General features: G+C 50.2%; 46 protein-coding genes and 4 tRNA genes (1 of these 50 running past the window's edge). 18 read left to right on the top strand and 32 right to left on the bottom strand.

The features are described 5' to 3' along the window. Nucleotides 1-2: 2 nt before the first annotated feature. Both QL223_RS16455 and QL223_RS16460 read left to right on the top strand, forming a co-directional pair. Nucleotides 3-78: transfer RNA gene (locus QL223_RS16455), tRNA-Phe, on the top strand. A gap of 47 nt (nucleotides 79-125) precedes the next feature. Beyond that, nucleotides 126-201 (top strand) — tRNA-Asn (locus QL223_RS16460). Nucleotides 202-474: 273 nt separating this feature from the next. Here QL223_RS16460 and QL223_RS16465 read toward each other — a convergent pair. The 12 genes from QL223_RS16465 to QL223_RS16520 are packed head-to-tail and all read right to left on the bottom strand — an operon-like array spanning nucleotide 475 to nucleotide 12,404. Then, a complete protein-coding gene (locus QL223_RS16465; protein ID WP_046304363.1) occupies nucleotides 475-2,166 on the bottom strand; it encodes a SpoIIE family protein phosphatase in 1,692 nt (563 codons plus the stop codon). 21 nt (nucleotides 2,167-2,187) lie between these two features. Beyond that, nucleotides 2,188-2,487 carry an STAS domain-containing protein gene (locus QL223_RS16470; protein WP_002537468.1) on the bottom strand — a complete coding sequence of 100 codons (300 nt, stop codon included), beginning with the start codon at nucleotides 2,485-2,487 and terminating at the stop codon, nucleotides 2,188-2,190. Nucleotides 2,488-2,495: 8 nt separating this feature from the next. After that, entirely contained in the window at nucleotides 2,496-3,668 is a 1,173-nt protein-coding gene (locus tag QL223_RS16475; RefSeq protein WP_002537467.1) for a methyl-accepting chemotaxis protein, read from the bottom strand. Continuing rightward, nucleotides 3,661-4,704, bottom strand: a complete 1,044-nt coding sequence (locus tag QL223_RS16480) for a chemotaxis response regulator protein-glutamate methylesterase (RefSeq protein ID WP_002537465.1) — start codon at nucleotides 4,702-4,704, stop codon at nucleotides 3,661-3,663. Before QL223_RS16480 ends, QL223_RS16475 begins: the two co-directional genes overlap by 8 nt. Further along, the gene (locus tag QL223_RS16485) at nucleotides 4,704-5,351 is read right to left on the bottom strand and encodes a chemotaxis protein CheD (RefSeq protein WP_039849735.1); all 648 of its coding nucleotides are present in this window, start codon (nucleotides 5,349-5,351) and stop codon (nucleotides 4,704-4,706) included. The genes QL223_RS16480 and QL223_RS16485 overlap by 1 nt, the downstream gene beginning before the upstream one ends. Nucleotides 5,352-5,393: 42 nt before the next feature. Next, nucleotides 5,394-6,245, bottom strand: coding sequence for a protein-glutamate O-methyltransferase CheR (locus QL223_RS16490; RefSeq protein ID WP_002537461.1), 852 nt, complete (start codon nucleotides 6,243-6,245; stop codon nucleotides 5,394-5,396). 2 nt (nucleotides 6,246-6,247) lie between these two features. Then, the gene (gene aer2, locus QL223_RS16495) at nucleotides 6,248-8,635 is read right to left on the bottom strand and encodes an aerotaxis transducer Aer2 (protein WP_281545345.1); all 2,388 of its coding nucleotides are present in this window, start codon (nucleotides 8,633-8,635) and stop codon (nucleotides 6,248-6,250) included. Between the two features lie 5 nt (nucleotides 8,636-8,640). Then, on the bottom strand, nucleotides 8,641-9,114 hold the full coding sequence (locus tag QL223_RS16500) for a chemotaxis protein CheW (protein WP_002537459.1): 474 nt from the start codon (nucleotides 9,112-9,114) through the stop codon (nucleotides 8,641-8,643). A gap of 9 nt (nucleotides 9,115-9,123) precedes the next feature. Further along, a complete protein-coding gene (locus QL223_RS16505) occupies nucleotides 9,124-9,630 on the bottom strand; it encodes a chemotaxis protein CheW (protein ID WP_046304369.1) in 507 nt (168 codons plus the stop codon). 9 nt (nucleotides 9,631-9,639) lie between these two features. Then, the gene (locus tag QL223_RS16510) at nucleotides 9,640-11,712 is read right to left on the bottom strand and encodes a chemotaxis protein CheA (protein ID WP_002537456.1); all 2,073 of its coding nucleotides are present in this window, start codon (nucleotides 11,710-11,712) and stop codon (nucleotides 9,640-9,642) included. A gap of 22 nt (nucleotides 11,713-11,734) precedes the next feature. Further along, nucleotides 11,735-12,094 (bottom strand): response regulator, encoded by a 360-nt coding sequence (locus tag QL223_RS16515; protein WP_002537454.1) that lies wholly within the window; start codon nucleotides 12,092-12,094, stop codon nucleotides 11,735-11,737. 31 nt (nucleotides 12,095-12,125) lie between these two features. Further along, on the bottom strand, nucleotides 12,126-12,404 hold the full coding sequence (locus QL223_RS16520; RefSeq protein ID WP_002537453.1) for an STAS domain-containing protein: 279 nt from the start codon (nucleotides 12,402-12,404) through the stop codon (nucleotides 12,126-12,128). A 361-nt stretch (nucleotides 12,405-12,765) separates the two neighbouring features. Between QL223_RS16520 and QL223_RS16525 the strand changes: the two genes are divergently transcribed. Continuing rightward, nucleotides 12,766-12,841, top strand: a tRNA-Phe gene (locus QL223_RS16525). Between the two features lie 50 nt (nucleotides 12,842-12,891). Continuing rightward, nucleotides 12,892-12,967, top strand: a tRNA-Thr gene (locus QL223_RS16530). A 267-nt stretch (nucleotides 12,968-13,234) separates the two neighbouring features. On the opposite strand, the gene mrcB is transcribed toward QL223_RS16530, so the two are convergent. Both mrcB and hrpB read right to left on the bottom strand, forming a co-directional pair. After that, on the bottom strand, nucleotides 13,235-15,580 hold the full coding sequence (mrcB, locus tag QL223_RS16535) for a penicillin-binding protein 1B (RefSeq protein ID WP_002537451.1): 2,346 nt from the start codon (nucleotides 15,578-15,580) through the stop codon (nucleotides 13,235-13,237). A gap of 10 nt (nucleotides 15,581-15,590) precedes the next feature. Beyond that, on the bottom strand, nucleotides 15,591-18,047 hold the full coding sequence (hrpB, locus tag QL223_RS16540; RefSeq protein WP_281545346.1) for an ATP-dependent helicase HrpB: 2,457 nt from the start codon (nucleotides 18,045-18,047) through the stop codon (nucleotides 15,591-15,593). Nucleotides 18,048-18,060: 13 nt separating this feature from the next. Here hrpB and thpR point away from each other — a divergent pair, with 13 nt between their 5' ends. The 8 genes from thpR to panC all read left to right on the top strand — a co-directional run bounded on the left by thpR (nucleotide 18,061) and on the right by panC (nucleotide 24,605). Beyond that, entirely contained in the window at nucleotides 18,061-18,648 is a 588-nt protein-coding gene (gene thpR / locus QL223_RS16545) for an RNA 2',3'-cyclic phosphodiesterase (RefSeq protein WP_002537449.1), read from the top strand. A gap of 30 nt (nucleotides 18,649-18,678) precedes the next feature. Continuing rightward, entirely contained in the window at nucleotides 18,679-19,389 is a 711-nt protein-coding gene (gene sfsA / locus QL223_RS16550) for a DNA/RNA nuclease SfsA (RefSeq protein ID WP_002537447.1), read from the top strand. 131 nt (nucleotides 19,390-19,520) lie between these two features. Then, nucleotides 19,521-19,970, top strand: a complete 450-nt coding sequence (gene dksA / locus QL223_RS16555) for an RNA polymerase-binding protein DksA (RefSeq protein WP_002537446.1) — start codon at nucleotides 19,521-19,523, stop codon at nucleotides 19,968-19,970. Between the two features lie 74 nt (nucleotides 19,971-20,044). Continuing rightward, nucleotides 20,045-20,917, top strand: coding sequence for a tRNA glutamyl-Q(34) synthetase GluQRS (gene gluQRS / locus QL223_RS16560; protein WP_039849734.1), 873 nt, complete (start codon nucleotides 20,045-20,047; stop codon nucleotides 20,915-20,917). A gap of 68 nt (nucleotides 20,918-20,985) precedes the next feature. After that, entirely contained in the window at nucleotides 20,986-22,389 is a 1,404-nt protein-coding gene (gene pcnB, locus QL223_RS16565; RefSeq protein WP_083939849.1) for a polynucleotide adenylyltransferase PcnB, read from the top strand. Further along, nucleotides 22,386-22,868: a 2-amino-4-hydroxy-6-hydroxymethyldihydropteridine diphosphokinase gene (gene folK, locus QL223_RS16570; RefSeq protein WP_002537441.1), complete on the top strand. Its 483-nt coding sequence runs from the start codon at nucleotides 22,386-22,388 to the stop codon at nucleotides 22,866-22,868. The genes pcnB and folK overlap by 4 nt, the downstream gene beginning before the upstream one ends. A gap of 50 nt (nucleotides 22,869-22,918) precedes the next feature. After that, nucleotides 22,919-23,713, top strand: coding sequence for a 3-methyl-2-oxobutanoate hydroxymethyltransferase (gene panB / locus QL223_RS16575; protein ID WP_002537440.1), 795 nt, complete (start codon nucleotides 22,919-22,921; stop codon nucleotides 23,711-23,713). A 13-nt stretch (nucleotides 23,714-23,726) separates the two neighbouring features. Beyond that, nucleotides 23,727-24,605 carry a pantoate--beta-alanine ligase gene (gene panC / locus QL223_RS16580; protein ID WP_281545347.1) on the top strand — a complete coding sequence of 293 codons (879 nt, stop codon included), beginning with the start codon at nucleotides 23,727-23,729 and terminating at the stop codon, nucleotides 24,603-24,605. A 62-nt stretch (nucleotides 24,606-24,667) separates the two neighbouring features. On the opposite strand, the gene QL223_RS16585 is transcribed toward panC, so the two are convergent. Genes QL223_RS16585 through QL223_RS16595 form a run of 3 tightly spaced genes read right to left on the bottom strand, consistent with a single transcriptional unit; the run spans nucleotide 24,668 to nucleotide 28,028 of the window. Then, nucleotides 24,668-25,438 (bottom strand): ABC transporter permease, encoded by a 771-nt coding sequence (locus QL223_RS16585; RefSeq protein ID WP_002537437.1) that lies wholly within the window; start codon nucleotides 25,436-25,438, stop codon nucleotides 24,668-24,670. Continuing rightward, entirely contained in the window at nucleotides 25,435-26,358 is a 924-nt protein-coding gene (locus QL223_RS16590; protein WP_002537436.1) for an ABC transporter ATP-binding protein, read from the bottom strand. Before QL223_RS16590 ends, QL223_RS16585 begins: the two co-directional genes overlap by 4 nt. A gap of 17 nt (nucleotides 26,359-26,375) precedes the next feature. After that, nucleotides 26,376-28,028, bottom strand: a complete 1,653-nt coding sequence (locus QL223_RS16595) for a SulP family inorganic anion transporter (protein ID WP_002537434.1) — start codon at nucleotides 28,026-28,028, stop codon at nucleotides 26,376-26,378. Nucleotides 28,029-28,367: 339 nt separating this feature from the next. Here QL223_RS16595 and can point away from each other — a divergent pair, with 339 nt between their 5' ends. Further along, nucleotides 28,368-29,015 (top strand): carbonate dehydratase, encoded by a 648-nt coding sequence (gene can / locus QL223_RS16600; RefSeq protein ID WP_002537433.1) that lies wholly within the window; start codon nucleotides 28,368-28,370, stop codon nucleotides 29,013-29,015. A gap of 64 nt (nucleotides 29,016-29,079) precedes the next feature. Here the strand turns inward: can and hpt are convergent, their stop codons facing one another. After that, nucleotides 29,080-29,613: a hypoxanthine phosphoribosyltransferase gene (hpt, locus tag QL223_RS16605; protein ID WP_002537431.1), complete on the bottom strand. Its 534-nt coding sequence runs from the start codon at nucleotides 29,611-29,613 to the stop codon at nucleotides 29,080-29,082. 246 nt (nucleotides 29,614-29,859) lie between these two features. On the opposite strand from hpt, the gene QL223_RS16610 reads away from it, so the two are divergent. After that, a complete protein-coding gene (locus QL223_RS16610) occupies nucleotides 29,860-30,465 on the top strand; it encodes a TetR/AcrR family transcriptional regulator (RefSeq protein WP_039849733.1) in 606 nt (201 codons plus the stop codon). A 69-nt stretch (nucleotides 30,466-30,534) separates the two neighbouring features. Here QL223_RS16610 and QL223_RS16615 read toward each other — a convergent pair whose 3' ends face one another. The 6 genes from QL223_RS16615 to QL223_RS16640 all read right to left on the bottom strand — a co-directional run bounded on the left by QL223_RS16615 (nucleotide 30,535) and on the right by QL223_RS16640 (nucleotide 36,686). Next, nucleotides 30,535-31,563 carry an ABC transporter ATP-binding protein gene (locus QL223_RS16615; protein ID WP_002537427.1) on the bottom strand — a complete coding sequence of 343 codons (1,029 nt, stop codon included), beginning with the start codon at nucleotides 31,561-31,563 and terminating at the stop codon, nucleotides 30,535-30,537. After that, complete coding sequence (locus tag QL223_RS16620) at nucleotides 31,560-33,191, bottom strand: iron ABC transporter permease (protein WP_002537425.1); 1,632 nt, start codon at nucleotides 33,189-33,191, stop codon at nucleotides 31,560-31,562. The genes QL223_RS16615 and QL223_RS16620 overlap by 4 nt, the downstream gene beginning before the upstream one ends. Before the next feature lie 67 nt (nucleotides 33,192-33,258). Beyond that, the gene (locus QL223_RS16625; RefSeq protein ID WP_002537424.1) at nucleotides 33,259-34,275 is read right to left on the bottom strand and encodes a Fe(3+) ABC transporter substrate-binding protein; all 1,017 of its coding nucleotides are present in this window, start codon (nucleotides 34,273-34,275) and stop codon (nucleotides 33,259-33,261) included. 162 nt (nucleotides 34,276-34,437) lie between these two features. Then, entirely contained in the window at nucleotides 34,438-35,667 is a 1,230-nt protein-coding gene (locus QL223_RS16630) for an ammonium transporter (protein WP_002537422.1), read from the bottom strand. 21 nt (nucleotides 35,668-35,688) lie between these two features. Then, entirely contained in the window at nucleotides 35,689-36,027 is a 339-nt protein-coding gene (gene glnK, locus QL223_RS16635) for a P-II family nitrogen regulator (RefSeq protein ID WP_002537421.1), read from the bottom strand. A gap of 281 nt (nucleotides 36,028-36,308) precedes the next feature. Next, nucleotides 36,309-36,686, bottom strand: a complete 378-nt coding sequence (locus tag QL223_RS16640; RefSeq protein ID WP_002537419.1) for a YacL family protein — start codon at nucleotides 36,684-36,686, stop codon at nucleotides 36,309-36,311. 160 nt (nucleotides 36,687-36,846) lie between these two features. Here QL223_RS16640 and QL223_RS16645 point away from each other — a divergent pair, with 160 nt between their 5' ends. The 3 genes from QL223_RS16645 to QL223_RS16655 all read left to right on the top strand — a co-directional run bounded on the left by QL223_RS16645 (nucleotide 36,847) and on the right by QL223_RS16655 (nucleotide 40,611). Next, the gene (locus tag QL223_RS16645) at nucleotides 36,847-37,977 is read left to right on the top strand and encodes a sugar diacid recognition domain-containing protein (protein WP_281545348.1); all 1,131 of its coding nucleotides are present in this window, start codon (nucleotides 36,847-36,849) and stop codon (nucleotides 37,975-37,977) included. 114 nt (nucleotides 37,978-38,091) lie between these two features. Then, the gene (locus QL223_RS16650; RefSeq protein ID WP_281545349.1) at nucleotides 38,092-39,450 is read left to right on the top strand and encodes a GntP family permease; all 1,359 of its coding nucleotides are present in this window, start codon (nucleotides 38,092-38,094) and stop codon (nucleotides 39,448-39,450) included. A 21-nt stretch (nucleotides 39,451-39,471) separates the two neighbouring features. Then, on the top strand, nucleotides 39,472-40,611 hold the full coding sequence (locus QL223_RS16655; protein ID WP_281545350.1) for a glycerate kinase: 1,140 nt from the start codon (nucleotides 39,472-39,474) through the stop codon (nucleotides 40,609-40,611). 76 nt (nucleotides 40,612-40,687) lie between these two features. On the opposite strand, the gene acnB is transcribed toward QL223_RS16655, so the two are convergent. Together acnB and QL223_RS16665 are read right to left on the bottom strand one after the other, a co-directional pair. After that, the gene (acnB, locus tag QL223_RS16660; protein ID WP_002537413.1) at nucleotides 40,688-43,285 is read right to left on the bottom strand and encodes a bifunctional aconitate hydratase 2/2-methylisocitrate dehydratase; all 2,598 of its coding nucleotides are present in this window, start codon (nucleotides 43,283-43,285) and stop codon (nucleotides 40,688-40,690) included. Between the two features lie 227 nt (nucleotides 43,286-43,512). Beyond that, nucleotides 43,513-45,789, bottom strand: a complete 2,277-nt coding sequence (locus tag QL223_RS16665) for a patatin-like phospholipase family protein (RefSeq protein WP_281545351.1) — start codon at nucleotides 45,787-45,789, stop codon at nucleotides 43,513-43,515. Between the two features lie 80 nt (nucleotides 45,790-45,869). Between QL223_RS16665 and QL223_RS16670 the strand changes: the two genes are divergently transcribed. Continuing rightward, nucleotides 45,870-47,783 carry a methyl-accepting chemotaxis protein gene (locus QL223_RS16670; protein WP_281545352.1) on the top strand — a complete coding sequence of 638 codons (1,914 nt, stop codon included), beginning with the start codon at nucleotides 45,870-45,872 and terminating at the stop codon, nucleotides 47,781-47,783. A 59-nt stretch (nucleotides 47,784-47,842) separates the two neighbouring features. Here QL223_RS16670 and QL223_RS16675 read toward each other — a convergent pair whose 3' ends face one another. The 6 genes from QL223_RS16675 to ampD all read right to left on the bottom strand — a co-directional run. Then, nucleotides 47,843-49,486, bottom strand: a complete 1,644-nt coding sequence (locus QL223_RS16675; RefSeq protein WP_281545353.1) for a methyl-accepting chemotaxis protein — start codon at nucleotides 49,484-49,486, stop codon at nucleotides 47,843-47,845. A gap of 364 nt (nucleotides 49,487-49,850) precedes the next feature. Further along, nucleotides 49,851-51,281, bottom strand: a complete 1,431-nt coding sequence (gene lpdA, locus QL223_RS16680) for a dihydrolipoyl dehydrogenase (protein WP_002537408.1) — start codon at nucleotides 51,279-51,281, stop codon at nucleotides 49,851-49,853. 209 nt (nucleotides 51,282-51,490) lie between these two features. After that, a complete protein-coding gene (gene aceF / locus QL223_RS16685) occupies nucleotides 51,491-53,380 on the bottom strand; it encodes a pyruvate dehydrogenase complex dihydrolipoyllysine-residue acetyltransferase (RefSeq protein WP_281545354.1) in 1,890 nt (629 codons plus the stop codon). 14 nt (nucleotides 53,381-53,394) lie between these two features. After that, entirely contained in the window at nucleotides 53,395-56,061 is a 2,667-nt protein-coding gene (gene aceE, locus QL223_RS16690) for a pyruvate dehydrogenase (acetyl-transferring), homodimeric type (RefSeq protein WP_281545355.1), read from the bottom strand. A gap of 97 nt (nucleotides 56,062-56,158) precedes the next feature. Next, nucleotides 56,159-56,932: a pyruvate dehydrogenase complex transcriptional repressor PdhR gene (pdhR, locus tag QL223_RS16695; protein WP_002537403.1), complete on the bottom strand. Its 774-nt coding sequence runs from the start codon at nucleotides 56,930-56,932 to the stop codon at nucleotides 56,159-56,161. Nucleotides 56,933-57,241: 309 nt separating this feature from the next. Beyond that, a protein-coding gene (ampD, locus tag QL223_RS16700; protein WP_281545356.1) for a 1,6-anhydro-N-acetylmuramyl-L-alanine amidase AmpD crosses the window boundary here: on the bottom strand, nucleotides 57,242-57,671 show its 3' portion. Its footprint extends 113 nt past the window's final position; 430 of the gene's 543 nt are visible here — the last part of the coding sequence; the start codon falls outside the window, past its right edge; the stop codon is at nucleotides 57,242-57,244.

Consider the following 57,671-nt stretch of genomic DNA (forward strand, 5'->3'; position numbering starts at 1 on the left):
TTGCCTCGATAGCTCAGTCGGTAGAGCAGGGGATTGAAAATCCCCGTGTCGGTGGTTCGATTCCGCCTCGAGGCACCATTATTAAAAATGGTGTTTGATAAGATAACTTATCGACAACATACAATTCCCCCTTAGTTCAGTCGGTAGAACGGCGGACTGTTAATCCGTATGTCGCTGGTTCAAGTCCAGCAGGGGGAGCCACTTAAGAAGCCTAGTCGAAAGACTGGGCTTTTTTTCGTCTGTATATTGGCGTGTTGCGCCAATATGTCGCTGACGGAAGGCCGCCCCACCTGCGCGGCCCGGTTCAGTCCAGCAGGGGGAGCCACTTAAGAAGCCTAAACTAGGCGTCCCCGACGAAAGACTGGCTTTTTTTCGTCTGTATATTGGCGAAATGTCACTGACGAAAGACTGCACCAATAAGAAAGCCTGCTTGTGATAGCAGGCTTTATCGTCTCAGTTTTACCCTTCTGACGTTTAAGCGTTGTATTCCATGCCCGCTGATAAACGGAATGTGCCTCGCGCGGTGCGTCCTTCATCAAGATAGGAAAAGTCTTCGCAAAGCTCTGTCACCAAGGCAATCCCGCGGCCACAGCGGGCAACGGAGTCTTCGAGTGTGCTGTCACTTTCTTCGTAATAGAAGCCTTCCCCGTTGTGCGAGACGTAAAAAGTAAGTTCACGCTTAACCGGATTAAACGAGATCCCAACTTCCATAAAAGCGAAGCTGTCTAACGCATCAAGACGGGACTGACGCTCGATGTAGTAATCCAGAAAACCTTCATCATCGACTTTCAGATCAGAGGCCAGTTTCAGCAGGCCATGTTCCAACGCATTATTGGCAAGTTCCGACATGATGGTACACATCAAATCCAGATCGATATTGCTTCCCAGCGTGCCTTTGAGCATGCGGCGGATTTCTCCCACCAGATTGACCTTTCTAAGCTCATTGGCACCAAAGTAAACCGTTAGCTGAGCGGGAGAGCGTCTGTCGTAAAAGTCCGGGTCGCCTGGCTGCAATTCAACGCGACTGAAAATAGGGGCTGTCATTTCAAGCATCGACATATCATCCCCGACACCACCACCTTTGGTGAAATTGCCCACATGGTCGCGCGTGACGTCGATGATGCTTGGCATGTTGTCTGAAAAGATCGCTTCCAGTCCTTCTTCGCCCAGCTCTCTACCGTCAGCATCGCGCGCTTCGATGACACCATCAGTGAAGAAAAACAGCTTGTCCCCTTCATCCAAACGCAGCGCAACGAGATTGGCTTCAAACTCATCAGAATCCATCGCCCCCAGCGCCATATGCGCAGACGGCAGTCTTGCCTTGATGTCACCATGTTTATCGAGCAGGTAGCCGTCCGGCATTCCCCCACCCCACCAATTCACCTCGAGCCCATTGGCAGACACTTCGAGCAAATTAGCGGCGACCAGCATGCCGGGAGGAAGAAATTTTTTCAGCGTTTCATTCATTTCTTTCACGATGTCGCCCAGAGCGAAACCGTGTTTAGTCATGGCAAAAAACGCCTTAGTGGCAGGAATAGTCGAAATGGCGGCAGGTAGGCCATGGCCGGTCGCATCCGCGAGCATGGCATAAATACCACCTTGAGGTCTTGGCGTGACCAGCACAACATCACCGTTGAAGTTGGTGAACGAGCTGGTATAAAACTCAACCCCTTCCGCTTCCTGATAACAGGCCTGCATCAGGTTACTGAAGATGGTTTCTGCCATAGTGTGCTCATACAGGGTGTGCGCCTGAAAATGCTTGAGCTTGTCACGCTGTTCAGAAACCTCGTTATACAAACGAATGTTACGGCAGTGGGCGCGAACTTTGGCCACAATGGTAGTGCGGCTGACCGGCTTGGTCAGGAAGTCATCCCCCAGCGTCATACAACGGTTGAAGGCATCGTTATCTGTAATTCCGGTCAAAAACACAATCGGCAAATACTGGGATTTATAACGCATGCGGATTTGCTTGGCCGCTTCAAACCCATCCATCACTGGCATCAGGACATCCATGATGACCAGATTGGGCAGCTCGTCGAGCGACTCCAGCATATCCAATGCCATCTGACCGTTATCCGCGATAAGCAACTCTTCAAATTCATCCTTGAGTACGTGCTCAAGGAAGCATTGCAGCGAGACTTCGTCTTCAACAATTAACGCTTTCACCCGCCACCTCCGAAAATCGAATTACTCGATGATAAATTTCTTTTCGAAACGGGCGATCACCAACACACGTTTTATCTGTGGCATGGTGTTGATCAGGCGGATATCGCCTTCCTTTTTATTGAGGAAGCTTTGCATATTCAGCAGCATGCCAAGTCCCGCACTATCAATGTATTCGGTACCGCGAAAATCGACCACGATATCCTTGCCCTGACAATCGGTGTAGGCATCCCGAAACTCCTGTACAACGCTGAAGTCAAATTGCCCGTTAACATGGATTACGACTGACTTGCCGTCATTTTTTTCTTCACGACTGATGGCCATAGTGTCTCCTAAAACAATTCGATGTCGCCTTCATCTGCAGACATTTGTTTTGCCGGTGCTCGCTCCGCTGAGCCAGCCATTTCTTCGATATCGTCGACTGCTTGGTGCAGCGCGACCCAATCCACATTGCCAGACTCCAAGCTCGCCATGATGAGGGCGTTCAGGTCTTCCAGAATGTGGAGGTTGTTCAATACGTGTTGACCCTGCTGTGACACGATGTCCGCGAACTGCAGGCCCTGAATACTCTTCGATACTTCAGCACGCACCGCATCCCCCTGTTCAGTCATCTTGCCAATCTCCAGCGTGACCTGATGATTGACTTCCTGAACCCCTTTTAAGAGGGATTCAATGCGTGTTTTAGATTCAATTGATGTCGTCATATCAAGAGTGGCAATCTCACCCACAATTGCGCTGGTCTGTTTCACCGTGTCTTGCGCAAGGTTGATGTCACGGTGGATTTGACTGTTGAGTGACGTCGCACGGTTTGCCAAATCGCGAACCTCTGCCGCCACAACACCAAAGCCTCTGCCCAATTCACCTGCACGGGCTGCCTCAATCGCCGCATTCAACGCCAACAGATTGGTTTGGTCAGACATCGCCTGCACCTGATCAAGAAGACCAAACACCGCTTGCAGTTTTTCCGACATGTCATGAATGCAGTGAATCGCCGTAATGGACTTCTCTGATACCTGCACCAAAAGATCAATATACTGATCGATGGCCTGCTCGGTTTCAGGCAACACTTTGGCTAGGTTGAATTCACTTTCCTGATTGTTCAGCAGATCTGTCACCATGTGTTTTGCCAGAGTCGATTGCTCCCCTACTGCACGCTCCATACCAAAGAAGCTCGAGTTCAGGTTGTGCACAGAGTCGTTAATCACTTCCTGCTGCCTGTCGAGTTGCTCCCGAATCGGGATCAATTCAATGTTAAGGATGCTGTGAATCTTGCGCAGAATAGCCGTTGATTCATAGGAGACACTATTGTCATCCTGCGGCACCTCAACGGTATACTCTGCCTCAACGTGCTCCACCTTCCCATCTTGTTTGACCAACAACAACACAGCCAAAGACACAATGACCGCTGCAGATATCGTTAACGGTGTTTGTGCAATGACCAGCGGATAACAACCCGCTGCAATGCCCAATAATGCGATGAACCATCTCACACTTTGTTTACCCATATACTTTGCCTACTAGGTAAGTCGCGACTTTTTCTAAAGGCAGCACTTGTTGTGCTGCTTCTATTTCTACTGCTGCCTTTGGCATGCCCCAAACCACTGAGCTCTTTTCATCCTGCGCAACAGTCACCGCACCGGCATGTCGCATTTCCAACATGCCCTGAGCGCCATCTTTGCCCATGCCTGTAAGCAGAATCGACAGCGCGCGGCTACCTGCTGCTTCCGCCACAGAGGAAAACATCACATCAACAGACGGCTTATGGCGTTGCACTGGCTCACCGTCACTTCTCACACAGTAGTAGCGACCAGAGCGTTTAACGACCTGCATGTGAAAATCACCGGGTGCGACATACACCCGCCCGTTTACAAGCGGCGCTTTATCAGAGGAAAGTTCTTCAACATGGAGCTTGGAGGCACGGTTAAGCCGCTCGGCAAAAGATTTACTGAACAGCGCTTTGATGTGCTGGGTGATAACAATCGGCGGCATCATTTCGGGCAAAGCTTCCAGAACATGCCGGATAGCTTCTGTCCCGCCTGTTGAAGCACCAATAGCAATAATGTCGAAGTCTGAATCGAGTTGGCGGCCAGAAACACTGATCTGTCCTTGGTTGCGGTGTGTGGCGCCAGCAATGTTAGCCGTTGCCGCCATTTTCACTTTCTCAATGACCAGTTGACGGTAGTTACCCATCTCTGCGGCCACGTTTTCTGTCGGTTTGGGAAAATAATCCACTGCTCCCAAATCAAGCGCTGCCAGCGTGGCATCTGCTCCATGTTGGGTCAGTGTGGATATCATCACTACCGGCATAGGATGAAGACGCATCAGGTTACGCAAAAATTGCACGCCATCCATCTTGGGCATTTCAATGTCCAAGGTGATCACATCTGGTTTGAGTTTTTTGATTTTTTCCCGCGCTTCATAAGGGTCAACCGCGGAACCCACCACCTCAAGTTGAGGATCTGAATCGATAATTTCACTGAGCAATGCTCTAAATACGGCAGAGTCATCGACAATCAGTACTCTATGTACTTTTTTTCCCATTAGAAAAGCTCCGCACTGTCGTCATCATCTCGTTTCGCCTCATTGACCAGGCGACGTTTATAGCTGATCTCTTCTGCTTCTACCTCTGCACGATATCCACGCAGTTTTTTGACCCAGGCTTTTCCCGTGATCGGATCGAAAACCACCTTTCGTGGAAACTCGCTGCCCAAATCCTCTCCTGCCAGATTCAGACCTTCGTTTTTCACATAATTTCGGATGAACTCAATGTTCTTCTCACCCACATTGGCTTGCTTGCCCGTCCCCATTACCATGCCACCGCCAAAGAGCTTTACCCGCAGTCGGCTTTTAACAGCGCCCTGCTGGATCAAGGTGTTTATCAAAAGCTCCATGGCATAGTTGCCATATCGCGCAGCATTGGAGCGCCATTGAGTCGGATCCCATCCCTCAATATTGTCGGCATCTCCAAACGGCAACATAAAGTGATTCATTCCACCAAGTTCGATGAAGGGATCCCACACACACGCAGAGATGCAGGATCCCAGCCCGGTCGAGATCAATTCACGCTCGGTGGTGACATACACTTCCCCGGGCTGAATCTTTACCATCATCATTTGCTTACCGGGGTGATAAAAACGCCTCGCCCCTGCCCCAATCGGACAACCGGTAAGCTCCAAAATCTTGTGCATAGGGAGCTCTACTCGATGTTAATGCTGCTCAGGATCTTGAAGTCAGGGTTTGCGAAACATGGTTTGACCCAGGTTCTCAAACCGGCTTCCCATCTGTCCGATGCTTTCTGAGTGACCGATAAATAAAATGCCGCCGCTGGCGAGCTTTTCCCAATAACGTTCTATCAGCATCTGCTGAACGTCTTTCTCAAAGTAAATCATGACATTACGGCAGAAAATGGCATCAAGCGGGCCTTTGTGGGGCCAGTTCCCCATCAGATTCAATTGCTTGAACGTAATGGCCTGTTGCAACGAGGGCTTCACTTTCAAAAGCTCCTGCTTCTTGCCTTTACCGCGAATGAATCCATGTTTAAGCATTAGGTCGGGGATGGCCTTCATCGCCTCAATGCCGTACGTCCCGTTTCTCGCCACTTCGAGTACTTGCGTGTCGAGGTCCGTCGCTAAAATCTTGCAATCATAATTTGGCGTTAATACGCCGCATGCCGCTAATGTCGACGCGATGGTATAAGGCTCTTCACCGGTTGAGCAGCCTGCCGACCAAATCCGGATACGGCGTTTTTTCTGCTGCTGCCACTCTGGCACCATGGTGTTCACAATGTAGTCAAAGTGATGCTTCTCGCGAAAGAACTGGGTTTTATTGGTCGTGAGGGCGTTGATAAACGCCACCCGCTCATCAAGATCATTTTCAACCCGGTAGAAATAATCTTTGAAGTTGTCCAACCCGGTTCGACGGAGTCTGCGCGCCAACCTACCGTAGACCATCGAAGTTTTACGCTCAGAGAGAGAAATCCCCGTCTCCCTGAGCATAAAGTCCTGAATGAACTTGAAGTCCTTATCAGTAAACTCAAACTCGCGCTGCTCTTCGATTTGGCTCAGCGCCTGAATGGCGTTCACTGTTAGAATTCCTCCCAGTCATCTTCATCTGACGTCGGCGATGCAGCAGGCGTTGGCGCATTCACCGCCTTTTTAACCGGAGCAGGCGCTGGTGCTCTCGGCGCGGCAGGTGCACTACCCGTGAAGCTTTTGATCGGTTCTTTGCTGACGCCGAAGCCCGTTTTGCTGCTGTCGACCTGGAAGAAACCAATCAGATTGAGAAGCTCACTGCCCTCGTCACGGAGCGATTGGCTCGCCGCAGAGGCTTCTTCCACCAATGCTGCATTTTGTTGGGTCATCTCATCCATCTTGACCACGGCTTTCGATATTTCATCGATACCTGTCGCCTGTTCCTGACTTGCGGAGTTGATCTTGCCAATCAGGGTGCTGACTTCACCGACGGCGTCCACGATCTCGTTGAGCATTTCGCCGGACTCATCCACCAGCCTTGAGCCCTCAGATACTTTCTCGACGCTGTCTTTTATGAGGTCTTTGATTTCTTTCGCTGCCCCCGCGCTTCGTTGTGCGAGATTACGAACTTCACCTGCAACGACCGCAAAGCCCCGACCCTGTTCACCGGCTCGGGCCGCCTCTACTGCAGCGTTCAGTGCCAGCAGGTTGGTCTGGAAGGCAATTTCATCGATTACGCTGATAATGTCGGAGATGCGTTTACTTGCCTTGTTAATCTCACCCATCGCCTGCACGGTCTGTTTCACCACTTCACCGCCTTTCTGGGCTTTGGTGCTTGCATCTTGCGACAAGCGGTTAGCAGAATTGGCGCTTTCTGCATTTTGCTTCACGGTTGAGGTCATCTCTTCCATGCTGGCGGCAGTCTCTTCAAGGCTTGCTGCCTGCTCTTCAGTACGCTCGCTCAGGTCTGAGTTACCTTCTGCAATTTCACCGGAAGCCGACGCCACACGCGCTGAAGAAGCCGTGATTTTTTCCACCATGTCGCGAAGGTTAGTGATGGAGGTATTCACTGCATCACTCAGTTGGGCAAAGTCGCCTTTATAGTCTTCCGGCATGTTCACTTTGAGGTTACCGGTCGACACTTGGGACATGACGTCCTTGCAGTTATTCAGCGGCGAAGCCATAGAGTCGAGCAGGCCATTTATGCCCTCACTGAGGTTCGCCATAAAACCGCTGTATTTTGAAGTATCGATGCGGGAATCAAGACGCCCTTCAGAAGCAGCTTCAATCAGCCCCTGAACATCGCGCTGACCTGCCATTTGCTCAGTGATGTCTTCCCATTGCAGCGCAGGGCCAATGTAGTTTCCTGCTGCGTCATACATCGCGATACAGGTCAGGGTGAACTCAAGCTCGCCGACTTTGATCTCTGCGGTGTACGGCAAGCGATCGGGGTTACCGATAATCCCACGTTGGTGCGCCGGGTTCTTATGGAAGATATCGATATTTTTACCCACCAAGTTATCAGCCTGAAAACCCGGGAAGATACCGCGCAGGTCGCTTTCGCGACTGCGGAGCAGGTTCTTCAATGCAGGGTTGTAGTAGGTTATGTTGCCGTCTTTATCCGCCATCATGATGTTAGTGGTCATGCCTTCAACGGCAGAGACTAAGCGGCCAACTTCCACTTCGCGCTCACGCTCAGCGGTCACATCGCGCCACTCAAGGCTGTTACCGATATAATTGCCACTGGCATCCACAATAGCTGCTACGTTTAATTCGATGACGATGCCAGCAACCTGAATATCGGTTTTATAGGGCAGGTTATTGGGGTCAGAAAGCAGCTGGCGCTGGTGAGCAGGATTTTTGTGGAATTCATCAATGCAGCGTCCCATTAACCAGTCTTTCGTCGCCATGAAGCCAGGCCAGACTTGTTTAAATGACGCTTGATGAGTTTCGAACAACCTGACAGTTTCTTCGTTGATGTAAGTAATGGCGAAGTCTCGGTCAATAAGCACCATCGCCGTCAGTGATTGATCAATCGCCGCTTGCAGTTGGGCGCGCTCATTGTCCGCTTTCAGATCCTCGGTAATATCATCCCACTCCAGCGTATTGCCGATGTAATCACCATTCTCGTCGGTGACGGCACCAACAACAAGCTTAAGGGTGACATCTTCTACCTGGATGTTGGTTTCGTAGGGAAGATTCGCCGGGTTCGAGAGCATCTGTCGCTGGTGCGCTGGATTGGAATGGAACATGTCAATGCAGGTTCCTTCAATCCAGTCTTTGTCCGCACGGAAGCTCGGCCATTTCGATCGGAAAAGGGCTTCATGCGTCTTCAACAATTCCACCGATTTGTTGTTGACATAGAAGACCTTAAAATCACGATCGACCATCATCAGCGCCGTCTGCGCTGTGTCCAGTGCGGACACAATGTGCGCCTTTAAACCCTGATCTTTTTGTGTGTTTTCAGCTGCAGCTGCTTGCTCTTTCTTCCACCACGACATAATTGTTATTCCTCGCTAACCAGATCTGGCTGCGTTACTTCATGCAACTCGTCAAAATCGAACAGTTTTTCTAAACGGATTAACACCACATGCTTACCATCTACTGAGGCGATACCTTCGATGTACCGCTCATCGATTTTCACAAAGCCGGGTGCAGACTTTATTTGGCTTGCTGAAAGCTGATAAACCTCAGCAACCGCATCCACAATGACGCCAAGGGACTGGCCTTTGGCATTTCGCACAATCACCACAACGGTGGTTTTGCTGAGCACGGACGGATCCATGCTGAAACGCTGCCTGAGATCCACAATGGGAATGTATTCCCCGCGCAGTTCAAGCACGCCCAACAGATAGCTTTCGCTATTCGGGAGCTTTCGGACTTCTGACCATCCACGTACTTCTTTCACATCAAGGATGTTCAATCCATATTCTTCTTCATCGATGAGGAAGCTGAGGTATTCCATAACGTCTTCTGACATAACCCCTCCTTAATGCACCAGGTTGTCGATATCGAGCAGCGCATCCACATCCAGGAGGCTCATCACCTGCGCATCCACATTCAGTAAGCCGCTGACAAACGGCATCACAACAGAGTCACCGATAGGTGGGATCAAGTTGTTGTTTCCCATGTCGATCACGTCCGACACGGCATCAACAACAATCCCCATCATGCGATGGCCTGCGTTTTCACCCGCTTTGAGGATCAGCACCACGGTCGTGGGCAGATACTCCACTTTGCCGATATTGAAGCGCACACGGAGATCCATAATCGGCACGATCATCCCGCGAAGGTTGATCACGCCGAGAATAAATTCGGGAGCGCGTGGAATGAGTGTGGGTGATTCCCAAACGCGAATCTCTTCGACAGTTTGGATGTCAACGCCATACAACTCATGGGCGAGATCAAAGCTCAGGAAGTCAGAACCTTGCAGTCTGTCCTCACTTTCCATCACGCCTTCTTTACTCTCTGCTACAGCCAGGGCTTGCTCGCTCATTTGCTCCTCCTATGCCGCAATATGGTTGTTGGCGTCACCGACGCGACTCAGGAACCCCGTCATCAACCCCTGCACATCCAGGATGAGGGAAACGGAACCGTCACCAAGAATCGTCGCCCCCGAGATCCCGTTGACACGGGTGTAGTTAGACTCGAGGCTCTTAATCACCACCTGTTGCTGCCCAAGCATTTCATCAAGCAACAATCCAATACGGTTGCCACCCGCTTCCACCAGACACAACAGCTGCTTATCGAGCGCGCCCGATTCACCAAGGCAAAACTCTTCTTTCAAGCGAAGGATGGGAATGTTTTCGTCCCGCAGGCGATAGAGCTCAACGCCGCCAGTCGCGACTTTGACACGATCCGATTCGATCTGGATCGATTCGATAATCGAAATCAGTGGGACGACAAACACCTGATCAGCCAGTTTGACCAATTGACCATCAAGAATAGCCAGCGTCAGTGGCAGACTGATGCGGAACACGCTGCCTTCATCAGGCTTGGAGTCCACTTCAATGTGACCGCCAAGATCTTCGATGTTACGTTTCACCACGTCCATCCCGACACCACGGCCAGAGACATCAGAGACCACTTCTGCCGTTGAGAAGCCCGGCGCGAAGATCAGGTTGTAGACTTGGTGATCGGAAAGATCGTCAATCGACGTGTCGGCATGCAGCAAGCCCTTCTCGATGGCTTTTTTCCACACTCTTTCTTTATTCAGACCGGCACCGTCATCACGCACTTCGATGACGATGGATCCGCCCTGATGATAGGCGTAAAGATTGACGCGTCCTGTTTCGGATTTCCCTTTAGAAGCGCGTACATCCGGCGCTTCCAAACCATGGTCAACCGCGTTACGCACCAGGTGAACCAATGGGTCTGTGATTCGCTCCAGCACGGTCTTATCGAGTTCGGTTTGCTCACCTTCGATGATCAATTCAACGTTCTTACCCAATTGGGAAGACAGGTCGCGGATGAGGCGCGGGAAGCGGTTAAACGCAAAGCTAATAGGGAGCATGCGGATATTCAGCACACTCTCCTGCAGCTCTTTGGTGTTTTGCAGCAATTGATCCAACCCTGCTTGCAGGCGTTCAAGTTTGCTTTCAGAAAAATTCTGGCTGAGTTCAGTGAGCATGGACTGTGTAATAACCAGCTCACCGACAAGATTGATGAGATTGTCGACCTTATCGATCTCAACACGGATGGAGGAAACTGCATCGGCTTTGGATGCTGGTGCTTTCGCAGGCGCTTTTGGTTTGGCTGCGGCCGCTAGTTCTGGCGAGTTTTCTGCTGGTGCCGCCGAAGATTCAGTGCTTGCCTGCTCAACAGCAGGCTCTTCCACCTTGACGCCTTCCGCCTGAGTGATTTCCAAATCACATTCGTCTTCTACCCATTCAAAGATTTCTTCAATCTGATCACGGGTAATGACGCTGTCGACGGTGATTTTCCAGCTGAGATAGCACATCTCAGGCTCAATTTCACCGAGGGTCGGCAACTTGTCCTGAATACATTCGATAATACAGTCAGCGCCAAGGTCGAACATCTCGCGAAGGATTCGAACCGGATCGTTGCCCGAGAAAAACATCTCTTTGTGAGGCTGGAAAAATACGACCCAATCGCCCGCGCCACCACTCTGCTCTGTCGTTGGCTCTTCCGCTTCGGTTGCAGGAGTTGCACCACCGGAAGTCGGGCCACCATTAAGCAACTCGTTCAATTGGTCAGTCAGTGCGTCTCTTAATACGTGGTCGAAGTCTGTATCAGTTTCATAAGCCACCAGCATGCTGTTGATGCAATCGCCCCCTTTGAGGAGCAAATCAATGGTAGCAGCATCAAGACGACGTTTCCCTTCCCTGGCTTCGTCAAGCAGTGTCTCCATGACATGAGTAAACTGGCTGATCTCATTGAGATTAAAGGTCGCACCACCGCCTTTTATCGAGTGAGCAGCCCGGAAAATTGTGTTGATAATATCAAGATCAACGTCTGCATCCGGGTCAAGGGCAAGCAGCTCACGCTCCAGGACTTCAAGGTTCTCACGACACTCCTCATAGAAAATCCGGCGCAGTTGGTCCATGTCCAAAGCCATAGCGATCTCCTTGGTGGAACACTTAAATAACGCGTTGTAGAGTCTTCAACAGAGTGTCAGGGTTGAACGGCTTAACAATCCAGCCAGTAGCGCCGGCAGATTTACCCATACTCTTTTTCTCTGCCGACGTTTCAGTGGTCAGCATCAGAATCGGTGTGAATTTATATTGCGGTACAGCACGTACCTGACGGACAAATTCCAATCCATCCATGTTTGGCATGTTGACGTCGGAGATAATGACATCGTATTGGCCCGACTTGGCTTTTTGCAGCGCTTCAGCGCCGTCGTTGGCGGTTTCTACCTGATAGCCCGCTTCTTTGAGCGTGTGGCTTACCATTTGACGAATAGATACAGAATCGTCCGCAGCTAGAATTTTTCGCATACTGTCACCCTGATTGAACTACCTGAAAAACTTACTCAGCAAAATCGACTAAACCTAACGGCTCAACCAATCCTAATGTTTTTGCTGCTCCCACCAATTCACCGGACGCGCCTTCCCACTTCCAACTGATTGATTGGTTGTGGCAAAGGTTTCTGGCGGTAAGTAGGAGTTGTAATCCTGGTGCATCAACACGTGATACTTCGCTACCATCGATCAGCAAGCTGTCTGACTTCTCTAATTCGGCTTGCAGGCGATCTTTTAGGTCCATCACCTGTGTAATGTCTAGTTGTTCCCCCAATGAGAATCCCATCGCAGAATTCCCTCCCCTAACAATTGACTTACGTCGAAAAGTTTTATGTACCACTAAGTGTAGCAATAATGGGAAAAATGAAAGTTTTTTAACCAATTGGATTTAAAGTGCGACATCCGGTAAATATTCCGACACCTTTGACCAGAAACCCTGTCATGGAGGTCGATGGATTTTCAGTTTTCAGAAAGTGAATGCCAGCGGGAAAGAAGTGATAAACCCATCACATTACAATGAAAACAGGTCAAAGCTCAGCCAGTGCGATGCAATTCACACCAAATAAAGCAAAAAAGCAGCAGTCGAACGATTTGAGTGAGAAATTATTTTGACAAGAACCCGGCTCTGCTATTTAATGGCGCCCGTTGCCTCGATAGCTCAGTCGGTAGAGCAGGGGATTGAAAATCCCCGTGTCGGTGGTTCGATTCCGCCTCGAGGCACCATATTCAGTGAAATGGTGCAGATACAACAGCAACGTTTCCACGGTTTGTGTGCCGGCTTAGCTCAGTTGGTAGAGCAACTGACTTGTAATCAGTAGGTCACCAGTTCGACTCCGGTAGCCGGCACCATCTAAAACGAAAAAGCCTCGTCATTGACGAGGCTTTTTTGTATCTGCAATTTATCATCAGCCAAAAGAAAAAAGGGTTGAACGCTCGTCCAACCCCTTCTGGAATTATACCAATCACAGTAGGTAGGTGATCAGAAATAGCGCAGGAAAAATGCTCGAGAACAAGGCGGAAAATTTCGATAAGTAGCTATTCTACAATCAAATTTTACAACGCAGTTATCGAGCATTTTAACAAGCTAGGGCGAGCAGATATTTACTACGATTGGTATTAGTTAAATATCGATTGCAGCCAGCTTACCGGGTCGGGCTTGTCGCACCGTTTGCGCCAATGGCCTTTCGGATCCCACATTGGCAACTTACTCTCGCTGAAGCAATCAGTCACAAACTGCCCTTCCCTGACCTGATACGGCACGCTGGCAAGTTCAGAAGGCCAGTTCAGCGTCAAAGGCTCAGGTTGCCTTGCTTTGATGTAATCCGCATACAAACGCAAAGCACCGGATGAGCCAGTCAGTTTGGTCGACTTGTTATCATCACGGCCTAGCCAGACCGTGACCACTTCACGGCCATCAATGCCGACATACCAGCTATCACGGTTGTTGTCTGTGGTGCCTGTTTTACCCGCAAGACCTGCCCAGCCAAATGAGGGGTTGAGATAACGGCCAGTTCCGGTTCTTACCACTTCCTTCATCGCGTACATGGTCAGCCAGCTTGCCTGCTCAGAGACTGTCTGACTCGACTTCGGCCAATTTCGGTAAAGCACCTGACCATCACGGGTAACGACTGCACGCAACGCTGTTAAATCAGCTTTCCGTCCGCCACTGCCGATGGTTTGGAACATCTGCGTGACTTCCATCGGCGTCAAGGTAAATGCTCCGAGAAGCAATGACGGCACACGGGTGATTTGGTCGGGGTCGACACCCAGTTCTTCATAGGTATCAATGACCGTTCCCAAGCCCACAGCCAAACCGAGATTAACCGTCGGAATGTTGTAAGAGTGCGCCAGCGCTTTGAGCAAAGGCACCTGCCCACGGAATTTTCGGTCGTAGTTGCGCGGCTTCCACTCGCTGCCCTGATCGCCTTTCAACACAATGGGTTTATCATCCAATGGTGACGCCAGATTGTATTTGTCAGGATCTGACAATGCCGCCAGATACACTGCCGGTTTGGAAAGCGAGCCAATCTGTCGGCTACCATTGAGTGCCCGGTTAAAACCCGCATAACCAGGACGGCTGCCACCGACCATGGCACGAATCTCCCCACTTTGGCGGTCTGCAATCACCACTGCCGCTTCCAGATCTTTTCCGGCAACTTTCTTTAGTTGATCAACCTTCTTAACCACGGTTTTATCGATGATCGACTGAGACAAAGGATCTAGCGTACTGAACACGCGGAGGCCACTCTCTGGATTGAATTGGCTGCCAACGCGCTCGCGGATTTCGCGGGTCAGTTGTTCAAAATAAGCAGGCTGTCGGCTGTTAATGCTCGGGGATTTCTGAATACCGAGTTTGCGCCCCGCAGCTTCTGCGTATTGACCAGAAGAGATAACACCACTTTCCATCATCATACGAAGGATAAGGTCACGCCTTTCCTGCACACGCTCTGGATAGCGCCAAGGGTTGTAGTACGAAGGGCCTTTGACGATACCCACCAGCAACGCCAACTGATCAATACTGAGCTCTTCAATTGGACGACCAAAGTAAAGGCGCGCTCCCAAAGGGAAACCATGGACTCCCTTGCCACGTGCCTGACCCAGATACACCTCGTTCAGGTAGGCTTCGAGAAGTCGGTCTTTGCTGTAGCGATAGTCCAGCAGCACGGCGATATAAGCTTCCTGCGCTTTACGCCACAAGGTGCGGTCGCGGGTGAGAAACAGGTTTTTCGCCAGCTGTTGGGTGAGAGTTGAACCTCCCTGCACCGTTCGGCCTGCTTTGAGGTTGACCACCAATGCACGGGCAATCGCAAGAGGAGATACACCATCATGGTGATAGAAGTTTCTGTCTTCCGTGGTCAGTAGCGCATCAACCAGAAACTCAGGGAATCGTTCACGAGGCAGGAAGATACGCTGCTCATCCGTGTTCGACTCCATGGTGCCCAACAGCTTGGGTTCAATTCGTAGATAACCCAGTTGCTTACCACTGTCGAGCTGCTTCAGGCTTTGCACGCCTTCCCCAGAAAAGGAGATCATCACGTGTTGCGCCTGCTCCGGCCCGTCTTCAAACTCAAAAGGACGACGGATAATCTCGACGCGGGTTTTCGACGCGGAATACTCACCCGGCCGGCTTGGATTGCGCACACGCTTGTAGTTGAGGATGTCGAGCTCGCGCTTCAGCGAATCAATGGTAACGGCTTCTCCGGGTGCAAGATGCAGAATGCGGCCATATACCACGGCAGGCAGTTGCCAGATTTGCCCGTCAAAGCGTTCCTGGATTTTGCTATCCAGATAAATCCCCCAAATCGCCATGACTGCCAGAAAAACCAGCGTGCATTTAAAGCCAAAGGAGAGCAGTTTTTTGCCCCAGCCTTTCTTCGCTGAGGCCGTTTTTTTCTTGCCACCACGCGGGCTCGCCGTTTTGCGTCGCGTGCGGGGTTTGGTGTTCTTAGTTTCTTTTGTCATGAAGTCTGGTTCAGGCTTCCGGTTTAAAGTGTTTTTTAGTTAATCGTGTCGGCTGATGATTTGCTGGATCATCTGGCCACACATGTTTCGGGTAGCGCCCTTTCATTTCTTTCTGCACTTCGCGGTAAGCGCCTTGCCAGAACCCTGCCAAGTCTTGCGTAATTTGCAGCGGCCTTTGTGCCGGACTCAATAGCTCAACCACCAGAGTCACTTTGCTATCGGCGATAGTCGGTGATGTCGCCTGACCATACATCTCTTGCATTCTGACCGCCAAGACCGGTTTTTGTCCCTGTTGATAGCGAATAGCGTAGCGTGAGCCTGTTGGTACTTCGTAAGTTTCCGGCAGCAATTGGTTAAGCTGTTTGGTGATGTCCCAGCCAAACCAAGCTTCCAGTGCACTGAAGAAGTCGATTTTCTTCAAATCCTTCAAGCTACGAACACCGTTCATAAACGGTGCCAGCCAATCGTCGAGCGACCCCAACAGCGCAGATTCATCAAGCGGAGGCAGCGAAATGGCTAATTCCCAGCTTTGCGCACATCGCGCCCGGTTCAAAAGGCTTACCGCTTTGTCTGACATCGGTAATGATGTTTCGCCTTTTCGCTTAATCGCCTGAATCAGCGCGCGGGTCAGCATGTCATCACTTAATCGTGCTATCGCTTTTTTAGCGACAACGATGTCACCGCAGCAAAGGTGTTTCTCGGCAACCAACGCGCCTTTCTTTTCGTCCCAGTCTACCCATTCGCGTTCAGAAAACAGTGAAGGCAGACGGGTTTGCAACGTTGAGAAATCCGTACGCACGGCGGTAAAAATGCGGCTATCACCCTGCGCCACACTCATTAAGTCCACCGCAATTAACGCTTCTTCCCCTGAGAGTGGATGATCGGCATCGACTTGCGCCCCATGCCCATTACTTAATAAGAAGCGACCATTGTTGCCGCGGGATTTGGCAATCCTATCCGGCCACGCCGCGGCAGCAAGGATGGGCAACCAGTCACCGGATAAATCCTCTGACAGGGAGCACTTCATTCTTGCAGCCAATTGTCCGGCACGCTGGCGGCAGGTCGGCTTTTTCATTGCCATCATCAATTGAAGGCGCAAATCAGGGTCGGCTTTGCCTCGCGGTGGTTCTTCTGCCCAAGCTGCCAACCAGCAGGCTGTGGAAGTGGCTTCCTCACCAAACACCTTTGCCGCTATAAGCATTGCACCAAGACGGGCATCTGTTCCCAGCTCAGTCACCTGCTTGCCTTTGTGCGTCAGCGCATTGTGTTCATCGAGAATATCCAGCTGTCGCAATAGGGTAACGGCTTGCTGCCAATGTTGGGTCGGCGGCAGGTCAAGCCATTGCAAATCTTCCGGCGCACAGCCCCACTGCACGATTTCCAGCACCAGTTGCATCAAGTCACTGGTAACGATTTCTGGATCTGGAACTGCCCGCATCCGCTGGAACGAGTCTTCACTGTAAAGACGAAGACAAAGGCCTGCTGATAAGCGACCTGCCCGCCCCATCCGTTGAATCGCAGACGAGCGCGCAATCTGCACCGTTTCGAGCTTGGTGATGCCAGTTTTGCGGTTAAAGCGCGCCACGCGTTCAAGCCCTGAATCCACCACCAAGCGAATGCCTTCAATCGTCAAACTGGTTTCAGCAATGTTGGTTGCAAGTACCACCTTACGTTGGCCTTTCGATGCTGGTGCGATCGCCGCCTGTTGTTCTTTGGCATTCATCTGACCAAACAATGGGCAAACCATCACACCATGGGGCACTTTCGTTTCCAAGACTTCGGCCACACGGGTGATTTCCCCTGCGCCTGGCAAGAACACCAGCGCTGAGCCCTCTTCTTCCTGCATCAATTTCGCAACGGCAGACGCCACTAAACCCTCATAGCCGTATTGTTTGGCGATCGGCTGATAACGCACTTCAACCGGAAAGCTTCGCCCTTCGGAAGTCAGTACTCTCGCTTGAGGTAGCAGGGTCGTTAGCGCTGCATCGTCCAGTGTCGCTGACATAACCAATAAGGTTAAATCATCACGAAGCGCGCCCTGTACATCCAAAGAGAGCGCCAGCGCAAGATCCGCATGAAGGTTGCGCTCATGGAATTCATCGAAGATAACCAAACTGACACCGTCGAGTTCTGGGTCAGATTGGATCATTCTTGTCAGTACGCCTTCAGTGACGATCTCAAGGCGGGTTTTGTCACTGACACGGGTTTCTCCACGCACACGTAAACCTATCGTCTCACCCACTTTCTCACCGCGCTGGGAAGCCAGAAAGCGGGCAATGTTTCTTGCCGCTAGACGACGGGGTTCCAGCAGGATGATTTTTCCTTCGAAGACATTTTTCTCCAGCAGCGCCTGCGGCAATCTTGTCGATTTACCTGCCCCCGGCGGCGCTTTAAGAATCACTTGCGAAGATTGGGTCAGTGCGGAGATCACGTCTTCTAAGACGCTGTCGATAGGGAGCTGTGACAATGGAAAGGCCTTTATGTCAGAATTACGCGAACAGTATACCCAAATCACGCAAGGATGCAGGACGTTGAGCAAGGAAACGCGAAGACTCTTCTTCGCTTTGGATTTAAGCGACACGCACAACGCCAACAGCCGCAGCACCATTGTTGCGCTCAAGCAAACGCTAGCCGAGCGCGGTCGGCCCGTTCCCGATGAGAACCTCCATATTACCCTGGCGTTTCTCGGCGAAGTCGACAGTCCTGCCTATCGCTCGCTGTGTGAGGTTGCAGATAAAATATCGCTTCCAGCCATCTCTACCCAAACCACAGAAACCGGCGAATTCCCCAAACAGGGCATCCTCTGGCTCGGGATTGAGGAGAATGCCACGTTAAGCGCATTGTCCAGCCAGCTGCAGGAGGCTGCCGCCAAGATCTTAGGTCGCTCTGCAGAACATAATTTCGTGCCGCACATCACCTTAGCGCGCCGAGCCAGACCGACAGAAAACCGACGCTCGCTCCGAACGCCGCTCACTTTTTATCACTTCGGCATTTATGCATCAGTACCGGCTGAAAATGGGCACGGCGTACATTATCAATGCCTGAATCGTTGGACATTAACCCGTTGATGTTCGTCGGTATATTTATCAAGGACAACCATGAAATTTGACCCTCCATTACAACCGGCCACCTTAATCCGTCGCTATAAACGTTTTCTTGCCGACGTGACATTGACGGATGGTTCTGAAGTCACCATGCACTGTGCGAACACAGGTGCCATGACAGGTTGCGCCACACCGGGGGATACCGTGTGGTATTCCACTTCTGACAACCCCAAGCGCAAATATGCCAACAGCTGGGAGCTGACAGAAACTCAACACGGGCACCTTATTTGCATCAATACTGCACAGGCTAATCGTCTGGTGGTGGAAGCGATCAAAGAGGATGTGGTGGCGGAATTGCAGGGTTATGAAACCCTTCGTACCGAAGTACCGTATGGTGAAGAGAAGAGCCGCATCGACATCCTGCTTCAATCACCGGACAAAGAAGACTGCTATATAGAGGTGAAAAGTGTCACGTTATTGGAAGAAGATGGACAAGGCTTCTTCCCGGATACTGTCACCACTCGGGGTCAGAAACACTTACGGGAATTGGGCGTGCTCGCCCAACAAGGAAAACGCGCGGTGCTGTTTTTTGCCGTGCTTCATTCTGGAATTGAGAAGGTGTCAGCGGCAAAACACATAGATGCGGTCTATAATCAGCTACTTATAGACGCTCAAGCACTTGGTGTGGAAATTCTGTGTTACCAAACGACACTTTCATCAGTCCATATGAGCATAAATAAACGGGTCCCGTTCTCCCAGAATTGAGAAAAAATGTAGACATCTTCACACTGGGATGACAAGAGGCAAAAACAAAGATTGCCTCGTTATAGGGTTTCTGATATAGATACCGCCCTCTTTTGACCGAGCAGGTCAGGGTGTATTTAGGAGAACGCTTAATGCCAGAGAGCAAAGTTAAAAAATCGCTGGGCATCCTGGCTACGGCCGGGTTAGAACCTTACCAAGAGAAGGCTGGCGAGGAGTACATGAATGATCAACAAGTTGATCATTTCCGTAAAATCCTCCAAGCGTGGCGTAATCAGCTTAGGGAAGAAGTTGACCGTACTGTACATCACATGCAAGACGAAGCGGCTAATTTCCCTGATCCTGTTGACCGTGCGGCACAGGAAGAAGAGTTCAGCCTGGAATTGCGTAACCGCGACCGCGAACGCAAGCTGATCAAGAAGATCGACAAAACCCTTCAGCGTCTGGAAGACGATGATTTCGGTTTCTGTGATTCTTGTGGTGTTGAAATCGGTGTACGTCGCCTTGAAGCCCGTCCTACTGCGGATCTATGTATTGACTGCAAAACCCTTGCAGAAATCAAAGAAAAGCAAATGGCAGGCTAAGCCTACCGCTTTACCGAGATTCATGGCAAAAAGGGAGCTAAGGCTCCCTTTTTCCTTTTTCAGAGAAACAGAAAATGCAATACGTCGGGCGATTCGCCCCTTCGCCATCAGGCCCCCTACACTTTGGGTCCTTAGTGGCAGCGCTGGGAAGCTACCTTCAGGCTAAAGCCCATCAAGGTAACTGGTTGGTTCGTATCGAAGATATCGATCCGCCACGGGAAGTCGCCGGGGCGGCTGATGCCATTCTCAAAACACTGGACGCCTACGGCCTTCATTGGGATGACGGCATCCTTTACCAGCATGACCGCTACGATGCCTATCAAGCGCAGATCGAGCACTGGCTAAGAAATGGTGAAGCCTACTTCTGTCAATGCACCCGACGCCAGATAAAAGACGCCGGTGGCATTTACCCTGGCACTTGCCGACAAAGGACACTGGGCGCTGATGGTTCTGCTGTTCGTGTCTGCATTGATAGCCCGGTGACAGAGTTTGTTGATATCAAACATGGTGTGATGCCACTCGACCCTGCGATGGCAGCGGAAGACTTCATTATTAAGCGCCGTGACGGGCTTTATGCCTACAACCTGGCGGTGGTAATGGACGATATTCATCAAGGTGTCACAGAGGTCGTTCGTGGCGCGGATCTTATTGAGCCGACGGGAAGACAGGTTTCTCTTTATCAAAAACTGGGCGCACCTCAGGTGAGTTATTTACACTTGCCACTTGCACTCAACGCCGACGGTAATAAGCTTTCTAAGCAAAACCATGCACCGGCCATCGACAATACCCATCCTGGTCCCGCCCTTGAAGCTGCATTGGCATTTTTAGGGCACCCTGTTCCTGCTGAATTACAGGGGGCACCGGTGGAAGAATTGCTCCTTTGGGGCGAGAAAAACTGGCAGATAAGCAAGCTGCCAAATGAGACGGAAGTGATTACAGCTTTCTAAAATACGGAGCGGTGATATATCATATGCCGTCGTTTTTATGGCCCGACCTGTCAGATACGAGGTGAGTTATCTTTAATCGAGTTACCAGCTTTTGCCGTAAGGTATTGAATCGCGATAATAAAACACGCGCGATTGATGACCTGAAGCTAGAAGTTATTCCACGCCAAGAGCACGGTATATCAAGAAAAGATATCAGCGAAAATGCGCTGAAGGTGCTCTATCGCCTGAATAAAGCAGGCTTTGAAGCATACCTCGTTGGTGGTGGTGTGCGTGATTTGCTGCTGAATAAACAGCCAAAAGATTTCGATATCGCGACCAACGCGACGCCGGAAGAAGTGCGTAAGCTGTTCAGAAACTGCCGCCTGGTTGGCCGCCGTTTCCGTCTGGCACATATTCTCTTCGGTCGTGACGTGATTGAAGTGGCGACCTTCCGTGGTCACCACGGCGCTGATAAAGGTGATAAGTCTGCCAGCCAGTCGAATGACGGCATGCTGCTGCGTGACAACGTTTACGGCACCATCGATGAAGATGCAGAGCGCCGTGACTTCACCGTCAATGCCCTTTACTACAACATTGATGACTTCTCGGTACGCGATTATGCAGGTGGTGTTGAAGACCTGAAAAACCGCGTGATCCGCCTGATTGGCGATCCGGAAACCCGTTACCGTGAAGACCCGGTTCGTATGCTGCGTGCAGTGCGCTTTGCCGCGAAGCTCGACATGCAAATTAACGAAGCGACAGCCGCACCAATTCCTGCGCTGGCTCACCTGCTTCGTGATATTCCTGCCGCCCGTCTGTTTGAAGAAAGCCTCAAGCTTTTGCAATCCGGCAACGGCTTGGATACCTATCGCCTGCTGCGTGACTACAATCTCTTTTCGCCACTGTTCCCGATCCTTGATGAGCATTTCACCGAAGATCGCAGCAGTAAATGCGAGAAGATGTTGGAGCTGGTACTGAAATCTACCGACGATCGCGTCGCCAATGACCAGCGCATCAACCCAGCCTTTATGTATGCCGCTATGCTGTGGTACCCGCTGGAAACCCGCGCAGAAGAAATCGCCTTCGAAAGTGGCCTGAGCTACTACGACGCCTTTATGGTCGCGGCCAATGACATTCTGGATGAGCAGGTGAAGAGCATCGCGATCCCGCGCCGCTTCACTGCAATGATTCGCGATATCTGGCAATTGCAGCTTCGCTTGAGCCGCCGCTCAGGTAACCGCGCTTACAAACTGCTGGAACAAAACAAGTTCCGCGCTGCGTTCGATTTCCTTGAAATGCGTGGCAAAATTGAAGGCGGACAACTGGAAGAGCTCGCCACCTGGTGGGATGACTTCCAAAGAGCGAACCGTGACGATCGCCATGACATGGTGCAGGTGCTGAACAAGGCCAGTGCAGCGAAAAAGACCCGACGTCGCCGCAAAACCAAGCCTCGCAGCCGAAAGCCTAAACCGAAGTCGAATACAGAATCATGATCCGCGCTTACATTGCTATAGGCAGTAACTTAGGTAATCCGGTAGAAAAAGCCCAACATGCGATTGAGGCACTGAAACATCTACCAGGTACCCGCTTTGTCTGTACATCTTCGCTCTATAGCAGTAAGCCGATGGGTCCCGCCGACCAGCCCGATTATGTGAATGCGGTTGCAGCCATTGACACCGAGCTTCAACCGTTAGATCTTCTTGATCATACACAGCGTATTGAGCTGGAGTTTGGCCGCGAGCGTAAAGAAGAACGCTGGGGACCACGAACTCTGGACTTGGATATCCTGCTGTATGGGGATCTCCAGCTGGAAAGTGAACGGTTAACCGTTCCACACTACGGGATGAAAGTGCGTGAATTCGTGCTTTACCCTCTCGCCGAAATAGCCCCTGACTTGCAGCTGCCTGATGGCAGTGCTGTCGCAGAGCTGGTCGCCGTCACGGATAAAAACGGCCTGACTGCCCTCGCGTAAGCACACTCGCCTAGGCACCGAAACAAAACAAGCAGGGTTTGGGAGACAAGATGAAAAAAATTACGATTAGTACCTTAATGGCATGGAAGCAGGAAGGACGTAAATTTGCTTCGGCAACTGCTTATGACGCCAGTTTTGCCCAATTATTTGAAGAGCAGGAAATGCCTGTGTTGCTGGTTGGCGACTCACTAGGCATGGTTTTGCAAGGAAAGAGTGACACCCTTTCAGTCACGATTGACGAAATCGCTTATCACACGCGCAGTGTGCGTGCAGGTAGCCCAAATAGCCTTCTGATGGCCGACATGCCATTTATGTCATTTGCCACGCCAGAAGAAGCCTGCAAGAACGCAGCAGTTCTAATGCAAGCCGGCGCCAACATGGTGAAAGTGGAAGGCGGCGCTTGGCTAGCTGATACCATCACCATGCTGACCCAACGCGCTGTGCCTGTATGTGCGCACCTTGGCCTGACCCCTCAATCCATTAATATCTTCGGTGGCTTTAAAATTCAGGGCCGCGAAGAGGAAAAAGCAGAGCAAATGGTTCAGGACGCACTGGCGCTCGAAAAAGCCGGTGCTCAGGTTATCTTGCTGGAATGTGTGCCAAAAGCGCTGGCAGCGCGCATCACTGACGCTGTCCGTGTACCTGTCATTGGTATCGGTGCAGGTAATGCGACGGATGGCCAGATTCTGGTGATGCACGACATGTTCGGCATCTCTGCTAACTACATCCCACGTTTTTCCAAAAACTACCTGAAAGAAACGGGCGACATGCGTCTGGCTGTGTCCCGTTACATTGAAGAAGTGGCAAGCGGCGAGTTCCCTGGCCCAGAGCAGACGTTTAACTGAGGAATGCCGATAAATGCAAGTAATCGCTGAGATTGCCCCACTCCGTGAACAGGTTCAGCAATGGCGCCGTGAAGGCCAGCGCATTGCGTTTGTCCCTACCATGGGTCACCTGCACGACGGTCACCTCACTCTGGTTCGCAGAGCCCGTGAGAATGCCGATGTAGTGGTTGTTAGCATCTTCGTTAACCCAATGCAGTTTGATAAAGCAGATGATTTGGCGGCGTATCCTCGCACGCTCGATGAAGACATTGCCAAACTGAACACTGAAGGGGTTGAGGTGGTATTCACCCCGACCGCCGACATCATGTACCCCAATGGCATGGACAATCACGCATTTGTGGATGTTCCGGGCCTTTCCGGTGTGCTTGAAGGCGCATCCCGTCCAGGCCACTTTAAAGGCGTAGCAACCGTTGTTTCCAAGCTGTTCAATATGGTTCAGCCGGATGTGGCTTGCTTTGGTGAGAAAGACTTCCAGCAACTTGCCGTGATTAAAAAGATGGTGGACGATCTTTGCCTGCCTATCGAAATCATTCCTGTTGCGACCGTGCGTGAAGTGGATGGGCTTGCCATGAGCAGCCGTAATACCCGTTTGACCGTCGATGAGCGTCAACGTGCACCAGTGCTGGCAAAAACTCTGCGTTGGATCAGTAGCCAAATGCGTGGTGGCCGTAACGACTACAGCGAACTGGTGCTGGACGGTAACGACCAGCTGCGCGCAGCGGGTCTAGAGCCAGACGAGATTTTCATCCGTGATGCCAACACCCTGCAACCTATCAGCGAGCACACTTCTAAAGCCGTAATTCTGGCAGCTGCTTTCCTGAGCCAAGTGAGACTTATCGACAACCTTACTGTTGATTTGACCCCACAGGTCGCTGACGACAGCGAAGAGTAATACGCTCGCACTCAGATAGTAAAAAACCGCCGGAAGGCGGTTTTTTTATGCTCATAGTGCTCTTAGCTTCGAAGGCCGATACCACGACTAATGAGATACCACGCTAACGTGTACAGTCCGACAACAAACAAACTTAATACCGCAAATGACGTCACGATATTCACATCAGACACACCAAGAAAGCCGTAACGGAAAGCATTCACCATGTAGACGATAGGGTTCAGCTTCGACACGCCCTGCCAGAATTCAGGAAGCAGGGAGAGCGAATAAAACACGCCACCCAGATAGGTCAGCGGTGTCAGTACAAAGGTCGGGATGATACTGATGTCATCAAAGCTTTTTGCAAATACTGCATTGATCAATCCACCCAGTGAAAAGACCACCGATGTCAGGAATACCGTGGCCACAATCACGCCGAGATGGGCAATTTTAAGGTCGACAAAAAACAGCGACACCATGGAGACCATCACCCCAACCGCCAAGCCTCTTGCCACACCGCCGCCGACATAACCGGCGATCATGATGTAGTTCGGTACAGGCGCAACCATTAGTTCTTCAATGTTCCGGTGCATTTTGGCACTAAAAAAGGAAGAGGCCACGTTGGAGTAAGAGTTGGTGATCACCGACATCATAATAAGACCCGGTACGATGTAAGCCATGTAACTGAAGCCGCCCATTTCACCAATCCGGCTGCCAATCAGGTTACCGAAGATGATGAAATACAAGGTCATGGTAATGGCAGGCGGAACCAACGTTTGCACCCAGATACGGGTAAAGCGGGTCACTTCCTTGATGATGAGGCTTTTAAAAGCCACCCAGTAAAGTTTATTCATGCTTTGGCCTCCGCATTTTCGCGCACCAGCGTCACGAACAACTCTTCCAATCGGTTAGCTTTATTTCTCATCGAAAGCACCTGGATACCTTGCGCGGTCAACTGTTCGAAGACCGTGTTCAGGCCTGTGTGTTTATGCACATCAACTTCCAGTGTGTGGTCATCGACTTGCACCCACTGAACGCCTTCCAAGCTTTTTACTGAGCTGTCCGGCGCGAGATCCAGAACAAAGGTTTCCACATCCAGTTTCTTTAAAAGCGCTTTCATCGAGGTGTCTTCAATCAGCTCACCACGGTTAATGATGCCGATATTACGACACAGCATTTCCGCTTCTTCGAGATAATGGGTGGTCAGGATGATAGTGATGCCCTGCTTGTTGATTTCCTGCAGGAAAGTCCACATCGAGCGGCGCAGTTCAATATCTACACCCGCTGTAGGCTCATCCAGAATAAGCAGTTTTGGCTCGTGCATCAGGGCGCGCGCAATCATCAGACGGCGCTTCATACCACCAGAAAGATTACGGGCTGATTCGTTGCGCTTCTCCCAAAGGTCGAGCTGGGTGAGGTATTTTTTAGCGCGGCGCTTGGCTTCTTCACGCTCTACGCCGTAGTACCCAGCCTGATTAACAACGATTTGTTCCACTTTCTCGAACTGATTGAAGTTAAACTCCTGAGGCACCAGTCCAATTTGTTTTTTTGCTTCGACCAGTTGAGTGTCGATGTCGTAACCGAAAATCTTCACCTTGCCAGACGTTTTGTTTACCAGTGAGCTGACGATCCCAATCGTCGTGGATTTTCCGGCACCGTTAGGACCAAGAAGGGCGTAAAAATCGCCCTCCTCAACCGATAAAGACACCCCTTTAAGCGCTTTGACATCTGTGCCATATACCTTGACCAGATTGTCGATTTCAATTGCTTTCATAAGTGTTATTTATTCTTTTATGGCATGACTTCCGTTAGCCGCTTGGCAGCATTGAGCGCATCGTAACGGGAGTCGAACATGTGCGTGTCAGCGACCCAGTCGCCAACATGAAGGCGTTTCAGCTGTTCTGTGGTCTGCTCATGAGGACTGAGCAAGAACACAGTACAATTCGCTTCGCGGGCATCGGCAATGGCGTTTTCCAGCGCGAGACCCACTGTCATGTCAATCAGAGGCACATCACTCAAATCCAGGATCATGACGCGATAGTCGCCGATACTGGTGTGTTGTCGGGAGATGGCTTTGGACACGCTGAAGATCATTGGGCCGGAGAGATAGAAAAACAACACCTTTCCATCAGAATTATCTAATAAATCTCGCTCTTCGTCTGTCAGAGGAACATCATCCTCATCCGCATCACTGATGGCTTTCACCTGCTTCGCCTGCTCTCGGCTGAGCCTTTCAATCACGATCACGTTGGAAATGAAAACACCCAAGCCAACAGCAACAATCAAATCGACAAAAACAGTCAGCGCCATGACGCCATACATAATAGCCGTTTGGTGCTTACTCACTTTGTGGGCGCGCTGCAGGAAACTCCAGTCAAGAATGTTAATACCCACATAGAGTGCGATACCGGCCAACACAGCCATTGGAATCGGCTCTGTCAGGAAGCCTGCGACCAACACCACTGCTGCAAGAATAAGGGCACGAACAATCCCTGCCAGCGGTGAGCGAGCTCCAACCTGAACGTTCACCACGGTACCCATGGTGGCACCGGCTCCTGGCAGTGCTCCGAACATACCCGAGATAATGTTCGCAATGCCCTGACCACGGAGCTCTTTGTCTGAGTTGTGCTCTTCCCGGGTCAATGAGTCAGCAATCACTGCCGTCAGCAACGTATCGATACAACCCAAAGTACCCAGCACCAGCGCATCAATCACCATAGTGGTGAGCTGTTCTGGAGTAAAAGTCGGGAACACAATTGACGGCAAACCTGTCGGTATTTCACCGATACGGCGAATGCTCTCGATATCAAAGAAAATGACAGATAACAGAGTTACCAATACCAGCGCAACGAGCTGGGCAGGAATGTACTTACGGTATTTTTTCGGAAAGTAAAACAGAATGCCCAAAGTCAGAAGGCCGAGGAAGAGCTCTTTGAAACTGAGATTCGAGACGGTTTCTGGCAATGCCTGAATCGTTCCCAGCACGCCGCCAGGAGGCGCTGCCTGTCCCATCAATGGGCTAATTTGCAGCAGTATCAGTATCACACCAATGCCGGACATAAAGCCGGATACCACGCTATATGGCATTAAGGTGACGTACTTACCCAGTTTCAACGTACCCAGTAAGACCTGAAAAGCACCTGCCATCATAACGACAGTAAAGGCCATTGCCATGCCCGTTTCTGGATATCTCGCCATCATAGAGGTGAGGACAGCCGTCATGATGACTGTCATCGGGCCGGTCGGTTCAGAAATCAGTGTGGAGGAGCCGCCAAACAGCGCAGCAAACAAACCAACGAGAATAGCGCCCCAAAGACCTGCTTCAGCACCAGCGCCGGAGGCGACACCAAATGCAAGCGCGAGGGGAAGAGAAATGATGGCAGTAGTGACACCGCCGAAAATGTCGCCTTTCAGGCTCCAGTGTTTGAATCGGTCTAATTTCACAACTTGCTCCCTTTTAATACTTCCTTTTCGGCAAGCTACCCAATTACCCAAGTAGGTAATCAGCTCTCCTATCCGTGCTCTCCAACAAATCAAAGACGCAACTTTTCCCAAACCATCCGCGGTTCTTTGCGGCTGGTGTACACATTTTGTTCCCAAATGGTTAGCGGGGAGGAGATAAAGCGCGCCCTAGTATACCGATCAATTACGGTAACAGGGATCTGTTATATCAACCATACTGCTGGTAGGAGGAGCTAAAATGTTGAGTAGAAAGTGTTAAATTGTATCTAAATATGATCTTTTGTGGTGTATAGTTGCTCGCAGAATTTTTTAGGGGGCGCCATGGCTCAAATTAAGCAGCTTCTTTCCAATAATGTGAAATGGTCCAAAACCATCAAAGAAGACAATCCGGCTTACTTTGCGGAATTAGCAAAATCCCAGCACCCTGAATACCTATGGATAGGTTGTGCTGACAGTCGCGTACCGGCGGAGCGTCTGACAGGTCTGGACTCGGGTGAGCTATTCGTTCACCGAAACGTGGCCAATCAAGTTGTCCACACTGACCTTAACTGCCTTTCTGTGGTTCAGTATGCTGTTGACGTGCTTCAGGTAAAACACATCATCATCTGTGGACATTACCGTTGTGGTGGTGTGCACGCCGCGATTGAAAACCCCGAGCTCGGCCTTATCAACAACTGGCTTCTTCACATCCGCGACCTCTACCGAAAGCACAAACGCTACCTAAGCGGCCTCACATTAGAAGAGCAGGGTAATAAACTCTGTGAAATCAATGTTGCCGAGCAGGTCTACAACCTTGGCAATTCCACCATACTGCGTGCCGCCTGGGAGCGCGGGCAGGACGTAAAAATTCATGGTTGGTTCTATGACATCAGTGATGGTGTACTGAAGGATTTGGGAATGACAGCGAATAGCGTTGCGACATTGGAAGCAGGCTATGAGTCAGCCATGTCAGAGCTCATTCCTGAATAACCTCTGAAATACTCAGACACAAAAAAGCGACCAGATGGTCGCTTTTTTCATGGCTGTTAGGTGATTAGCCTTCCAGTGGCACCACTTTACCGATGTACGGCAGGTGACGATATTTCTGAGCATAGTCGATGCCCACACCCACAACGAATTCGTCAGGGATTTTGAAGCCATACCAATCTACATGTACATCGACTTCACGACGCTCTGGTTTGTCGAGCAGCGTACAGATGCGGATAGATTTAGGCTCACGAATAGACAGGATTTCGCATACTTTGCTCAGGGTGTTACCGGTGTCGATAATATCTTCCACCAGCAACACATCTTTCCCTTTGATGTCGTCATCCAGATCTTTCAGGATACGCACATCACGGGTACTTTCCATCGCATTGCCGTAGCTTGATGCTGTCATGAAGTCGACTGAATGAGGCAGCTCAATGGCACGCGCCAGATCCGCCATGAATACAAAAGAACCACGCAACAGGCCAACCATGACCAGGTCCTGAGAATCTTTATAGTGCTCAGTGATTTCAGCACCCAACGCCTTCACACGCTGTTGGACTTCTTGCTCTGAAATCATCACTTCTACGGTATGTTTCATTTTAACCCTCGACGGCTATCCGCCAGACTACCTGTGTAAATGAGGTCGGACATTCTACCACTGCCGCTTGCTCAAGCCTACTCTCGATGCACGTCAAAATTTCGACGCTCCATAGCGTCAAGCCGTTGTTAAGCAACTTGTTGCTGTTGTACACTTCGCAAGCAGTTGTTATTTAGCGTGTTACATCAATATAAAGTTTGTCCGATATAGGCAGACTAAATTCGTTATAAGTTGGCAGGAACCAGGATGACTACATCAAGTGGACGTACAAGGACCCGTTTGTCGCCTGAGCAGAGGAAGGAACAACTGCTCGGCTATGCGCTGGAAGTATTTTCCAAGCGTGGCATCGGGCGTGCAGGGCATGCAGATATCGCAGATATGGCACAAGTCTCTGTGGCAACCGTATTTAATTACTTCCCGACCCGGGAAGATCTCGTCGAAGCCGTACTCAAAGAAGCAGAAAAAGAGTTTCAACAGATTATTGCCCGCCACCTTCACTTGGGTAAAAAACACGTTCGTAATTCATTGTCGTTCGTGACTTCCGCGGTGATCGACGCGGCGCTGGCAGACAAAGAATGGCTGAAAGTCTGGTATGAGTGGAGCACATCTATTCGTGAAGACATCTGGCCAAATTTTGTGGAAGGCAAAAACGTGGTTTTGGAGCAATACACCGCCCTATTCAATCACGGTATTCAAGAAGGTGTGATCCCAGAGCGCCGCTCAGCCATTGAGCTGGCCCGACTCTTTGATGGCGTATGCTACATTCTTTATCTTCAAACTAACCAGCAACCGGATAAAGAAGCATTGATTCGTCAGGCGGATGGTTACATTGACATGCTTTGCGGCCACTAAGTCCCGCAAGCAACCAAGAAAAAACCGGCTTACGCCGGTTTTTTTGTATTCTATGTCAACTCACTCAAATTAGGAGGCTTCGAACAGCACCGGTGGGTGTGGTCTGATATCGAGTCTAACCTTGTCACCCATATCCAAAAGTTGGTTAGAGTAAACCATTAAGCTTTGTCCATTCACATCCACGAGATAGCGGCAACTGTCACCCATAAACTGCACATCACTTACGACACCATTGCCAGAATCATCTGGGGTAATCGAGAGGTTTTGTGGGCGGATAAGCCATTCCAAATCGCTGCCATTGGCGGCTTGCTCTACTGGCCACTCTCCCAATGGCGTATACATTTTACTGTCGCCATTCACAGATACCGGCACATATGAGCCGTGTCCAAGAAAATCTGCCACAAAACGGCTGCTTGGGCTGTAGTAAAGATCGGTCGCACCACCGTATTGCTCAATCACACCTTTATTCATCACCGCCAATTTATCGGCGAAAGCAAAGGCTTCTTCTCGACTGTGGGTGACGAAAATGGCCGTCACACCCTGCTCTTTGAAAATCTTTCGGATTTCTTTGATTAGACTGTGGCGCACTTGCGTGTCGATATTGGAAAAAGGTTCATCCAGTAACAGAAGATCTGGCTTACCAGCCAACGCTCGGGCAATCGCAACACGCTGTTGTTGACCGCCGGAAAGTTGATGCGGATAACGGCTTTCGAGACCATCCAGTTTTACCAGCGCCAGCATTTCTTGGACACGTGCGTTGGTGGCCAATTTGTCCCAACCTTTCAGACCGAACGACACATTCTCTGCCACCGTTAGGTGTGGGAACAGGGCATAGTCCTGAAAAATCATGCCGATATTGCGCTGCTCAGGCGGCACATTCAGCGAGGGGCCTACAATCTGACGGCAATTAATCATCATCTCGCCACTGTCTAAAGGCAGCAAGCCAGCGATGGCTTTCAGCAGAGTCGTTTTACCGCAGCCGCTTGCCCCGAGTAGGCAGACAATTTCGCCTTTTTCAACGCGGAACGTGAGATCATTCAGCACTGCCTGGCCGTTATAACGACAAATCAGATTGCTTACAGTCAGTGCACAACTCATGAGTGGCTTTGCTCCAAAGAACGGTTAATCATGATCAAAGGGATAAGTCCAACCAACACCAGTAATACTGCTGGTAACGCTGCATATTCAAGGTGTTCGTCGGAAGCATAGTTAAAGACATAGGTCGCCAGCGTTTCGAAATTGAAAGGGCGAAGCAACAATGCTGCATTAAGCTCTTTCATCGATTCAATAAATACCAGCAGCATGGCAATCAAACAGCCTCGACGAATGAGAGGTAATTGCACGCGCTGAATCATGCTGCGTACATTACAGCCCATGGTGCGCGCAGCCATATCCAGCGACGGTGAAACCTTTGCAAGACTCGATTCAACACTGCCGATTGCGACCGCACTGAAACGTACCACAAATGCCGTCAACATGGCGAACATAGTGCCGGAAAGAAGGAGTCCCGGACGTCCCCAATCCATGGCTTTAGCAATATCATTGATAATGTGATCAGCACTGGTCAGGAAAATCAGCACACCTATCGCCAGCACAGTCCCTGGTACCGCATACCCCATTGAGGCGATACGGATAGGCACATTACTCGCAGCACGGCCGGAAAGACGCTTATAGAAATTCACCAGTAGCGCAATAACCAATGCCACCACGGCAGCAATTGCCGACACATAAAGGCTGTTCACACTGTATTGTGCAAAATCTTCCACCGAACTGCTGGAATGATAATCCCACGCATAGATAAGAAGTTGGCCAAGCGGCGCGATAAACGCGATGGTGAAAAGCCCCCAGCACCATACAGTCGCCAGCACTTTGTATTTGCCTCGAAGCGGTGATTTGGCAATGGTATCCGGCGTGACATTCTGACTGAAAAGCTTTTGCTTGCGGCGGCTATATCGCTCACTGCTGATCAGCACAAAAATCACCACTAGCATGATGGCAGAGATTTTTGCCGCGGCATTGAGGTTGGAATAACCTAGCCAAGTATCGTATACCGCCGTTGTCAGCGTACTCACGGCGAAATAGGAAACGGTACCAAAATCACCGAGCGCTTCCATGGCAACCAGCGAGGCACCCACTGCAATAGCAGGACGGGCAAGCGGCAGTGATACACGGAAAAAGCTTTGTGTTGGGGTGCAGCCAAGCAGGCGTGCCGATTGAGTCAGCGTCAGGCTTTGTTCCATGAAAGCCGCACGGGCAAGAAGGTAGATATACGGGTACAGCACTAACGCCAAGACAAAACATGCACCTGGCAAGGTGCGTAAATCAGGGAACCAGTATTGCGCGGCTGACGTCCAGCCTGTCACATCCCTTAGAAGGAGTTGAATAGGGCCAGCAAAATCAAACCAATCGGTATAGATATAACCAACAATATAGCCGGGCATTGCAAGGGGAAGTACCAAGGCCCACTGCAACCAACGATCTCCGGGAATGGCATAGTTGGCCATCAACCAGGCTGAGGGAATGCCCATTAAAAGGGAAAGAGAGACAGTGCCTAAGACCAACAACGCGGTATTTAGCGTGTAAGTACCCATCACCGTAGACATCAGGTGACCAAAGACTTCGTCGGATTCACCAAGCGAAGTGTAAAAGATTGCCAAAATAGGCAAAACCAGCAGCAGGGAAAACACCCAACTACTGGCTTTCAAAAATCGATTCTGTTCTAACATTGCCTACAACATTATGGCGTCAGAATGCAGTAAGGGGGAACCAAGTTCCCCCTTCACCATTACAGGTCTACAGGTCGAATTTCACTTCATCAAGAAGCTTCATCGCTGTTGCGTAGTTATCCGCAATGGTTTCAAGTGGCAGATCGTCTGCGTTGTATTCACCCCAAGAGGCCACCAGCTCAGAGCTTGCAACGCCCGGCTTAACTGGCTCTTCGTAGTTCACTTCCGCGTACATCTTTTGTGCCGCATCTGACGTCAGGTACTCCATCAGTTTCTGTGCGTTTTCTTTGTTTGGCGAGTATTTCGCCATTGCCATACCGCTGATGTTCACATGTGTGCCGTCAGCTTTTTGGCCAGGGTAGTTCAGGTATACGCTCTCTGCCCATGGGATTTGCTTCTCGTCGGCCAGCATTTTACCCAGGTAGTAGCTGTTACCCAGAGACACGTCACACAGACCTTCAGAGATCGCTTTGACTTGTGCACGGTCGTTACCCTGTGGTTTACGGGCCAGATTCGCTTTCACGCCTTCCAGCCATGCTTTTGCTTCTGCTTCGCCATGGTTAGCGATGATAGAGGCAACCAGGGAAACATTGTACGGATGCTTACCAGAGCGTGTACAGATTTTTCCTTTGAATTCAGGCTTCGCCAGATCCATGTAGTCAAAATCCGCACCCAGTTGACCTACACGGTCACGGGAAGAGTAAACCGCACGAGAACGCGTAGTCAGGGCAAACCAGCGGTCTTCACCATCACGGTATTGTGCAGGTACGTTTTCATCAATGATGTTGCTATCAACAGGTTGAACCAGATCTTTATTTACCAGCTCCATCAGACGAGAGATATCAACGGTCAGCAGAACGTCAGCCGGGCTGTATTCGCCTTCCTGCTCAACTTTCTCAGCCATACCTTTCTTAGCAAACTTCACGTTTACCTTGATACCTGTCTCCTTGGTGAACTGGTCAAGCATTGGCTCAATCAGAAACGGCTGACGGTAAGAGTATACGTTCACTTCCTCTGCAGCTTGCGCTACGCCTGTACCCATAACTCCAAACATCAGTGCTGATGCTGTCAACAGCTTTTTCATATCCTTGATTCCCTAAAGTGCAAATTCAAATGAGAACGTTTATCAATGCGATTAGTATACACACCAAATATGCGTATGCAATACGTTATGTAACCGATAAATAGCAAAAAGCCCCACATCCAAAGGATGCAGGGCTTGGTAAGCACCTAGAAATGTTACATATTATTTCACGCTAACAAACTCTGGGTAAGCATCTACACCACAGTCATGGAAGTCCATGCCTTCAAGTTCTTCTTCTTCACCTACACGGATACCCATGGTGGCTTTCAGCACTGCCCAAACCGCCAGGCTTGCACCGAATACCCAAGCAAAGATAACTGCTGCCCCGAAGATTTGAGCGCCGAAAGTCGCGTCAGCGTTGCTGAAAGGTACTGCCAGTAGACCAAACAGACCACAAGTACCGTGTACAGAGATTGCACCTACTGGATCGTCAATCTTCAGTTTATCCAGACCAACGATACTGATAACAACCAGTGCGCCAGACAGACCACCGATAGTCAGTGCCGCAACTGGAGATGGTGACAGTGGGTCAGCAGTAATCGCTACCAGACCAGCCAACGCGCCGTTCAACACCATTGTCAGGTCAGCTTTACCCCAAGTGGCTTTACACACTGCCAGTGCAACGATGGCACCCGCTGCTGCTGCCGCATTAGTGTTCAGGAAGATTTGACCAACTGCTGTTGCGTTTTCAAAGTCTGAAACCATCAGCTGCGAACCACCGTTGAAGCCGAACCAACCGAACCACAGGATGAAAGTACCCAGGGTTGCCAGTGGCAGGTTTGAACCTGGAATTGGGTAGATTTGACCGTTCTTGCCGTATTTGCCTTTACGTGCACCCAGCAGGAGAACACCCGCCAGTGCCGCTGCAGCACCCGCCATGTGAACGATACCTGAACCTGCGAAGTCGCTGAAACCTGCTTCTGACAGGAAGCCACCGCCCCACGTCCAGTAACCTTCCATTGGGTAGATAAACGCAGTCAGTACAACAGAGAACGCCAGGAAAGCCCAAAGCTTCATACGTTCAGCTACTGCACCAGAAACCACAGACATTGCAGTCGCTACGAAGACAACCTGGAAGAAAAAGTCAGATTCAAGAGAGTGGTCCGCGCCTTCGCTTTGAGTACCAATCAAGGCACCAAACGATGGCAGCCAGCCGCCTTCCGTGTTGTCAACATACATGATGTTGTAACCCACCAGCAGGTAAGTCGTACATGCAATTGCATACAGACAAACGTTCTTAGTGAGAATTTCCGTGGTGTTTTTAGAACGCACCAGACCAGCTTCCAGCATGGCAAAACCTGCCGCCATCCACATTACCAGTGCACCTGAAATTAAAAAGAAAAAGGTATCGAGCGCATAACGCAGCTCTGTCACAGTTGTAGTCAGTTCCATCTTTCTTACTCCCCTAAACCCTTAAATCGCTTCTGCGTCCATCTCGCCAGTACGAATACGTACAGCTTGCTGGAGGTCATAAACAAAAATCTTTCCATCGCCAATCTTGCCGGTCTGTGCCGCCTTGCTGATGGCTTCAATAATTTCGTCAACGTTTTCGCTGTGTGCTGCAATTTCCAGCTTCACTTTAGGCAGAAAATCCACTTGGTACTCCGCACCGCGATACAATTCGGTGTGGCCTTTCTGACGACCAAAACCTTTTACCTCTGACACTGTCATCCCATCTACGCCGACTTCAGCCAGTGCTTCACGCACATCGTCGAGCTTGAAGGGTTTGATAATTGCGTTGATCAATTTCATTACCGTCTCCTTGAACCAGAATTTAATTGTGTTCTGGTCAAGTAATAAACAAATGGCGTGCCAGTTTTTTATTTTATTATTTTTCAGACAGTTACTGTTAAGTTGTAAATTCAAAGATTTCTAATGCACCATTCTGGTGCGTAAAATTCACCGCAATCAGGCAATACCGGGGAAAGTTGAGGTGTACGCACCAAAAAGTTGCGTCAGGAAAGTTAGACAAGGGAAGGATAAAAGATTGGGCTAACGGTCATCCATTACCGTTATCTATAAATATCAGCTAGTTAGCGACCATAGCGACGAATAAAATCTTGCCAGGCTTCAAGCACCAAAAGGAGGTCTTCTGGTCCACAAAGCGACACGCTTTCCTCTTCATAGGTATGCAAATCAACATCTGGCATCTCTTCTTCGCTGTCTTCGAGCACGATATTGGCCTGCACCAGGGCTTCTTCCTGTGTCAGTTGCAAGTGGAACACTTTACCTGAGCGTGTCCATTCACCACCTTGTTCCATCACCAGCTTCAGATTTTCCAAAACTTCATCAATGGCATCATGATCTGTCCCAAGTTCATCAACGAGCCAACGCCCCAGTGCCTCATGCCCCATTGATAGTTCCGCATGAAAGCTATCGTCTAAAGTATTGCGTCGAAATTCGTAGTCCACGTGTACCCTCCGATCATTGAGAGGCCATTGTTTATATTCTCTAATAAGATGCAACGCGTTTTTTCACTTATGAAGTTCACATATTTCATCAACAATGAAGCACCCTACTCATTGCGAAAAGTAATCTATGGGAAATATCAATATCCTTTCATAGCTATCCATGAAGATTACGCCAGACTTAGCCAACGCCATTGTCCAACGCGCGATAAAGATCATAAAAAATGCCCTGAATGTCATGGATGAGCAAGGTTACATCATTGCCTCTACCGATCATTCGAGGCTTCATCAACGCCACGAAGGCGCGATTCTGGCGCTATCCGAAAAGCGCACTATCGAAATTACTGACGAAATGCAGCACAACATGTGGGGCGTAAAACCCGGTGTTAATCTGCCCATATTTTTTAAGGATCAGGCCATCGGCGTGATTGGGATATCGGGAAGGCTGGAGGATGTCAGACAGTATGGCGAGCTGGTTAGGATGGCCGCCGAAATGACGGTTGAACATGCACACGAATTGGAATTATTAAGGTGGAGTGAAACCAGAAAAGAGGAATTTGTTCAGCAGTGGTTACAATACGAAACCAACGAAGATCATTTGCGTTCGATTGCCGCCAAGCTCAACGTCAACATGGATACGTCATTCGGCATTGCACTATGCCAGCACCCGATTGACATTGACCAACGCACCATCACCAAACAGCTCTCCCAGATCAATCCACACATTCTCAAGGCCAGCTGCAATAGCATGACTTTGGTCATTCTTGTTCCCCTTCAAGGCAAGAAACAGGAAACGCAGCACATGCACTGGGAGAAAAGTACGAAGCGCCTGCTAAAAGATATGAAAGGCACAAAAAAATATCGCTGGGTGTTCAGCACTCCAGTTCATTCCATTGGTGGCGTGCGAAGTGCTTTTTCCGGATTATGCTCTTTACTCAACGGGTTGCCGGAAAACCAGCATTTAGCCAATATTTCTGATTATCCGCTGGCCGCCCTGCTTAATCCGATTTCCGAAACTTGGCAACTTGAACAAGTCGACAATATTCTCCAAACCATTACCGATAAAAATCCGGTTCTGTTGAGCACACTGCAAACGTGGTTCCTCCAGAACAGTGATATAGATAAAGCTGCTTCGTCGCTTTCCATTCACCCCAATACGGTGCGCTATCGCCTGAGGCAGATTGAGGAATGTACCGGTTTTTTACTGACAAACTTTCAGCATAAAGGGCTTCTTTATGCTGCTTTGACTATCAGGCCGACCTCACAATGGATTGTTACATTAAACAAAAAATGACGAAAAACAGCCGAGTAATTTGTATTTACAAACATAGTTTTCATCAATATCAGTCTGGAAAATACACACGATAACAACATAACAAATGCCATTACCCTACAAGGAGACTCACCCATGGAACTCGTTATCGTGTTATTGGTAGCCATCGCCTTTGTGGTGCTATCAACGTCCAAGTTTAAAATTCACCCCTTTCTCGCACTACTTGGTGCCGCCTTTTTAACTGCATTACTTTCGGGCCTGCCACTGGACAGTATTGCTAAAACCATCAGTGGTGGCTTTGGCGGTATTCTGGGCTATATCGGTCTGGTGATCATGCTGGGTACCATTATCGGTACTATCCTTGAGCGCTCTGGCGCGGCCATCACGATGGCAGATACCATTATCAAACTGCTTGGTGATCGCTTTCCTAGACTGACCATGTCACTGATAGGTTATCTGGTGTCCATTCCCGTATTTTGTGATTCAGGGTATGTAATTTTGAACTCCCTAAAACGCGCCATGACCAAGCGTATGGGCGTTTCGGCTGTCGGCATGAGTGTTGCGCTTGCAACCGGCCTGTATGCCACACACACTTTTGTTCCGCCAACTCCAGGCCCTATTGCCGCAGCCGGTAACCTCGATCTGACAAACAATTTAGGGCTGGTCATTGGTTTAGGGCTGATTGTCGCGGCGGCTACCGCTCTGGCGGGTCTGGCTTGGGCAAACTACGCATCTTCACGCTACGAGTGTGGTGAAGATGACGAAGTAACAGAGAGTTACGAAACGCTCAAAGCCCGCTATGGGAAATTACCAACAGCTGCTCAGGCCTTCTCCCCTATCTTGATCCCTATCGTCCTCATCTGCCTCGGTTCGATCGCCAATTACCCAAGTGCTCCTCTTGGTGACGGCACATTAAAAACCGTACTGGCTTTCCTGGGTTCACCGCTTAATGCACTGGTTGTGGGCCTATTCATTGCCCTACCACTGGTGAAAACATCGGAAAATAAACCAACGAAAGGTGAAGCGCTGACTGCCCAGGTTTCCGATGCGATTTCTACTGCGGCTCCAATTCTGCTGATCACGGGTGCTGGTGGCGCATTCGGTGCCGTGCTTAAAGCAACTGGTGTGGGACCTCAACTGGGCGAGACGCTCTCTACTCTGGGCATCGGTCTGTTTATGCCATTTATTGTGGCCGCCGCTTTGAAAACAGCGCAAGGTTCATCAACCGTTGCTTTGGTCACCACATCTGCACTGGTTGCACCGATGCTAGGCGACCTAGGATTGGCCACCGAAATGGGACGCGTACTGACAGTGCTGGCAATTGGAGCTGGAGCAATGACAGTCTCACACGCCAATGACAGCTTCTTCTGGGTCGTCACCCAGTTCAGCAAAATGTCGGTGAGCACTGCATACCGCGCGCAAACCATAGCCACCCTGATACAAGGTCTGACGGGTATTGTCACCGTCTATATTCTTAGTTTAATACTTCTGTAATTTGTTTTTTGGAGCCCAAGAATGCATGTCGTCATTGCCCCTGACTCTTATAAAGAAAGCCTGAGTGCCGCAGAAGTCGCTCAGGCCATAGAAAACGGCTTCAAGACCGTTCTTCCTACTTGGCGTTTCACCAAACTGCCCATGGCAGACGGTGGCGAGGGTACCGTGCAATCACTGGTTGATGCCACAGGTGGCAGTATTATTCAGGTAGAAGTAACAGGGCCTCTTGGTACTCCGGTTAAAGGGTTCTTTGGCCTACTGGGTGATGGCGAAACCGCTGTTATCGAAATGGCTGCAGCTTCAGGTCTTCATTTGGTTCCATCCAAAGAGCGCAACCCTCTGGTAACCACCAGCTTCGGTACGGGTGAACTGATTAAAGCAGCCCTGAACAATGGCGCTAAGCACCTGATTGTCGGTATCGGCGGCAGCTCAACCAACGATGGTGGTGCAGGTATGGCTCAGGCACTTGGCGTTAAACTGTTGGACAAAGACGGACAAGCGATTGGCTTTGGTGGCGGCGCATTGGCAAGTCTTCACACCATCGATTGCAGCGATGTCGACCCCCGCCTCAAGAACGTAAAACTTGAAGTCGCTTGTGATGTCGACAACCCACTGTGCGGTGAAAAAGGCGCTTCGGCGGTTTTCGGTCCGCAGAAAGGTGCGACACCAGAGATGGTCAAAACGTTGGATGCCAACCTTGCTCTCTATGCTGACATAATGAAATCAGAGCTTGGCAGTGATGTAAAAAATAGCGCAGGTGCCGGTGCAGCAGGTGGTATGGGCGCTGCGTTGATGGGGATTTTCCATGCTGATCTGCGCCCAGGTATCGAAATCGTCATGGATGCCGTTAACCTGTCAGAGCAGCTGAAAGATGCAGATCTGGTCATCACAGGCGAAGGCCGTATCGACAGCCAAACCATTCACGGCAAAACCCCAATTGGTGTGGCGCGCTGTGCTAAGCAATTTAATCTGCCAGTCATCGGCATCGCAGGTAGCATCACTCAAGATAGCGTTGTGGTGTATGACCATGGGATTGATGTGTTGTTCAGCGTGGTATCAGGTGCATGTACCTTGGAAGATGCGCTGGCTAATGCCAAAGAGAATGTTGAACTGACCGCTCAGAATGTAGCGAGAACATTGAAGCTAGGCTCTAAGTCCTAATCTCAGGAAATCAATATCCCCTATAACGAACAAAGCCTCCCAATTGGGAGGCTTTCTTTTATCAGTTATTCAAGCATTAAACCGCTGCTTGAATAATCACTTCGTCCGCTTTCTTGGTGTATTGATCCATGCGGTGGAAGTTCAGGTAACGGTAGGTATCTGCCGCTGTCGCATCGATTTGCTTCGCGTATTCCAGATACTCTTCAACCGTTGGGATACGACCCAAGATAGCACCAACAGATGCCAGCTCAGCAGAAGACAGGTAAACGTTCGCACCTGTACCCAGACGGTTCGGGAAGTTACGGGTAGAGGTAGACAGTACAGTTGCCTTGTCAGCAACACGCGCTTGGTTACCCATACACAGTGAACAGCCCGGAGTTTCGATACGTACGCCAGCGCGGCCATAGATACCGTAGTAGCCTTCTTCAGTCAGCTGATCACGGTCCATCTTAGTCGGTGGAGCTACCCAAAGACGGGTTTCCAGCGTGCCACCGAATTTATCCAACAGTTTACCTGCTGCACGGAAGTGGCCGATGTTGGTCATACAAGAACCGATGAATACTTCATCGACCTTGTCGCCAGCAACATCAGACAGCAGTCGTGCATCATCTGGGTCATTTGGCGCACACAGGATTGGCTCGTTGATCTCAGCCAGATCGATCTCGATCACTTCTGCATATTCTGCATCTGCGTCAGCTTCCATCAGCTCTGGGTTCGCCAGCCATGCTTCCATCGCAGAAATACGACGCTCGATGGTACGACGATCGCCGTAACCTTCGCTGATCATCCACTTCAGCATCACGATGTTAGAAGACAGGTACTCTGCCACTGACTCTTGAGACAGCTTCACAGTACAACCTGCAGCAGAACGCTCTGCTGATGCATCAGACAGTTCGAATGCCTGCTCAACCGTCAGGTGCTCAACACCTTCGATTTCCAGAATGCGGCCAGAGAATGCGTTGATCTTACCGGCTTTCTCTACAGTCAGCAGGCCTTGCTTGATAGCGTAGTAAGGGATCGCATGTACAAGGTCACGCAGAGTGATACCTGGCTGCATTTCACCTTTAAAACGAACAAGGATTGATTCAGGCATATCCAGAGGCATCACACCTGTCGCCGCTGCGAATGCAACCAGACCAGAACCTGCTGGGAACGAAATGCCCAGTGGGAAACGGGTGTGTGAGTCACCGCCGGTACCGACTGTATCTGGCAGCAGCATACGGTTCAGCCATGAGTGGATAACACCATCACCCGGACGCAGGGAAACACCGCCACGGTTCATGATGAAATCTGGCAGCGTGTGGTGAGTGTTCACATCAACTGGCTTAGGATATGCCGAAGTGTGACAGAAAGACTGCATGGTCAGGTCAGCTGAGAAGCCCAGACACGCCAGGTCTTTCAGCTCATCACGGGTCATAGGGCCAGTGGTGTCCTGAGAACCTACTGTGGTCATCTTAGGCTCACAGTAAGTACCTGGGCGGATACCTTCAACGCCACATGCTTTACCTACCATCTTCTGACCAAGGGTAAAGCCCTTACCAGAGTCAGCCACTGGCTGAGGACGACGGAATACGTCAGATGGCTCCAGACCCAGCGCTTCACGTGCACGGTCTGTCAGACCACGACCAATGATCAGAGGGATACGGCCGCCCGCACGTACTTCATCGTAAAGTACATCGGTTTTCAGAGAGAAAGTAGACAGCACGTCATCAGAGCCATGGCTGCGAACTTCACCTTTGAACGGGTAGATATCAATCACATCGCCCATGTTCAGCTTGGAAACGTCCAGCTCGATTGGCAGTGCGCCAGCATCTTCCATGGTGTTGAAGAAGATAGGGGCAATTTTGCCACCCAGACAGAAACCGCCTGCGCGCTTGTTTGGAACGTTTGGAATGTCATCGCCCATGAACCAAAGCACAGAGTTGGTCGCAGACTTACGCGATGAACCCGTACCGACAACATCACCCACGTAAACCAGTTGGTGACCTTTTTCTTTCAGCGCTTCAATTTGCTTGATTGGACCAACTACACCCGCTTGGTCTGGATTGATACCGTCGCGCTCGTTTTTCAGCATCGCCAGTGCGTGCAGTGGGATGTCTGGACGAGACCATGCATCCGGTGCTGGTGACAGGTCATCAGTGTTGGTTTCACCCGTCACTTTAAATACGGTCAGGGTGACTTTTTCAGGAACATTCGGCTTGGAAAGGAACCACTCAGCTTCCGCCCAAGACTCCATCACCTGCTTCGCAAATGCGTTACCCGCTTTCGCTTTTTCTTCTACATCGTAGAAAGCATCGAACATCAGCAGAGTGTGAGAGAGCGCTTTAGCCGAAATTGGTGCCAGTGCATCATCATCCAGCAGAGCGACCAGGGATTCGATGTTGTAGCCGCCTTGCATGGTACCAAGCAGTTCAACAGCGCGCTCTTTGCTAATCAACGGAGAGCTATCTTCGCCCTTCGCGACAGCAGACAAGAAGCAAGCTTTGACATATGCCGCTTCGTCTACGCCTGGTGGGATTCGGTTTTCCAGCAAATCAACGATGGTGCTTTCTTCACCGGCAGGTGGGTTCTTGAGCAGTTCAATTAGGGCTGCGGTTTGCTCCGCATCAAGTGGTTTAGGGACGATGCCCTGAGCAGCACGTTCTTCGACGTGTTTACGATAGGCTTCAAGCACGACGTTTTCCTCATATTGCGGTCCGGCCGTCGCGGCCAGACATCCTTGGAATTAAGCTCGGCTAGCAGGCACCGAATGAAATGTAGGAGGTAACTATCTTTCTGTGGTGCCCTGCATAACGAAGCTGGCATGTTATCACTTTTTAACCAAATTTTAAATTCCAGGCATGGAATGAAACATTTGATTTATCAGTGAGAACGAAGCAATCACTTCGCCCTCTGTGTCCTTTAGAAGTGGGACCCGACTATAAAATAGAACGAATCGAGATCATTTTCTGTACGACCATAGGCGACAATGATGGGTCCCAACGGTGAATCGACCCCAGCAAATATACTGCCTGCCGTATAAAACGGTATATCTTTTAGTGAAAAATCTGGGTTGTTCCACACTCCACCGTACTCAAGGGAAGTCCCTAAATACACAGGAGATTTAAACAAACCAAAGTCGTTATCCAGCAGGCGATAGCGGTAAACCAACGCACTGTAAGCGATATTGTTCGCCCAGAGCGAATCTCTTGGAATACCTGACAGGTTCAGAAAGCCCCCAAGCTCGTGAGGTTCAATAAGCACATTCCCGACACGCGCGTTGATGGTGCCGTATTTTGCTTTGCCGTAAAGGGTATGTTTTCGCCAGGTCTGGGCGTAAATCCCTTCCACGTTCAACACTGCCGCTTCGCTTTCTTCGCGATCACCCTGATAATCGACCTTGTCCTTTGCATAACCCAGAGAGGCGTCGATATATCCACCTATGTTTGGAAACACCCTGTTATCCAAGGTATCTAGCGTAAAGGAGAGATAGGGCATCGAACGTTCATAATCGCTCGTCAGGGACAGGCTGTTCGCCAACTTCTCTTCACCATAAACGTGACGGTAACCAAGCTTGAACTCTCCCCAAAGTTTTGGCTGCCAACCTACGCTGGCGTCCCCAATCACTTCGCTGTAGCGAGTACCGATAGCAAAGCTATCACTACCCAATACTGGCTCTTGGTCACCACGGTAATAGGCATTACGCTCTCTTACCTCCAATCCGCCGAGTATTTCAGCGAAAAAAGTCTGCTCAGCAGAAAACGGCAAATACAGCTCGGCTTGGGCTTTCTTATCTGAGCCCAACTCAAAAGTGGATCGCAACTCTGCACCATAATCGGACAGCCCGGTGGTATTGATGCTGACACCCGCGGAGAAATTGGTATCTGACTCAAAGTTATCTTCAAGAGCAAATCGGAAGTCGACAAAATTCGGCCCCCAGCTCTTTTCGGCCACATCAACGACCAGTACGTTTTCCTTACCTTCCTGTTCAAGGTGATAACGCACGGTTTCAAAACGGTCGAGGGCGTAAAGATTCTGCACCGATTTCTCGAGATTTTCGGAATCCATTTTGCCCGTTTGTAGGTTTAGGCGAGCTTTAAGCACTTCGTCAGAGAAACTGGTGTCGTTATTAATCACGATACGATCAACATCCAGCGTATCCCCATAAAGCATCAGTCTGCGGCGCTTTTGTTTCTCTTCCACATACTCCTGATACTCACCAGAAGTCATGCTGATCTTGTCCAGAGCATCGCGGTTGACCATGGCAATCTCATAGCCTTTCTGCAGCGCTTCCGGCACACGGTCAAACTCGGTGGTTTCCATGTCACCAACATCAGGCGTCAGCAGGAAATCGCCTTTATCCATGTTAGAGATTTGCTTTTCCGTACTCTGGCGAACCATAAAGTTCACCAATTGATTCATAACCTGGAGGTAAGAGCCAAGCTCTTCCGCTGGGTAATAGTCGGTACTGATATCAACGGCAATGATGATGTCTGCACCCAAGGCTTTCGCTACATCAACGGGTAAGTTATTGACTGAACCGCCATCAACCAAATAATGCCCATCCAGCTCCACAGGGGGCAGTGCCCCCGGCACTGCCATACTCGCCAACATTGCTTCGGTCAGTTGCCCATCACCAATAACAACGGGAATCAGTCGCTCAATGTCTGTTGCAACGGCCCGGTATGGCACCACCATTTGGTCAAACGATTCAAAGGAAGGCAGATTACCCGTCGAGTCTCGAAGAATACGGATCATATTCTGACCCTGTACAACCCCTTGGGGTGTTTTTAGACTTTTAAAGTCGAAACCCAGGTTAGTGGAGAGGTTGTAGCGATCTTCATGTTCTTTGTCGCGAATACGGCGATCACCCCGGTAAACCCTGTCTTGATAGCCTTCATTCCAGTCAATGGATTCCATCATGGCACCGATTTCATCCGCGCTCATGCCCGTGGCATAAAGTCCACCTACATAGGCACCCATACTGGTACCAGCAATATAGTCGACAGGGATATGCATTTCTTCCAATGCCTTAAGCACACCCACGTGCGCCGCGCCTTTCGCGCCTCCCCCGCCAAGCACCAATCCAACTGTTGGTCTTTGAGAATTATTTTCCGCGAACGCTAAAGATGCAGACAGCGTGGCCGACAACAGAATCACTGCAGTAACCAACCTGCCCTTTAGAAGCCTAATCAACATTTTTTTGCTGCCTTGCAATTTTGATGTTCCTTAATAGCGACACATAACGCCGAGCTCATATCGGCACCACGGAGAAAAGTATGAATTTCACGCGGTTAACTATAAAACAGAAACTCATTTTCGCGATGATCTCAGCGGTTATCGCATCCACCACCCTCGTCAGTTTCCTGAGTCTCACCAAAGCCCATGGTATGGTAGAGGCGCGTCTGCTCGACAATGAGCTGCCGCTACTTCTCACCAATATCCGTGAAGAAGTGGAGCAAAGTGTCACCCAACTGAAAGCCGCCGCAGAGCAACTGGCCAGCATGCCAATGATGGCAACCGCCGTTCGGGCTGAGGGAGACCCTCGCGCGAAATCAGATATCGTCGACACCCTTCAGTCACTTAAACAACAATACCAGTTAACGGATGCTTCTGTCGCCAATCGTGCAAACGGTGACTACTGGAACCAGGACGGCTTTCTACGCCAGCTGAAACCAGAAGACAGCTCCTGGTTCTTTAAACTGGTCAGCAGCGGCAAAGCGCGCACCACCAGCGTATACCGGGAAGATAACGGCGACCTGAAGCTGTTTGTAAACTACCAACAGCTTAACGGCCCCCTATTGGCTGGTCTGTCCCGCTCGATGGATAAAATGGTCAGCTTTTTGAACCAGTTCAAAGTTGAGCAAAGCGGTTTTGTGTTTATGGTTTCTCGCGATGGTCGTGTGCAATTGCACCGCGACAGTGCCCACATGGGCAACAGTAACATCGCGCAGATGTATCAGGAAAATGTTCGCGACCTGTTAATTCAACGTGACTTTAACCTGATTGAAGCCTCGACCAATGAACGTAATGTTCTCCTGGCCTCCAGCTACATCCCTTCTCTTGACTGGTTTGTCGTGGCGGAAGTACCTACCGATGAGGTTTACGATGAGCTCACCAGTACTGCCCAGCAAATTATCCTGCTGTCCGTCTTGGTGTGTGCGCTGATTGCCATAGCAGCCGTTTTCCTTGCATCAACCATCACCCGTCCTATCTCCGATCTGGCGAAAGTTTTCCGCGATATCGGTGAAGGTGAAGGCGACCTCCGCCAACGTCTTGAAGTCAAAAGCAACGACGAAATCGGCCAGCTTGCGCAGGGTTTCAATGGTTTCGTCAGCAAAATCCATCAGGTGGTGGGTGACGTAGCTGCCACCAGTCAATCACTGAACAACTCGGCTTCTGTCGTGGCTGAGCAAGCGCAAATGACCCAGAATCAGAGCCAAAGTCAGCGTGACCGTACCATGTTGGTGGTTACTGCCATCAATGAAATGGGTGCGACGGTAAACGAAATCGCGGCCAATGCTGCCCATGCGGCGGATTCAGCCAACAATGCCGCGAATGAAACGGCGACGGGCCAAAGCGTCGTCATGTCGGCGCAAGATAATATTCAGCAGCTCGCCACTGACATGGACAACATGGCAGAAGTGATCCGCAAACTGGCAGGAAACACTCAGCAAATCGGCGGGATTCTGGACGTGATTCGTGGTGTTTCGGAACAAACCAATTTACTGGCGCTGAATGCAGCGATTGAAGCGGCACGTGCTGGCGAACAAGGGCGCGGCTTTGCGGTGGTTGCCGATGAAGTGAGAAGCCTTGCCAGCCGCACTGCGGAATCCACCAATGAAATCCAGACAATGATCGATGATCTGCAGAAAGAAGCGCAATCTGCCGTTGAAGCGATGGAGAGCAGTCAACAGCTGACTTTCCAGGGCGCGGATGCCTCACAGAATGCCTCTTCAGCGCTGATGCAAATCAACGAGCAAATCGTCCTGATTTCAGACATCAACACCCAGGTGGCAACAGCGACGGAAGAGCAATCGACCGTTGTTGCTGATATTAACCGCAACATCGAAGACATTAACGAAACCACCCAGCAAACCGCAGATACGGCTGAGAACATGGCGCGTGCCAGCGATGAGTTGCGGGAACTTTCGCATACACTCGATGAACTGGTAAAACGCTTTAAACTTTAAGCGTTGCCAACAAAAAGCAAAAAACGCCGCAATTGCGGCGTTTTTTTGTGCGTGAACACTTAGACTCTGAAAGCGCCAACCACACTATCGAGTTGTCGGCTTCTTTGCGCCAGATTCAGGCACACACCTTCCACTTCTTCCAGGTTATCGTGCACTTGCTTACCGTTTTCCACGATACCGTGAATGTTGCGGTTAATGTCTTCCGAGACTGTCTTTTGCTGAGAAGACGCTGCTGCAACCTGACTGTTCTGGTCATTGATGGTCACAATCATGGTGGATACAGCATCCAGATATTCGGAGGTTTGCTGGATTTGAGAAACGGTCTTCTGACTCGCTTCGCTGCTCTCATCCATCGCTACCACGGCATTCTTGGTGCCTGTTTCAAGACGCTCAATCATTTCGCGGATCTCTTCCGTACTTTGCTGGGTCTTGTTCGCCAGCACACGCACTTCATCGGCAACAACGGCAAAACCTCTACCCTGCTCTCCCGCACGTGCAGCTTCAATCGCCGCATTCAATGCCAGCAGGTTGGTTTGTTCCGCGATGCCACGAATCACGTCGATGATTGACGCAATGCTGTCGACATCATTGTTCAAGGTACCAATGGTCGATTGTGACTGCTCAATACGCTCGCGAAGCGATGCCATCGCGCTCACAGTGCTCGCAAGGCTATCCTGCGCGGCGCCCACTTCCTGCGTGGCAGTATGAGTCGCTTCTGCTGCTTCCGAAGCGTTTTCGCTGATCTGGAAGCTGCTGGCACTCATTTCCTGCACCGCAGCAGCGATCATGTCGCTTTCACGTTGTTGACTTTCTGTTTGTGTCACACTGCTTCGCATCGCCGTTTCAATCTGCTCTGTTTGAGCACGGACATCATGAGAAGCATCAACAACCTGCTTAATACTGGTTTGTATCTTGCTTACAAATTCGTTGAATGCGTTACCAAGTTGTCCAATCTCATCCTGTGATTGCACCGACAGTCGCTGCGTCAGATCGCCGTCTCCTGACGCAATATTTCTGAGTGCTTCCAACATTTCATTGATAGGCTTCATCAGCATTCGCGACAGCGCTATCCCGCCAACCAGAGCCAAAATAAGCGCAGCAAGCGTGCCACCAACAATCAAACGCTCAGCACTGATCGTGGACGCAGCAATCTCGCCGGATACGCGTTTGCTTGCCGATTCAATCGCTTTTTCAAGGATTTTTATGTCATTACGAAGGCTTGCGAAGTCACTTGAAAGCGCTTGGTGCTGTTGGGCATAGCGCGCTTTTACTGTTGAAGGATCACTGATGAGCAACTCAAGCTCATCTAGCCAACGCTCTGTATTCTGTGTTAGCCGATTGAGCACTGCCTGTAAGGAACGATCAACAATGCCCAAATCAATCAAAGATTGGAACGACTGCATACGCTTTACTGCTAGCGGGGCATTTTCAAAAAATTCAAACTGTTGCGCTTTAACGGTTTCTGGCGATACGCCTCGCGCCAGTAAGCCTTCTAAGCTTCCCATTGATTGGTAAAGATCTCGATAAGCATCTTCGATGTCAGTGAATGTGGGTTGAAGCTGCCCATTAAGCTCTTCGTTGAGCGTAATTTGCCTTTCAAATGTCTGATAGGACGCCACTAGGACGCCGGTAAAAATGGTACTGACAAACGCAAGCGGTATAAATAGCTTGGTCTTGAACGAGAGTTGGCTAAACGCAAACATGGGGACCTCAAACTGCAAAAACGGTTGATAGATATTGTTGAAAAAGCAAAAAGTAGGGCTGACAGAAAAGCTGTATTGAACACAACTCTGTCAAAAAGGGGAGCCAAAAGGCTTAAGCTAAATCAGACAAATACACGATCAATGTCCGCAATATTATGTGTTTTTTCAATTATTCAGAAACATTATCAAACACTTCTTTGACCCAATCGAAATAAAAGTACACCGACCTTTTAAAAAGTTCAAGGCTGGCTCAAAAAGGACTAACATCAAGTTGTCACATGTGTATCGCAACACCAATGTTACTGTTCATTAAGAATAAAAAAAGCGCCTCCTAAGAGACGCTTTTCAATTCAAGAATCAGAAATTATTTTTTCTTCTTCACCGCTTTCGCGTTTGGCAGGTCAGTAATCGTACCTTCAAACACTTCTGCAGCCAGACCAACAGACTCGTGCAGAGTCGGGTGAGCGTGAATGGTCAGTGCGATGTCTTCAGCATCACAACCCATCTCGATAGCCAGACCGATTTCGCCCAGCAGTTCGCCGCCGTTGGTACCAACAATCGCACCACCGATAACACGGTGAGTGTCTTTGTCGAAGATCATCTTCGTCATACCGTCTGAGCAGTCAGACGCGATTGCACGGCCAGATGCAGCCCATGGGAAGGTAGCAACTTCGTAGTTGATGCCTTGTGCTTTCGCTTCTTTCTCAGTCAGACCAACCCAAGCCACTTCTGGCTCAGTGTACGCAATGGATGGAATCACTTTCGGGTCAAAGTAGTGCTTCTTACCAGCGATAACTTCAGCTGCTACGTGACCTTCATGAACACCTTTGTGAGCCAGCATTGGCTGACCTACGATGTCACCGATCGCGTAGATGTGCGGTACGTTAGTACGCATTTGCTTATCAACGTTGATGAAGCCACGCTCATCAACTTCAACGCCAGATTTCTCAGCGTCCAGCAGTTTACCGTTAGGTACACGGCCGATAGCAACCAGCACTGCATCGTAACGAGTCGGCTCAGCAGGTGCTTTCTTACCTTCCATCGTTACATAGATGCCGTCTTCTTTCGCTTCAACCGCAGTCACTTTGGTTTCCAGCATCAGGTTGAACTTCTTGCTGATGCGTTTGGTGAAGACTTTAACGATATCTTTATCTGCTGCTGGGATAACTTGGTCGAACATCTCAACCACGTCGATTTGAGAACCCAGTGAGTGATAAACAGTACCCATCTCCAGACCGATGATACCGCCACCCATAACCAGCATTTTCTCAGGAACTTCTTTCAGTTCCAATGCATCGGTAGAGTCCCAGATGCGTGGATCTTCATGCGGGATAAATGGCAGTTCGATTGGGCGAGAACCCGCAGCGATGATTGCGTTGTCGAAGTTAACAGTGGTCGCACCATCTGCACCTTCAACCACGATGGTGTTAGGACCGGTAAATTTACCGTAGCCATTAACCACGTTCACTTTACGCATCTTAGCCATGCCGCCAAGACCGCCAGTCAGTTGGTTAACAACTTTCTCTTTCCATACGCGGATTTTGCTGATGTCTGTAGTTGGTTCGCCAAATACAACACCGTGATCAGCCATCGCTTTTGCTTCTTCGATAACTTTCGCTACGTGCAGCAGTGCTTTCGATGGGATACAACCCACGTTCAGACACACACCACCCAGCGTGCTGTATTTTTCTACCAGAACGGTGTCCAGACCCAGGTCTGCACAGCGAAACGCCGCTGAATAACCTGCAGGACCCGAACCCAGTACGACGACTTGGGCTTTGATTTCTTTACTCATTCTGACCTCGTTGTAGTCTTATATCCCTGACTAAGAGTTTTATTATCTTGAACCATTTGTTTCACTGCGCGGTACATCTAGCCTCGCATTTGGCCTGACAGTTTACAGCCCTGTTAAAAAGCTGAAAAATAAAAACCCATAGCCTGTGAGCTGTACATCAAATCAGCGTTCGCCATATGCAGACGAACGCTGATCGGGGGAGTGTTGCCTTACAGTACCAGACGGCGAATGTCTGACAGACACTCGTTCAGGTAAGTAATGAAACGTGCGCCGTCTGCACCGTCGATCACGCGGTGATCATACGATAGAGACAATGGCAGCTGCAGGCGAGGCGCAAATTCTTTGCCGTTCCATACAGGTTTCATTTCTGACTTAGACACACCCAGGATTGCAACTTCAGGTGCGTTCACGATTGGCGTGAATGCAGTACCACCGATGCCACCCAGGCTGGAAATAGTGAAACAGCCACCTTGCATGTCAGCTGCAGTCAGCTTGCCAGCACGTGCTTTCTTCGATACTTCCATCAGCTCAGAAGACAGCTCATAGATACCTTTCTTGTTCACGTCTTTGAAGACTGGAACAACAAGGCCGTTTGGCGTGTCTACTGCGATACCAACGTTAACGAATTTCTTCAGGATCAGGCTCTCACCGTCTTCAGACAGCGAAGAGTTGAACGTTGGGAATGCTTCCAGCGCTTTCGCAACAGCTTTCATGATGAACACCAGTGGGGTGATCTTCATGCCAGTGTCTTTCTTCGCTTCGATAGCATTTTGTTCTTTACGGAATGCTTCCAACTCAGTGATGTCAGCGTTGTCCCACTGAGTCACGTGAGGGATCATTACCCAGTTACGGTGCAGGTTCGCGCCAGAAATCTTCTTGATGCGAGAAAGAGGTTGAACCTCAGTTTCACCGAACTTGCTGAAATCAACTTTCGGCCAAGGCAGAAGACCCAATGCTGCGCCGTCACCTTTACCAGAAGCCGCCGCACCAGATTCCAGACGCTTCAGCGCGTCTTTCACGTAGTTCTGTACGTCTTCTTTCAGGATACGGCTCTTACGGCCAGTACCTTTCACTTTCGACAGGTTTACGCCAAACTCACGAGCCAGGCGACGAACAACTGGAGACGCGTGAGCGTACTCGTTGTTTTCCTGGAAGTCGCCAGTTGCTGCTGGCGCAGAAGCGGCTGCAGGTGCCGCCGCAGGAGCCGGAGCCGCTGCAGGAGCAGATGCTGCTGGCGCCGCCGCTGGTGCAGGTGCTGCACCTGCTACTTCAAACACCATGATCAGCGAGCCAGTAGACACTTTGTCGCCTGCTGCTACTTTGATTTCTTTCAGAACACCTGCGAATGGTGCAGGAACTTCCATAGAAGCCTTGTCACCTTCAACAGTGATCAGTGACTGCTCTTCTTCGATGCTGTCGCCGATTGCTACCATGATTTCGGTCACTTCGACTTCGTCACCACCGATATCTGGTACGTGAACTTCTTTCACGCCGCCAGCGACTGGTGCTGCCGCAGGAGCTTCTGCTGCTGGAGCCGCGGCAGCTGGCGCTGCGCCTGAACCTGCCGTTTCGAAAACCATGATCAGTGAGCCGGTAGACACTTTGTCACCCGCTGCCACTTTGATTTCTTTCAGAACACCAGCGAAAGGAGCTGGTACTTCCATTGATGCTTTGTCGCCTTCAACAGTGATCAGAGATTGCTCTTCTTCAATGCTGTCGCCAACCGCTACCATGATTTCAGTGACTTCTACTTCGTCGCCACCGATATCCGGTACGTGAACTTCCTTCAGTTCAGCCGCTGCTGCTGGAGCAGGTGCCGCTGCTGGAGCGGTTTCTGCTGCAGGAGCAGGTGCAGCTTCAGCTGCACCCTCGGCTTCGAAAATCATGATCAGAGAACCGGTAGAAACCTTGTCGCCTTCTGCGATTTTGATTTCTTTAACCACACCGGCCTGTGATGCAGGTACTTCCATCGACGCCTTGTCACCTTCAACGGTGATCAGCGACTGATCTTCTTCAACTTTGTCACCAACGCTAACGAGGATCTCAGTAACTTCAACCTCATCGGCACCGATGTCTGGTACGTTAATTTCGATTGCCATTTGATATATGCCTCTTACGCGTATAGTGGGTTCACTTTCTGAGTGTCGATACCGAACTTCTCAATGGCTTCAACAACCACTGATTTCTCGATGTCGCCACGCTTCGCCAGTTCAGTCAGCGCAGCAACGACTACGTAGCCAGCGTTAACTTCGAAGTGACGACGCAGGTTCTCACGGCTGTCTGAACGACCGAAGCCATCAGTACCCAGCACGCGGTAAGACTCAGCAGGAATGAACGCACGAACTTGGTCCGCGTAGTTCTTCATGTAGTCAGTCGCAACGATAGCAGGCTCAGTACCCATCACTTGTGCAATGTATGGGACTTGCGCGTCTGCCATTGGGTTCAGCATGTTCTGACGATCACACGCCTGGCCATCACGTGCCAGTTCGTTGAAAGACGTCACGCTGAATACGTCAGATGCGATGCCGTAATCCTTGCTCAGGATGTCAGCCGCTGCACGTACTTCGTTCAGGATGGTGCCTGAGCCCATCAGCTGAACTTTCGCTTTGTCACCCGCGTATGCTTCCAGCTTGTAGATACCCTTACGGATACCTTCTTCAGCGCCTTCTGGCATTGCTGGCTGCGCGTAGTTTTCGTTCATCAGCGTCAGGTAGTAGAACACGTTCTCTTGCTCTGGACCGTACATGCGACGGATACCATCTTGCATGATCACTGCAACTTCGTAAGCGAAAGTTGGGTCGTAAGAGATACAGTTAGGAACCGTACCCGCCATGATGTGTGAGTGACCATCTTCGTGCTGAAGACCTTCACCGTTCAGCGTTGTACGACCTGCAGTTGCACCCAGCAGGAAGCCACGTGCTTGTTGGTCGCCAGCCATCCACGCCATGTCGCCAACACGCTGGAAGCCGAACATTGAGTAGTAGATGTAGAACGGGATCATTGGCAAATCGTTGGTGCTGTATGACGTTGCCGCAGCAACCCATGAAGACATTGCACCCAGTTCGTTGATACCTTCTTGCAGTACCTGACCTGACGTCGCTTCTTTGTAGTAAGAAACGATGTCGCGGTCTTGTGGGGTGTAGTTCTGGCCGTGCGGGTTGTAGATACCGATTTGACGGAACAGGCCTTCCATACCAAAGGTACGCGCTTCGTCCGCAATAATTGGAACGATGTTCTTGCCCACGCCTTTGTCTTTCAGCAGCACGTTCAGTGCACGTACGAAAGCCATGGTGGTAGAGATGTCACGCTTTTGCTCTTCCAGCAGAGGTTGGAACGCGTCCAGCTGTGGCAGAGTCAGTTCTTCAGTGAAGTTAGGCAGACGCTTAGGCGTGTAACCTTTCAGCGCTTGACGACGAGCGTGCAGGTACTGGTGCTCCGCAGAACCTTCTTCCAGTTTCAGGTAAGGCAGTGCAGCAACGTCTTCGTCAGACAGCAGGTCTTGCAGACCCAGGCGGTCACGCAGGTGCAGAACATGGGTCATATCCATTTTCTTAACCTGGTGCGCAATGTTCTTACCTTCAGCCGCTTCACCCATACCGTAACCTTTAACGGTCTTAGCAAGGATCACTGTTGGGCGGTCTGAAGTTTCTTGTGCGTTCTTGAATGCTGCGTACAGCTTCGACGGCTCGTGACCACCGCGCTTCAGCGCGAAGATCTCTTCGTCAGTCATGTCAGCAACCAATGCTGCAGTCTCTGGGTATTTGCCGAAGAAGTGTTTACGAACGTAAGCACCGTCTTTTGCTTTGAACGTCTGGTAGTCACCGTCAACGGTTTCATTCATCAGTTGCAGCAGTTTACCCGTGGTGTCTTTCGCCAGTAGTTTGTCCCAACCGCTACCCCAAACAACCTTAACCACGTTCCAGCCAGCACCTTTGAACAGACCTTCCAGTTCTTGGATGATCTTGCCGTTACCCATTACTGGGCCGTCCAGGCGCTGCAGGTTACAGTTGATCAGGAAGCACAGGTTATCCAGCTTCTCACGAGCTGCGAAAGAAATCGCGCCGCGTGATTCTGGCTCATCCATCTCACCATCACCCAGGAATGCGTATACGCGCTGGTTGGTAGTGTCTTTCAGACCACGACCGTTCAGGTACTTCAGGAAACGAGCTTGGTAGATAGCAGAGATTGGACCCAGACCCATAGATACGGTTGGGAACTGCCAGAACTCAGGCATCAGTTTAGGGTGTGGGTAAGAAGAGATACCTTTACCGTCTACTTCCTGACGGAAGTTATCCAGTTGCTCTTCAGTCAGACGACCTTCAACGAATGCACGCGAGTAGATACCCGGTGAGATGTGACCTTGATAGTAAACCAGATCGCCACCGTCCACCTCGTTAGGTGCGCGGAAGAAATGGTTGAAACAGGTCTCGTAGAATGCAGCTGAAGATTGGAAAGACGCCATGTGGCCGCCCAGTTCCAGATCTTTCTTAGATGCGCGCAACACGATCATGATCGCGTTCCAACGAATGATAGAACGAATACGACGTTCCAGGTTTACATCACCCGGGTATGCAGGCTCTTTGTCTGCTGGGATGGTATTCACATAGTTGGTGGTGATGCCAGTTGGCATATCAACACCGTCAAGGCGCGCCTTTTCCATAACTTGCTCAAGCAGGAACTGGGCACGTTCTACACCTTCTTCACGAACGACTGATTCAAGAGCTGCTAGCCACTCTTGGGTCTCTAGTGCGTCCACGTCATTTTTCATGACTTCAGACATGGCGATCTATCCTTTCGTTGATTGACTCGTACAAAACTAATGTTGTCGCAGCTGAAAAAAACGGTTCCTGACAACTCCTCAAAGCTGTCGGGATCCGCTATTCCAACTCGTCCTTGCGTTGCTGTATCCGGCGAAGAGAGCGCTCAATTCGACTCTCCTCACGGCCCAGATCCAGCAGGGTTTCCTCGATAAAGGCCAAATGTGCATGCGATGCCTGGCGGGCTTTTTCCGGCTCACCAGCGGTAATCGCCTGAACAATATTGGCTCTGTGCTTGGTTACCTTCGCGACGACATCTTCACGTCGGTTCAGTAACTCAAAGTTTTGCAAAATGTTTTGCTCCAGCAATGGCGCCAGACTGCGCATGATATGCAGCAGGACAACGTTATGTGATGCCTCGGTAACGGCAATCAGGTATTTCATAACGGCGGCGGCTTCGGCTTTTAAATCACCAAGCTGCTGGGCTTCGCGAATGCTGTCGTGACACGCACACACTCGCTTTAAATCTTCATCAGTTCCACGTAACGCAGCGAAATAGGAAGAGATACCTTCCAACGCATGACGGGATTCCAGCAAATCAAGCTGGCTTTCAGGGTGGTCAGCCAGAAGGCCAATCAAAGGCTCGGAGAAACGCTGCCACAAGCGCTCACTCACAAAGGTGCCACCACCTTGTTTTCTATTAAGGAGTTTTTTGGCTTCTAATCGCTGAATTGCTTCTCGGACGGAGGGGCGGGAAACATCAAATTGTTTCGCCAACTCGCGCTCTGGCGGCAGTTTTTGCCCGGGCGAGAGGGTTCCTTCCAGAATTAGGCTTTCAAGCTCTTTCTCAATAACGTCAGATAGTTTGGGTTGACGAATCCGTTGTATAGCCATCGTTTTATTATTTATTTGGCGCCGGAGTTCCTGCGCGTCCTATCCCATTTTCTGGCCTTGTAAATTGGTAAGACCAATTACCAAACACATAAAAAGTTACCAGAATGCGGCTTTAGTGTCCACCGTAAACTTGATTTAAGTCATAGAAGTTACAATTAGATGTCGCGCATTTATTAATCAATGGAGATGTAATGGTCAGACCAATTATTTTGGTCACGGTTGGAATTCTGTGCGGTCAGTCTCAAAGTCGTTTCAGGTGGTGTAGTAAATCGTCAACACACCTTTACGCACATTCCCCTACTTTTTGAACTAGAGAAGCGCTTTAAACTTCTCCCAATGAAATGCCTGACCGGGGTCGGTTTTTCTTCCTGGTGCAATGTTCTCATGGCCAGCAATACGCTCAGGAGTAATAGCGGGATAGTGCTTCATGATGGCGCGTGATACATCCGCTAATGAAACGTATTGTTCTTCTGTGTATGGCAAGTCATCTGTTCCTTCAAGCTCAATACCAATCGAAAAATCATTGCACTGTTCACGACCTTCAAATGAAGACACGCCAGCATGCCAAGCTCGTTGACTGAAAGGAACAAATTGCACCACACTACCATCACGTTTTATCAGGCAATGGGCTGAGACCTGAAGATCTCGGATTTCATCAAAGAAGGGATGCGCTGTAGAAGTGAGTTTTCCCTGAAAGAAATCTTCGATATAGCTGCCTCCAAATTCACCCGGCGGCAAG

This window comes from Grimontia sp. SpTr1, from assembly GCF_947387585.1.
GTDB classification, from domain to species: Bacteria; Pseudomonadota; Gammaproteobacteria; order Enterobacterales; family Vibrionaceae; genus Enterovibrio; species Enterovibrio indicus.

Bases quoted from the DNA above. Each gene is read 5' to 3' on its own strand.
- lpdA (WP_002537408.1), bottom strand. From the start codon at position 51,281: ATGAGTAAAGAAATCAAAGCCCAAGTCGTCGTACTGGGTTCGGGTCCT.
- sfsA (WP_002537447.1), top strand. From the start codon at position 18,679: ATGAAATTTGACCCTCCATTACAACCGGCCACCTTAATCCGTCGCTAT.
- panC (WP_281545347.1), top strand. From the start codon at position 23,727: ATGCAAGTAATCGCTGAGATTGCCCCACTCCGTGAACAGGTTCAGCAA.
- pdhR (WP_002537403.1), bottom strand. From the start codon at position 56,932: ATGGCTATACAACGGATTCGTCAACCCAAACTATCTGACGTTATTGAG.
- QL223_RS16520 (WP_002537453.1), bottom strand. From the start codon at position 12,404: ATGGGATTCTCATTGGGGGAACAACTAGACATTACACAGGTGATGGAC.
- QL223_RS16470 (WP_002537468.1), bottom strand. From the start codon at position 2,487: ATGGCCATCAGTCGTGAAGAAAAAAATGACGGCAAGTCAGTCGTAATC.
- QL223_RS16670 (WP_281545352.1), top strand. From the start codon at position 45,870: ATGAATTTCACGCGGTTAACTATAAAACAGAAACTCATTTTCGCGATG.
- QL223_RS16515 (WP_002537454.1), bottom strand. From the start codon at position 12,094: ATGCGAAAAATTCTAGCTGCGGACGATTCTGTATCTATTCGTCAAATG.
- folK (WP_002537441.1), top strand. From the start codon at position 22,386: ATGATCCGCGCTTACATTGCTATAGGCAGTAACTTAGGTAATCCGGTA.
- QL223_RS16505 (WP_046304369.1), bottom strand. From the start codon at position 9,630: ATGAGCGAGCAAGCCCTGGCTGTAGCAGAGAGTAAAGAAGGCGTGATG.
- mrcB (WP_002537451.1), bottom strand. From the start codon at position 15,580: ATGACAAAAGAAACTAAGAACACCAAACCCCGCACGCGACGCAAAACG.
- QL223_RS16630 (WP_002537422.1), bottom strand. From the start codon at position 35,667: ATGGAACTGACTACAACTGTGACAGAGCTGCGTTATGCGCTCGATACC.
- QL223_RS16665 (WP_281545351.1), bottom strand. From the start codon at position 45,789: ATGTTGATTAGGCTTCTAAAGGGCAGGTTGGTTACTGCAGTGATTCTG.
- hpt (WP_002537431.1), bottom strand. From the start codon at position 29,613: ATGAAACATACCGTAGAAGTGATGATTTCAGAGCAAGAAGTCCAACAG.
- QL223_RS16500 (WP_002537459.1), bottom strand. From the start codon at position 9,114: ATGTCAGAAGACGTTATGGAATACCTCAGCTTCCTCATCGATGAAGAA.
- gluQRS (WP_039849734.1), top strand. From the start codon at position 20,045: ATGCAATACGTCGGGCGATTCGCCCCTTCGCCATCAGGCCCCCTACAC.
- QL223_RS16625 (WP_002537424.1), bottom strand. From the start codon at position 34,275: ATGAAAAAGCTGTTGACAGCATCAGCACTGATGTTTGGAGTTATGGGT.
- QL223_RS16615 (WP_002537427.1), bottom strand. From the start codon at position 31,563: ATGAGTTGTGCACTGACTGTAAGCAATCTGATTTGTCGTTATAACGGC.
- QL223_RS16650 (WP_281545349.1), top strand. From the start codon at position 38,092: ATGGAACTCGTTATCGTGTTATTGGTAGCCATCGCCTTTGTGGTGCTA.
- thpR (WP_002537449.1), top strand. From the start codon at position 18,061: ATGTCAGAATTACGCGAACAGTATACCCAAATCACGCAAGGATGCAGG.
- QL223_RS16655 (WP_281545350.1), top strand. From the start codon at position 39,472: ATGCATGTCGTCATTGCCCCTGACTCTTATAAAGAAAGCCTGAGTGCC.
- aer2 (WP_281545345.1), bottom strand. From the start codon at position 8,635: ATGTCGTGGTGGAAGAAAGAGCAAGCAGCTGCAGCTGAAAACACACAA.
- glnK (WP_002537421.1), bottom strand. From the start codon at position 36,027: ATGAAATTGATCAACGCAATTATCAAACCCTTCAAGCTCGACGATGTG.
- QL223_RS16485 (WP_039849735.1), bottom strand. From the start codon at position 5,351: ATGCACAAGATTTTGGAGCTTACCGGTTGTCCGATTGGGGCAGGGGCG.
- QL223_RS16590 (WP_002537436.1), bottom strand. From the start codon at position 26,358: ATGAAAGCAATTGAAATCGACAATCTGGTCAAGGTATATGGCACAGAT.
- QL223_RS16620 (WP_002537425.1), bottom strand. From the start codon at position 33,191: ATGTTAGAACAGAATCGATTTTTGAAAGCCAGTAGTTGGGTGTTTTCC.
- dksA (WP_002537446.1), top strand. From the start codon at position 19,521: ATGCCAGAGAGCAAAGTTAAAAAATCGCTGGGCATCCTGGCTACGGCC.
- aceF (WP_281545354.1), bottom strand. From the start codon at position 53,380: ATGGCAATCGAAATTAACGTACCAGACATCGGTGCCGATGAGGTTGAA.
- can (WP_002537433.1), top strand. From the start codon at position 28,368: ATGGCTCAAATTAAGCAGCTTCTTTCCAATAATGTGAAATGGTCCAAA.
- QL223_RS16510 (WP_002537456.1), bottom strand. From the start codon at position 11,712: ATGGCTTTGGACATGGACCAACTGCGCCGGATTTTCTATGAGGAGTGT.
- QL223_RS16585 (WP_002537437.1), bottom strand. From the start codon at position 25,438: ATGAATAAACTTTACTGGGTGGCTTTTAAAAGCCTCATCATCAAGGAA.
- QL223_RS16475 (WP_002537467.1), bottom strand. From the start codon at position 3,668: ATGGGTAAACAAAGTGTGAGATGGTTCATCGCATTATTGGGCATTGCA.
- panB (WP_002537440.1), top strand. From the start codon at position 22,919: ATGAAAAAAATTACGATTAGTACCTTAATGGCATGGAAGCAGGAAGGA.
- QL223_RS16645 (WP_281545348.1), top strand. From the start codon at position 36,847: ATGAAGATTACGCCAGACTTAGCCAACGCCATTGTCCAACGCGCGATA.
- QL223_RS16610 (WP_039849733.1), top strand. From the start codon at position 29,860: ATGACTACATCAAGTGGACGTACAAGGACCCGTTTGTCGCCTGAGCAG.
- aceE (WP_281545355.1), bottom strand. From the start codon at position 56,061: ATGTCTGAAGTCATGAAAAATGACGTGGACGCACTAGAGACCCAAGAG.
- QL223_RS16480 (WP_002537465.1), bottom strand. From the start codon at position 4,704: ATGGGAAAAAAAGTACATAGAGTACTGATTGTCGATGACTCTGCCGTA.
- QL223_RS16675 (WP_281545353.1), bottom strand. From the start codon at position 49,486: ATGTTTGCGTTTAGCCAACTCTCGTTCAAGACCAAGCTATTTATACCG.